At 63.8% G+C, this 56581-nt stretch carries 51 protein-coding genes, 2 pseudogenes and 1 riboswitch (1 of these 54 cut by a window edge); of the genes and pseudogenes, 32 read left to right on the top strand and 21 right to left on the bottom strand.

What is annotated here, in order from left to right:
- Positions 1-71: the 5' end (the start) of a fluoride efflux transporter CrcB gene (crcB, locus tag ACYPXD_RS23040; protein WP_459716403.1), read on the bottom strand. Its footprint begins 310 nt before the window's first position; only the first 71 of its 381 coding nucleotides appear in the window; its start codon is at positions 69-71; its stop codon lies beyond the left edge, outside the window.
- Positions 72-182: 111 nt separating this feature from the next.
- Positions 183-244: riboswitch (Fluoride riboswitch) on the bottom strand.
- Positions 245-303: 59 nt separating this feature from the next.
- On the bottom strand, positions 304-1506 hold the full coding sequence (locus tag ACYPXD_RS23035; RefSeq protein WP_459716400.1) for an ammonium transporter: 1203 nt from the start codon (positions 1504-1506) through the stop codon (positions 304-306).
- Between the two features lie 360 nt (positions 1507-1866).
- Between ACYPXD_RS23035 and ACYPXD_RS23030 the strand changes: the two genes are divergently transcribed.
- Positions 1867-3537 (top strand): sensor histidine kinase, encoded by a 1671-nt coding sequence (locus ACYPXD_RS23030; RefSeq protein ID WP_459716396.1) that lies wholly within the window; start codon positions 1867-1869, stop codon positions 3535-3537.
- Here ACYPXD_RS23030 and ACYPXD_RS23025 read toward each other — a convergent pair.
- Both ACYPXD_RS23025 and ACYPXD_RS23020 read right to left on the bottom strand, forming a co-directional pair.
- Complete coding sequence (locus tag ACYPXD_RS23025; protein ID WP_459716394.1) at positions 3524-3850, bottom strand: hypothetical protein; 327 nt, start codon at positions 3848-3850, stop codon at positions 3524-3526. The two genes, ACYPXD_RS23030 and ACYPXD_RS23025, sit on opposite strands and share 14 nt — an antisense overlap.
- Before the next feature lie 170 nt (positions 3851-4020).
- On the bottom strand, positions 4021-4602 hold the full coding sequence (locus tag ACYPXD_RS23020) for a DJ-1/PfpI family protein (protein ID WP_459716392.1): 582 nt from the start codon (positions 4600-4602) through the stop codon (positions 4021-4023).
- A 125-nt stretch (positions 4603-4727) separates the two neighbouring features.
- On the opposite strand from ACYPXD_RS23020, the gene ACYPXD_RS23015 reads away from it, so the two are divergent.
- The 3 genes from ACYPXD_RS23015 (at position 4728) to ACYPXD_RS23005 (ending at position 8672) form a co-directional block, all read left to right on the top strand.
- Positions 4728-5195 carry a GNAT family N-acetyltransferase gene (locus ACYPXD_RS23015; protein WP_459716389.1) on the top strand — a complete coding sequence of 156 codons (468 nt, stop codon included), beginning with the start codon at positions 4728-4730 and terminating at the stop codon, positions 5193-5195.
- A complete protein-coding gene (locus tag ACYPXD_RS23010; RefSeq protein WP_459716387.1) occupies positions 5192-5677 on the top strand; it encodes a hypothetical protein in 486 nt (161 codons plus the stop codon). Before ACYPXD_RS23015 ends, ACYPXD_RS23010 begins: the two co-directional genes overlap by 4 nt.
- A gap of 361 nt (positions 5678-6038) precedes the next feature.
- Complete coding sequence (locus ACYPXD_RS23005; RefSeq protein ID WP_459716385.1) at positions 6039-8672, top strand: mechanosensitive ion channel family protein; 2634 nt, start codon at positions 6039-6041, stop codon at positions 8670-8672.
- Positions 8673-8678: 6 nt separating this feature from the next.
- On the opposite strand, the gene ACYPXD_RS23000 is transcribed toward ACYPXD_RS23005, so the two are convergent.
- The gene (locus ACYPXD_RS23000; protein ID WP_459716383.1) at positions 8679-9359 is read right to left on the bottom strand and encodes a cysteine dioxygenase family protein; all 681 of its coding nucleotides are present in this window, start codon (positions 9357-9359) and stop codon (positions 8679-8681) included.
- 155 nt (positions 9360-9514) lie between these two features.
- Here ACYPXD_RS23000 and ACYPXD_RS22995 point away from each other — a divergent pair, with 155 nt between their 5' ends.
- Positions 9515-9991: an Lrp/AsnC family transcriptional regulator gene (locus ACYPXD_RS22995; protein ID WP_459716378.1), complete on the top strand. Its 477-nt coding sequence runs from the start codon at positions 9515-9517 to the stop codon at positions 9989-9991.
- 353 nt (positions 9992-10344) lie between these two features.
- Complete coding sequence (locus ACYPXD_RS22990; protein ID WP_459716375.1) at positions 10345-10560, top strand: hypothetical protein; 216 nt, start codon at positions 10345-10347, stop codon at positions 10558-10560.
- A gap of 41 nt (positions 10561-10601) precedes the next feature.
- Here the strand turns inward: ACYPXD_RS22990 and ACYPXD_RS22985 are convergent, their stop codons facing one another.
- Entirely contained in the window at positions 10602-13184 is a 2583-nt protein-coding gene (locus tag ACYPXD_RS22985) for an FUSC family protein (protein ID WP_459716373.1), read from the bottom strand.
- Between the two features lie 149 nt (positions 13185-13333).
- On the opposite strand from ACYPXD_RS22985, the gene arfB reads away from it, so the two are divergent.
- A complete protein-coding gene (gene arfB, locus ACYPXD_RS22980) occupies positions 13334-13741 on the top strand; it encodes an alternative ribosome rescue aminoacyl-tRNA hydrolase ArfB (RefSeq protein WP_459716741.1) in 408 nt (135 codons plus the stop codon).
- Between the two features lie 71 nt (positions 13742-13812).
- Here arfB and ACYPXD_RS22975 read toward each other — a convergent pair whose 3' ends face one another.
- Positions 13813-15075 carry an EAL domain-containing protein gene (locus tag ACYPXD_RS22975; RefSeq protein ID WP_459716371.1) on the bottom strand — a complete coding sequence of 421 codons (1263 nt, stop codon included), beginning with the start codon at positions 15073-15075 and terminating at the stop codon, positions 13813-13815.
- Between the two features lie 358 nt (positions 15076-15433).
- Between ACYPXD_RS22975 and ACYPXD_RS22970 the strand changes: the two genes are divergently transcribed.
- Positions 15434-15724, top strand: a complete 291-nt coding sequence (locus ACYPXD_RS22970; RefSeq protein ID WP_459716368.1) for a putative quinol monooxygenase — start codon at positions 15434-15436, stop codon at positions 15722-15724.
- A 43-nt stretch (positions 15725-15767) separates the two neighbouring features.
- Here ACYPXD_RS22970 and ACYPXD_RS22965 read toward each other — a convergent pair whose 3' ends face one another.
- The 3 genes from ACYPXD_RS22965 to ACYPXD_RS22955 form a co-directional block, all read right to left on the bottom strand.
- The gene (locus ACYPXD_RS22965; protein WP_459716366.1) at positions 15768-16025 is read right to left on the bottom strand and encodes a DNA-binding protein; all 258 of its coding nucleotides are present in this window, start codon (positions 16023-16025) and stop codon (positions 15768-15770) included.
- Between the two features lie 337 nt (positions 16026-16362).
- Positions 16363-16593 carry a hypothetical protein gene (locus tag ACYPXD_RS22960; protein ID WP_459716364.1) on the bottom strand — a complete coding sequence of 77 codons (231 nt, stop codon included), beginning with the start codon at positions 16591-16593 and terminating at the stop codon, positions 16363-16365.
- Positions 16594-17062: 469 nt separating this feature from the next.
- Positions 17063-17791 carry a YdcF family protein gene (locus tag ACYPXD_RS22955; protein WP_459716738.1) on the bottom strand — a complete coding sequence of 243 codons (729 nt, stop codon included), beginning with the start codon at positions 17789-17791 and terminating at the stop codon, positions 17063-17065.
- 273 nt (positions 17792-18064) lie between these two features.
- Here ACYPXD_RS22955 and ACYPXD_RS22950 point away from each other — a divergent pair, with 273 nt between their 5' ends.
- On the top strand, positions 18065-18367 hold the full coding sequence (locus ACYPXD_RS22950) for a hypothetical protein (RefSeq protein ID WP_459716362.1): 303 nt from the start codon (positions 18065-18067) through the stop codon (positions 18365-18367).
- Between the two features lie 377 nt (positions 18368-18744).
- Here ACYPXD_RS22950 and ACYPXD_RS22945 read toward each other — a convergent pair whose 3' ends face one another.
- Both ACYPXD_RS22945 and ACYPXD_RS22940 read right to left on the bottom strand, forming a co-directional pair.
- Positions 18745-19032: a hypothetical protein gene (locus ACYPXD_RS22945; protein ID WP_459716358.1), complete on the bottom strand. Its 288-nt coding sequence runs from the start codon at positions 19030-19032 to the stop codon at positions 18745-18747.
- 295 nt (positions 19033-19327) lie between these two features.
- Positions 19328-19729, bottom strand: a complete 402-nt coding sequence (locus ACYPXD_RS22940; RefSeq protein WP_075157442.1) for an IS5/IS1182 family transposase — start codon at positions 19727-19729, stop codon at positions 19328-19330.
- A 461-nt stretch (positions 19730-20190) separates the two neighbouring features.
- Here ACYPXD_RS22940 and ACYPXD_RS22935 point away from each other — a divergent pair, with 461 nt between their 5' ends.
- The 9 genes from ACYPXD_RS22935 to truB all read left to right on the top strand — a co-directional run bounded on the left by ACYPXD_RS22935 (position 20191) and on the right by truB (position 33272).
- Positions 20191-21093, top strand: coding sequence for a LysR substrate-binding domain-containing protein (locus ACYPXD_RS22935; RefSeq protein ID WP_459716355.1), 903 nt, complete (start codon positions 20191-20193; stop codon positions 21091-21093).
- Between the two features lie 112 nt (positions 21094-21205).
- Positions 21206-22537 (top strand): pyridoxal phosphate-dependent aminotransferase, encoded by a 1332-nt coding sequence (locus ACYPXD_RS22930; RefSeq protein WP_459716736.1) that lies wholly within the window; start codon positions 21206-21208, stop codon positions 22535-22537.
- A gap of 313 nt (positions 22538-22850) precedes the next feature.
- Complete coding sequence (gene scpB, locus ACYPXD_RS22925) at positions 22851-24182, top strand: SMC-Scp complex subunit ScpB (protein WP_459716352.1); 1332 nt, start codon at positions 22851-22853, stop codon at positions 24180-24182.
- 58 nt (positions 24183-24240) lie between these two features.
- A complete protein-coding gene (gene rluB / locus ACYPXD_RS22920; RefSeq protein ID WP_459716349.1) occupies positions 24241-26202 on the top strand; it encodes a 23S rRNA pseudouridine(2605) synthase RluB in 1962 nt (653 codons plus the stop codon).
- Between the two features lie 637 nt (positions 26203-26839).
- On the top strand, positions 26840-27298 hold the full coding sequence (gene rimP / locus ACYPXD_RS22915; protein WP_459716346.1) for a ribosome maturation factor RimP: 459 nt from the start codon (positions 26840-26842) through the stop codon (positions 27296-27298).
- Positions 27295-28770, top strand: a complete 1476-nt coding sequence (nusA, locus tag ACYPXD_RS22910) for a transcription termination factor NusA (protein ID WP_459716343.1) — start codon at positions 27295-27297, stop codon at positions 28768-28770. The genes rimP and nusA overlap by 4 nt, the downstream gene beginning before the upstream one ends.
- Positions 28771-28934: 164 nt before the next feature.
- Entirely contained in the window at positions 28935-31850 is a 2916-nt protein-coding gene (gene infB, locus ACYPXD_RS22905) for a translation initiation factor IF-2 (protein ID WP_459716341.1), read from the top strand.
- 72 nt (positions 31851-31922) lie between these two features.
- The gene (gene rbfA / locus ACYPXD_RS22900; protein ID WP_459716338.1) at positions 31923-32297 is read left to right on the top strand and encodes a 30S ribosome-binding factor RbfA; all 375 of its coding nucleotides are present in this window, start codon (positions 31923-31925) and stop codon (positions 32295-32297) included.
- Positions 32298-32318: 21 nt separating this feature from the next.
- Positions 32319-33272 (top strand): tRNA pseudouridine(55) synthase TruB, encoded by a 954-nt coding sequence (gene truB / locus ACYPXD_RS22895; RefSeq protein WP_459716335.1) that lies wholly within the window; start codon positions 32319-32321, stop codon positions 33270-33272.
- Here the strand turns inward: truB and ACYPXD_RS22890 are convergent.
- The 5 genes from ACYPXD_RS22890 to ACYPXD_RS22870 form a co-directional block, all read right to left on the bottom strand.
- The gene (locus tag ACYPXD_RS22890) at positions 33262-33768 is read right to left on the bottom strand and encodes a cupin domain-containing protein (RefSeq protein WP_459716333.1); all 507 of its coding nucleotides are present in this window, start codon (positions 33766-33768) and stop codon (positions 33262-33264) included. The two genes, truB and ACYPXD_RS22890, sit on opposite strands and share 11 nt — an antisense overlap.
- A gap of 174 nt (positions 33769-33942) precedes the next feature.
- Complete coding sequence (locus tag ACYPXD_RS22885; protein WP_459716331.1) at positions 33943-35505, bottom strand: DHA2 family efflux MFS transporter permease subunit; 1563 nt, start codon at positions 35503-35505, stop codon at positions 33943-33945.
- A 61-nt stretch (positions 35506-35566) separates the two neighbouring features.
- On the bottom strand, positions 35567-36817 hold the full coding sequence (locus tag ACYPXD_RS22880; protein ID WP_459716328.1) for an HlyD family secretion protein: 1251 nt from the start codon (positions 36815-36817) through the stop codon (positions 35567-35569).
- A gap of 167 nt (positions 36818-36984) precedes the next feature.
- Positions 36985-38559: an efflux transporter outer membrane subunit gene (locus ACYPXD_RS22875; protein WP_459716326.1), complete on the bottom strand. Its 1575-nt coding sequence runs from the start codon at positions 38557-38559 to the stop codon at positions 36985-36987.
- 69 nt (positions 38560-38628) lie between these two features.
- Complete coding sequence (locus ACYPXD_RS22870; protein WP_459716323.1) at positions 38629-39129, bottom strand: MarR family winged helix-turn-helix transcriptional regulator; 501 nt, start codon at positions 39127-39129, stop codon at positions 38629-38631.
- 343 nt (positions 39130-39472) lie between these two features.
- Between ACYPXD_RS22870 and typA the strand changes: the two genes are divergently transcribed.
- The 6 genes from typA (at position 39473) to ACYPXD_RS22840 (ending at position 49474) form a co-directional block, all read left to right on the top strand.
- Complete coding sequence (gene typA, locus ACYPXD_RS22865) at positions 39473-41299, top strand: translational GTPase TypA (RefSeq protein WP_459716321.1); 1827 nt, start codon at positions 39473-39475, stop codon at positions 41297-41299.
- A 462-nt stretch (positions 41300-41761) separates the two neighbouring features.
- Positions 41762-44620, top strand: coding sequence for a 2-oxoglutarate dehydrogenase E1 component (locus ACYPXD_RS22860; protein WP_459716318.1), 2859 nt, complete (start codon positions 41762-41764; stop codon positions 44618-44620).
- 173 nt (positions 44621-44793) lie between these two features.
- Complete coding sequence (odhB, locus tag ACYPXD_RS22855) at positions 44794-46065, top strand: 2-oxoglutarate dehydrogenase complex dihydrolipoyllysine-residue succinyltransferase (RefSeq protein ID WP_459716315.1); 1272 nt, start codon at positions 44794-44796, stop codon at positions 46063-46065.
- Positions 46066-46211: 146 nt separating this feature from the next.
- Positions 46212-47642, top strand: coding sequence for a dihydrolipoyl dehydrogenase (gene lpdA, locus ACYPXD_RS22850; protein WP_459716312.1), 1431 nt, complete (start codon positions 46212-46214; stop codon positions 47640-47642).
- 125 nt (positions 47643-47767) lie between these two features.
- The gene (gene zapE / locus ACYPXD_RS22845; protein WP_459716309.1) at positions 47768-48865 is read left to right on the top strand and encodes a cell division protein ZapE; all 1098 of its coding nucleotides are present in this window, start codon (positions 47768-47770) and stop codon (positions 48863-48865) included.
- Positions 48866-49012: 147 nt separating this feature from the next.
- Entirely contained in the window at positions 49013-49474 is a 462-nt protein-coding gene (locus tag ACYPXD_RS22840; protein WP_459716307.1) for a transposase, read from the top strand.
- A 134-nt stretch (positions 49475-49608) separates the two neighbouring features.
- Here ACYPXD_RS22840 and ACYPXD_RS22835 read toward each other — a convergent pair whose 3' ends face one another.
- Entirely contained in the window at positions 49609-50094 is a 486-nt protein-coding gene (locus ACYPXD_RS22835; protein ID WP_459716305.1) for a DUF2147 domain-containing protein, read from the bottom strand.
- Between the two features lie 360 nt (positions 50095-50454).
- On the opposite strand from ACYPXD_RS22835, the pseudogene ACYPXD_RS22830 reads away from it, so the two are divergent.
- Positions 50455-51202, top strand: a pseudogene (locus tag ACYPXD_RS22830) (sigma 54-interacting transcriptional regulator); the annotation flags it as partial.
- A 49-nt stretch (positions 51203-51251) separates the two neighbouring features.
- Positions 51252-51974: a DUF2968 domain-containing protein gene (locus ACYPXD_RS22825; RefSeq protein WP_459716303.1), complete on the top strand. Its 723-nt coding sequence runs from the start codon at positions 51252-51254 to the stop codon at positions 51972-51974.
- 168 nt (positions 51975-52142) lie between these two features.
- On the opposite strand, the gene ACYPXD_RS22820 is transcribed toward ACYPXD_RS22825, so the two are convergent.
- Together ACYPXD_RS22820 and ACYPXD_RS22815 are read right to left on the bottom strand one after the other, a co-directional pair.
- A complete protein-coding gene (locus ACYPXD_RS22820; protein ID WP_459716301.1) occupies positions 52143-52340 on the bottom strand; it encodes a hypothetical protein in 198 nt (65 codons plus the stop codon).
- Between the two features lie 88 nt (positions 52341-52428).
- Positions 52429-52644: a hypothetical protein gene (locus ACYPXD_RS22815; RefSeq protein WP_459716299.1), complete on the bottom strand. Its 216-nt coding sequence runs from the start codon at positions 52642-52644 to the stop codon at positions 52429-52431.
- A gap of 38 nt (positions 52645-52682) precedes the next feature.
- Here ACYPXD_RS22815 and ACYPXD_RS22810 point away from each other — a divergent pair, with 38 nt between their 5' ends.
- On the top strand, positions 52683-52910 hold the full coding sequence (locus ACYPXD_RS22810; protein WP_459716296.1) for a hypothetical protein: 228 nt from the start codon (positions 52683-52685) through the stop codon (positions 52908-52910).
- 14 nt (positions 52911-52924) lie between these two features.
- On the opposite strand, the gene hfq is transcribed toward ACYPXD_RS22810, so the two are convergent.
- Positions 52925-53425 (bottom strand): RNA chaperone Hfq, encoded by a 501-nt coding sequence (hfq, locus tag ACYPXD_RS22805; protein ID WP_459716292.1) that lies wholly within the window; start codon positions 53423-53425, stop codon positions 52925-52927.
- A gap of 373 nt (positions 53426-53798) precedes the next feature.
- Here hfq and ACYPXD_RS22800 point away from each other — a divergent pair, with 373 nt between their 5' ends.
- The 5 genes and pseudogenes from ACYPXD_RS22800 to ACYPXD_RS22780 form a co-directional block, all read left to right on the top strand.
- Positions 53799-53939, top strand: a complete 141-nt coding sequence (locus ACYPXD_RS22800) for a hypothetical protein (RefSeq protein WP_459716289.1) — start codon at positions 53799-53801, stop codon at positions 53937-53939.
- Between the two features lie 30 nt (positions 53940-53969).
- Entirely contained in the window at positions 53970-54515 is a 546-nt protein-coding gene (locus ACYPXD_RS22795; RefSeq protein WP_459716286.1) for an RNA polymerase sigma factor, read from the top strand.
- Positions 54512-55291: an anti-sigma factor family protein gene (locus tag ACYPXD_RS22790; protein WP_459716284.1), complete on the top strand. Its 780-nt coding sequence runs from the start codon at positions 54512-54514 to the stop codon at positions 55289-55291. Before ACYPXD_RS22795 ends, ACYPXD_RS22790 begins: the two co-directional genes overlap by 4 nt.
- A gap of 395 nt (positions 55292-55686) precedes the next feature.
- Positions 55687-56322, top strand: coding sequence for a hypothetical protein (locus ACYPXD_RS22785; RefSeq protein WP_459716282.1), 636 nt, complete (start codon positions 55687-55689; stop codon positions 56320-56322).
- 36 nt (positions 56323-56358) lie between these two features.
- Positions 56359-56581, top strand: a pseudogene (locus ACYPXD_RS22780) (FAD-binding oxidoreductase); the annotation flags it as partial.

The raw sequence follows: 56581 nt of genomic DNA, 5'->3' as shown, positions 1-56581 counted from the left end.
ATCGCCAGAAACCAGCGGAACAGTGAACCCAGCGCGCCGCCGATGCCGACGGCAAGAATCGATAGATACATGGAAAGGCCTGGAAAGTCGGAAACGTCGACGAACCCGGCTGACTGGCGGTTGACCGCAGTTCAGTTGCTGACGAACCGCGGACGTGATGACGCCGCGTCCGTAATCAGCCGGACGAAGCAGGCATCATCAGCCACAAGGGCGGTTAAAGGAGAATGCCATCTCCGGTGCGCAAGTCTATCATTGTCGTTCGCCAAACGGGGCGCGATGGACGGACGCCCCGCGCGGCCGCCGTCAAACGACCGTCTCGCGTTCGGGCGTCGACGAAATGCGGTGGATGGTCAGGTCCGCGCCATCGAACTCCTCTTCCTGTTCGAGACGCAGGCCGACCATCGCGCGAATCGCACCGTAGACGATCGCGCCGCCCGCGGCCGCGATCGCGATGCCGCCGAGTGTGCCGATCAGTTGGGCGGCGAACGACACGCCGCCCAGACCGCCCAACGCGCGCTGCCCGAAGATGCCGGCCGCGATGCCGCCCCATGCGCCGCACAGTCCGTGCAACGGCCACACGCCGAGCACGTCGTCGATGCGCCAGCGATTCTGCACGCAGGTGAACATATAGACGAACAGCGCACCGGCGAGCGCGCCGGTAATGAGCGCGCCGAGCGGATGCATGAGGTCCGATCCCGCGCAGACGGCGACGAGCCCCGCGAGCGGCCCGTTGTACGTGAAGCCCGGATCGTTGCGGCCCGCGATCCACGCGGTCAGCGTGCCGCCGACCATCGCCATCAGCGAGTTGACCGCGACGAGGCCGCTGATCCTGTCGATGGTTTGCGCGCTCATCACGTTAAAGCCGAACCAGCCGACCGCGAGCACCCAGGCGCCGAGCGCGAGAAACGGAATGTTCGACGGCGGATGCGCGGCGATGCGGCCGTCGCGATGGTAGCGGCCGTGCCGCGCGCCGAGCAGCAGCACGGCGGGCAACGCGATCCAGCCGCCGAAGGCATGCACGACGACCGAGCCCGCAAAGTCGTGAAACGGCGCGCCGAAGGTCGCGGCAAGCCAGTTCTGAATACCGAAGCGGCCATTCCAGGCGATGCCTTCGAAAAACGGATAGACGAAGCCGACCAGCACGAAGGTCGCGAACAGTTGCGGATTGAATTTCGACCGCTCGGCGATCCCGCCCGACACGATCGCCGGGATCGCGGCCGCGAACGTCAGCAGGAAGAAAAAGCGCACGAGCGCGTAGCCGTTATGCGCGGCGAGCATCTGCGCGCCGTCGAAGAACTGCACGCCGTAGGCGATCGTGTAACCGATAAAGAAATACGCGATGGTCGATACCGCGAAGTCGACGAGAATCTTCACGAGCGCGTTGACCTGGTTCTTCTTCCGGACCGTGCCGAGTTCGAGAAATGCGAAGCCCGCATGCATCGCGAGCACCATCGCGCCACCTAACAGCAAAAAGAGCGTGTCGGTGCCGGTTTTGAGGTTGTCCATTTATGTTGAAAATCTGCGTTGCGCAAAAAGCGCGCATTGGACGCAAAAAATGGGCCAATGTGGTTCCTGTGCGCGTCTATAAGGTGCAAGTCCGCACTGAAGTGGACTGATGGCGCAGTGGCGGGATAAGTGTTCCGCCCGGAATTCGCCGCGGTGGGTATGCGATGCGCACTACAACTGTGCTTTCGCCCGAAAATTGGGCGTTTGGATGTGCTATTTGAGGGCATAGTCTTCCAGTTCTATTACTACGCATATCCGATTAGAATCTCGCGCTATTTTTGTCAGGCCACTCAAACAACGACATAATGTCCGTCCCGCGTGCGCCGCCCGGCGGCGCCTTCGAATCCTGCCTGCGCTTCAATGAGACTGACCACCAAAGGGCTGTTGCTGATCGCGATTCCGGCCGTCATCGAACTGGCGTTGCTCTCGGGCATCGTCAAGGCGCAGGCGGACGCGCGCGAGGCGGAGCGATGGAGTCTGCATAGCGAAGACGTGTTGCACCAGACCACGGCGATTCTCGAACCGGTGCTGCTCGATTCATTGCGCGTGCGCGGCGCGGTGGTCGCCGGCGCGCGCGAGGCCGGCACGCCGGATACGCTGTGGGTCGAGATCGACCGGCGCATCGACCGGCTCGCCGAGACCGTGTCGAACGATCCGGTGCAGGTGGAGCGCGCGGTGCAGATCCGCCAGTCGGTGCAGGCATACCGTCAATGGACGGACCGCGTGCAGGACCTGATGCGCGCGGGCCGGCGGCGCGATGTGATCGAGCGCTTCCGCGATCTGGCGAACGCCGACGCCGTCGACAATTTCCGGCTGCAGGTCACCGCGTTCCAAACCGAAGAACGGCGGCTCGATGCCTTGCGCACGAGCGCTGCCGCGGCGGCGCGTGCGCGGCAGCAGGTGCTGATCGTCGCGGCGGTGCTCGGTTCGCTCGCGTTCGTGGCGACCGCATGCTGGCTGTTTACGCGAGGCGTAGGCGGCCGGCTCGACCTGCTGTCCGACAATGCGATCCGTCTGGCGAGCAACGAGCCGCTTGCGCCGCTCGATACCGGCAGCGACGAAATCGCGCGCCTCGATCGCACGCTGCATGAAACGAGCAGGCGTCTGCTCGAAGCGGAACGGCTGCAGGCGCGCTTCCAGTTCGATCTCGCGCGGCGCGCGGGCGAACTGGCGCGCACGAACGAAACGCTGCGCCAGCAGACCCAGGAAAACGAAACGTTCATCTATAGCGTGTCGCACGATCTGCGCGCGCCGCTCGTCAATCTGCAAGGCTTTTCGAAGGAACTGCTGCACGCCTGCGACGATCTGCGCAAGGCGGTGCGGCAATCGTCGCTGCCGGGTGCGCAGCGCGAGCATATCGAGCGGCTGATCGACGGCGACATCAGCGAGGCGCTGCATTTCCTGCAGACCGCGGTGCTGCGCGCGTCGCACATCATCGATGCGCTGCTGCGGCTGTCGCGCGTCGGGCGCGTCGAGTACCGGCGTCAGCAGGTCGACGTGCGTGACATCGTGCAGCGGGTCATCGATGCGATGCAGGTGTCGATTCGCGCGCGCCGCGCGCGCATCGTCGTGCATACGCTGCCGCGCGTCTGGGGCGATGCGACCGCGCTCGAGCAGGTATTCGCGAATCTGATCGGCAATGCGGTCAACTATCTGCATCCGGAGCGCGACGGCATTGTCGAGATCGGCACCGCGCCGGCGCCGCCGGGCGTGCAGTCGTTACGTATTTTCTACGTGAAGGACAATGGCCTCGGTATTCCGGAGGTCGCGCTGCCGCGTCTTTTCAATGCGTTTCAGCGCTTGCACGGCGATATTGCCGCCGGCGAGGGCATCGGCCTCGCGATGGTGCGCCGCGTCGTCGAGCGGCATGGCGGGCGCGTATGGGCCGAGTCGATGGAGGAGGTCGGCACGACGTTCTATCTGTCGCTGCCCGATTCCGCTTCGCGCTTGCCGCAGGAAGAAGAAGTCGCTGAAGAGGCGGGCGCGACGCACGACCTCGGTTTTGCGATCTGGCCGCTTAGCACGAGGTGAAAAGCCTGCGCGCCTTGACACGCTTCAGGCCGCAGATCAGCCAGTAGCAGGCGCATATCGCGAGCGCCGCGGCGACGATGAACCACGCGAGCGGCGCCGCATGGCTCGTGCGCGGTACGCCCAGGTGCGTAAGACCGCGGACCACGATCAGCGCCGCGCTCCACGCCGCCAATACCGCTTGCGCAATGAGCCGCGTACCGGCGCGGCGCCGCGCGCGATTTTCAATCGACCAGTTGGCGCGCGGGCGCAGACAAAAAAACGCCACCGCGGTCCACGCGATGGCGAGAATGACGATCCAGTTGGTCAGGTCCATCAAGAGGCCCTCAAAAGTCAGCCGCCGACTCTAGAGATGCCTTTGTTTTCAAACCATCGGATTAGTCTCAATCGCGCATGGTAGCGCCAAATTGCCGCTTATCGGGTCGCGCGCGGGCCGCATTCCATGCTGCACTTCATACCTTATGCCCTACGATCCACGCGCCGCGCTCAGAGTTCGATACGCGTGCCGAGCACGACGAGAAACTGGCGCAGCCATTCCGGGTGCGCGGGCCACGCGGGCGCGGTGACGAACTGACCGTCGGTATGCGCGGCATCGATCGCGATATCGGCATACTCGCCGCCCGCCAGTCTGACCTCGGGCGCGCAGGCGGGATACGCGGAAATGCGCTTGCCGCGAATCACATCGGCGGCGGCAAGCAACTGTGCCGCATGGCAGACCGCCGCGATCGGTTTGCCGTTCGACGCGAAATGGCGCACGACGTCGAGCACCTTCTGATTGAGCCGCAAGTATTCGGGTGCGCGGCCGCCCGCGATTGCCAGTGCGTCATAGTTCGCGGGTTCGATTTCGTCGAACGTCGCGTTCAGCGTGAACTGATGGCCTGGTTTCTCGCTATAAGTCTGATCGCCTTCGAAGTCGTGAATCGCGGTCTTCACGCGTTCCCCTGCGCGTTTGCCGGGGCACACCGCATCGACGCGATGGCCGACCGCCTGAAGTGCCTGAAAGGGCACCATCGTTTCATAATCTTCGGCGAAATCGCCGGTGAGAAAGAGAATCTTTTTTGCCGCCATCGAATGCCTCCGTTGAGGATGGAACACGTTGGTCGCTGACGAGTCTACTCCATCGAACTCGACGGAGGCGCGACAGAAACGCGAATGGTGAAGCGATGGCAATCAATCATATTGAGTGGCGAACTTTGCGAGCCGGTGACACGCCCGTGCTCGCCGACCTGTTTCGCGACGCGGTGATGCAACTCGCCGCGTCGCATTACGACGAAGCGGGCCGTGCCGCATGGGCGGCCTCGGCCGACGATCTCGAGGCGTTCGGCGCACGTCTTGCGCAGGGCCTGACGCTCGTCGCGGTATCGAGCGATGCGATCGCCGCGTTCGGGCAGTTGCATCCGGCCGATCATGTATCGATGCTTTACACGGCGCCCGCATTCGCGGGGCAGGGCATTGCGTGGACGCTGCTTGCGCGTTTCGAAGCGGTGGCGCGCGCGGCGGGCACGCCGGTGCTGACGGCCCATGCGAGCGCGAGCGCGAGGCGCAGCTTCGAACGTGCGGGGTTTCACGTGCTGGCCGAGGAGGACCTCGATCGCAACGGCGTATCATTGAAGCGTTTTCGCATGCAGAAGCCGCTGGTCGCGGCTCACATTCCTCAATGATTCCGTTCTCCCGACATCCGCTCGTTCGCTGTACCTTATTCGCCGCCGTGCTGCTTGCGGGCCTTGCCGCATGTCAGAAAAACGACGCGTCGGCGGGGCAGACGGGCAACAGTACACTCAACAACGTCGCGCAGCAGGCAGGGCAGAAACTCGATCAGGCGGCGAGCTATGTGGGCCAGCAGACCGACGCCGCGCGCGCGACGGTGCAGGGGAACGTCGCCACGGCGGCCTCCGATGCATCGAATCCGGCTGCAACCATCAAGATCGACCCAAGCCAGCTTGCGTCGACCGCGCAAGCCAATCTGCATGATGCGGCCAGCGCAACCAACGCGGCGCTTGCTAAAGCGGCAAGCACGGCGGGCGTCGGGCTCGAAACGGCGGGGCGCAAGCTGCAGCAGTGGTCGAACGAGAACTCGGGCAGTAATTCGGCTGCGGCATCGTCCGGCGATACGAGCGATGCGCAAAAGCAGATGGATAAATAGTGTTGCGTGAAATGCCAAACCGCGAGGACATCTTTAATGCGAACGCGGCGCGCAGGGCTAATGCGTAGAACGTTAACGCCGGATCGCTAACGGCTGACACTCGAACTCACCGTTGGAATGGCGAACGGCGCTGCCTGAAGTGAAAGTGAAGTGGTGCGTCGGCCTGTTGGCACATCGCGCGCACCTTTTGATGGATTTGTCTGCAAGCGCATTTGTCTGTAGATGTTGCAGCGCGGAACGCGTATCGCGCCTATGCGCAAGCGTTCTAACATTCCGTTACGCATCCCTGTGCCCGTTTGCGGCTTGACGGGTGCAACTGCGGCTAAACTTGGCCGTCTGCCGTTTAGCTCATCCGACCGTCATGAAGTTATGTCCGCCGCGGCGTGAATGTCGAGCTGCGCCGAACGCCGGCGGGCGTTCCGTGCGCTCCGCATTCTCTGGCGCCGTCTCCGCATTTGCGATCCTTTCGTTCTGCTTTGCGCTGGCCTGTGCGCTGCTACTGACTCCGCGCGCCGCGCATGCTGCAGCTGGCCCCGTGCTGCCGGCGCTGCAAAGCCTCATCAATAGCGCAACTGCGGCGCCCGCGTCGTCGGCGTCGGCTGCCACCGCCGCGTCGGCGCCTTCTCCCGCAAGCCAGGCCGAACTCAACCACTCGCTCGACAGCGTCATCACCACGCTCGATAACGATCGTCAGCGCAGCGCACTCGTCGCACAACTGAAGAAGCTGCGCGAAGCGACGCAAACCGTCGGACCGGTCGCGCCCGCGCAGCCCGGTCCGGGCCTGCTCGGCGCCATTGCGTCGGGCATCGCGTCGGTCGAGGCAGACGTCAATCGCGGGCGCACGCCGATCAGCTATTGGTCCGGACGTCTGAACGCCGCGGGCAACGAGCTGTACACCATCGTGTCGAGCCAGGGCCGCGAGAAGTTCGGCCGCATTCTGCTCGATATGTTCGCGATGCTCGCGGGCTGGGGCGCATGCGCGGCCGCGCTGATCTACGTGCAGCGCAAGCTGCATGTGCGCTATGGCATTGTCGTCAGGCTCAACGCGAATCCGACCACGCGCGAACTGCTGATCTTCGCGCTGCGCCGGGTGGGGCCGTGGATCGTCGCGTTCGTCGCCGCGTTGATGTTCACGCGCTCGATGCCCGACGCGCTCGGCCGCACGCTCGCGATGGTGATCGCTTATGCGATCGTCGCGGGCGCGGTGTTTTCGGCAATCTGCCTGATCATGTTTTCGCTATTCGGCTCGGGCCATCGGCGCGTGGCTGTACAGCTGCTGATCGAGCATGCGCGCCGGATGCTGTTTGCGATCGGCATCTGCAGCGCGCTCGGCGATGCAGCCACGAACTACGAGGTGGCGCATCAGCTCGGCACCAATCTGGCCGCATTGATCTCAACCGTGTCGAACATGACGGCCGCCGCCTTGACCGCGTACTTTGCGATCGCGTTCCGCCGGCCGGTCGCGCATCTGATCCGCAACCGCTCGTACGAGCAACGGCATGGCCACAAGGTCGCGACCGACGCATTCGACGTGCTCGGCTCGCTGTGGCATCTGCCGATGCTCGTGCTCGCGATCGCTTCGGTGGCCGCCACGATCAGCGGCATGGGCAGCGGGGAAAACGTGCTGCAGATCTCGGTGATCACCGCGTTGCTGCTCGTGCTCGCCTTCTTCCTGTCGGCCATCGTGATCCGCATCACGCGGCCGCAAAGTGCGCGCCGGCGCCGGCGTTCGCCGTATGTGACGCGGCTCACGCGTTTCGCGGGCACGCTGCTGATGCTGGTGATCTGGCTCGCGTACTTCGAGCTCGCGGCGCGGCTCTGGGATATCTCGCTTGCGCGGGTCATCGAGGAAAGCGTGACGGCGCGCGGCATCGCGCATGCGATGACGGCGATCGTCGTCACGCTGTTCCTGTCGTGGCTCGTGTGGATTCTCGTCGACACCGCGATTCTCGAGGCGCTCAATCCGGGCAACCCGCGCAACAAGTCGCGGAACCCGAGCATGCGCGCGCGCACGATGCTGCCGCTGCTGCGCAACGTGCTGTTCGTGCTGATCCTGACGGTTGCCGGCATCGTGACCGCGGCGAATCTCGGCATCAATGTGACGCCGCTGCTCGCTGGCGCGGGTGTGATCGGCCTCGCGATCGGCTTCGGCGCACAATCGCTCGTGGCCGATCTGATCACCGGGCTGTTCATCATTCTCGAAGACACGATTTCGGTCGGCGACTGGATCGACGTCGACGGCGGTCATGCGGGCACGGTCGAGTATCTGTCGATCCGCACCGTGCGGCTGCGCGACGGGCAGGGCGCGATTCACGCGATTCCGTTCTCGCAGATCAAGATCGTGAAGAACCTGTCGCGCGATTTCGCCTATGCGGTGTTCGAAGTGCGCGTGCCGTTCTCGGCCGATGTCGATCAGGTGACGCAGTTGATACGCGCGGTCGGTGCGGATCTGATGGCCGATTTCCGCTATCGGCGCGAGATGCTTGGTCCCGTCGAAGTGTGGGGACTCGACCGGTTCGATCCGAACTGGATGGTCGTCAAAGGGCAGATCAAGACGCGGCCGCTGCAGCAATGGAGCGTCGCGCGCGCGTTCAATCTGCGCCTGAAGCGCATGATGGATGAAGCGGGTATCGAGATTCCGGTTCCGCAGATGCGCATCTTCACCGGCGCGCAGGATCAGCAGGGTGAACCGTTTTTCGATCACGCGGCCGCGACGACGTCGATGCGTGAAGCCGCGGTCGGCGAGGCAAATCCGGACGTCGCACACGAGCCGGATAGCAGGCAAATGTCTCACGAAGCGCGCGCGACCGCCGCAGGAACCGCTGCCATGACGCCGGGATTTGCCGCGACAGGTGCCGGCCTCGCGGGTGTCGGACTGGCCACTGCGCCGGCGCGCGACGTCTCGCACGAACCGCGTCCCGCGCCGCCATCGACCGGGCAAACTGCATCGGTGCCGCCGCAAATCCCCACTGCAGGAGAAGCGGGGAAAAGTTAGAAACGCTCAGACACGCACGGCCGGCTGCATCGGGTTTTGCGTGAGCGCGGCGCAGCGCACCACATCATTCACCCGAGTCGCGAACTCTGCTTCCGGTACGCCATATACATGCAATGAGATCGCGGGCGTGTCGCTCGTGTTGCCGAGCCGATGGATGCAACCGCGGCCCGCGCGCGTATAGGAAACCGCGCCGCAGTCGCGCGCCTGCGTGCGAACCGGTACCGCGAAATCTTCTTCTTCGTTCCAGTCATAGATTGCTTCGCTGAGCGTGCCTTCGAGCACGACGTAACCGCACCACGTGTGATGCGCATGCACGGGGCTGAGCTGGCCCGGCATCCAGACCAGCGAGGCAATCGCGTAGCGGCCGAGCGGGTCTGCAGCGAGCAGATGGCGCTGATATTTTTCCGCCGCGCCTTCGCGCTGCGCGGGTGTCAACCAGTGCGTGTCCGCGGCGGCTTCGACGAGCGCCGCACGCACCGCGCGCGCGAAGCGGGCGTCGCGCGATGGATCGGCTGCGTCGCGGCACGCATCGAATGCGAGATCGAGCACGGCGCGCAGCCGTTCGGTTGCGTTCGCGGGACGCGGTGCGGCGTCGCCGGACAGTGGCAAACGGGTCGCCGCGGCGGCGTGACGGGTGGCCTGCTTGCCATGACGATCGACAGTGAGCGGTTTGATTGGGTGGCTCATCGGAAACTCCGTTGACGGGCTGGTTCGGACGTGATCAGGCAGTCACATTTATACCGGTTTGCGCGGAGAAAGAGTTTTCATATAATTTCCTCAGATCGTCGTCGGATAGAAGATTTTTCTATCCGTAAGCCAAAATTAAAACTGGGCGCCAATCCATGGATATCATCGATAGAAAACTGCTTGAGCTGCTGCAGGAGGACGCGACGATGCCTGTCGCCGAACTCGCGCAGCGTGTGAACCTGTCGCAGACGCCTTGCTGGAAGCGGGTGCAGCGGCTCAAGGAAGCGGGCGTGATTCGCGCGCAGGTCGCGCTGTGCGACCCGCGCAAGCTCGGCGTGGGAACGACGGTGTTCGTCGCGGTGCGCACGAACCAGCACACCGAGGAATGGGCGCAAACCTTTACGCGCGCGGTGCGGGACATTCCTGAAGTGGTCGAGGTGTACCGGATGAGTGGCGAAACCGACTATCTGCTGCGCGTGGTCGTATCCGATATCGACGACTACGACCGCGTGTACAAGCAGCTGATCCGGTCGGTGCCGCTTTACGACGTGAGTTCGAGTTTTGCGATGGAGCAGATCAAGTATTCGACGGCGTTGCCTGTGAGGCCGCAGGTGACGGCGTCGAATAGTTGAGGGAGTGCGAGAAACACCGGCTCGGGAGCCGCCCGGCGACCTCGTTGGGCTTAAAAAGCGCAACGCTTGATCTGCAGCGATTGATACGTGAAGCCGCGGCGGACACGGCGCGTGTGTTTTTCCCAAAGCACGCCACGCAACGGATGCGCGAGCGAAAAATCACGCCCACTCAGATTTACGAGTGTTTAAGGCGTGACTCGGTGTCGGAGCCGGCGCATATGAATCTGCACGGCAACTGGCAATGCGTTGAAATGGCGTCACGCGGGCGATGCTCCGCACGCACTGCAAGCCGACCGCAAGGCGGGCCGGCGTAGAATGCCCGCTTTGTCGATCAACCGCACGCCGAGCCTTAGATGAACGAACCGCGCAAGAAGAACCCGACCACCCGTGTTGCCGTGCTGATCGTGGTCGTGGTGGGACTGGTGATAGCGACCGTGCTGTACAACGCGATTACCGAGAAGCGTGAGTTCGATCGCGAGAACCCACCCGATGCGACGTCGAGCGCCGCGTCGGATACGCCGGCGGGGGCTTCCGGTGCAGCAGCCGCATCCGGCAGTGCGGCGCAGTGACGCAGCAGTGTTTTCAATCGAGCCTCCGAACAGGCGTCGACTCAATTCTCCGGTAGCCGGATCACGCTTGCATCCTTGCGGATCAGAAACGACGCCGCAAGCATCTGCTTGCATTGATGCGCGAGCAGTTTCAGCTCACTAACCGTTTCGGCCTTTCCCGCACTCTCCGGCGCCTTCTCCGCTTCGATCACCATCGAGTCGAGTTCGCGCGTCAATTGCTTGACGACGTCGCTTTGATCGGCGGGTGTCGCGGTGCCCGCTTCCGCTTCCTCGAGATTCTCGCGTACGACGCTCAAGGCCCGCTGCAGTGGTTGTTGCGACTGGCGGTCGATCTGGATGATGGTGCGCAACAGCGGCGCCGCAGCGGCGATTTCCGATGCCAGCACGTGGCTGCGTACGAGCAGGTTGTTTAACTCGGGCACGAACTTCTGCGCCGATTTCGGCTCGAGCATCATGCGCTGGAATGCCTGCCCGAGATTGGCAAACGCGACGTGCACGTTCTTGCGCGCAAGCCGGTAGCGATAGTCGCGATCGAGCGCGCTGGCTGCGGCCGGCGTGCCGGATGCCGGCGTCGCGCCGCGTGCGTTCGAGGTGCGCGTCGAGGCGGGCGACGCAGCGGATGTCGAAGCGGGCAGTGGGGCGTCGTCTGCGGGAATCGCATTGGCGGTCGCGGCCGCGAGCGTCGCGGTCAGTTCGTCCTTCCGGTCGATCTGGTCTTCCGGGGCGACGCGCTTTGCATCCGATGCGCTGTTCGTCCCGCTGCCGTTTGCCGGTGACGGCGCGGGCGCCTGCGCTTGAGCGGTGGCGGCCGCGGCGACGCCAGCGGCAACCTCGTCACGCTCGACGGCGGCACGAGGCGCGCGCGCACCGGCTTCGGTCACGGCGGCCGGCGCGACCGCGAGCGCCGGTTTGCCGCTCCACCACCAGCTCGCTTCGAGATACTGGCGCGTCGCCGCGATCATGTTGTTGACGAGCTTGCCCATCAGCCGATATTCCCAGTACGGGAAAAGGTGGCTCGCGGCGATCGCGATCGCGCAGCCCACGACGGTGTCGATCGCGCGTTCTCCGATAATTCGCATGCTGCCCGGCGCGAGCAGATGGAACAACAGCAGCACATACGACGACGTGAACACGACACTCGCCGCATAGTTGAAGAGCAGCAGGCTGTAGCTCATCACCATCGATGCGAACATCACGACGAGCAGAATATGCGGCTCCTTGACGAACATCATCAGCGCGATGCTCGCGGCGCAGCCGATCGCCGTGCCGACGATACGCTGCCCATTGCGCTGCTTCGTCAGCGAATAACCCGGCTTCAGGATGATGATGACCGTCATCACGATCCAGTACGCGTTGGTGAGCGGCAGGATTCGCCCGAGCCAGAAGCCGATCGCGACGGCAATCGTCACGCGCAGTGCATGGCGAAAGCTCGGCGATGCCATCGTCAGGTTCGAGAATATTTGCCGAAAGGGCACGCGCCGGCTTGAGACAAATCGCGCGAGCGTCTGGTCGATTCGAAGTTCGGTTTCAGTCGTTGACGTTTCGTTGGCGAGGCTGCGCCGCATTCTGTCGATGAGCCGCGTGGCGCTCCACAGGCGTCTGAACGACGCGGACACCGCCGCATAAGCCTCGGGATTTTTTGCCGGCAAGCCATGCTTGCGCAACTGATCGAGCTCGAATTCGATCGCGCGCAGCTCCGCTTTCATATTGATGCGTCCGCGCGGCGGGCGGTCCTGCAGGACCGCGAGGCCGATGTCCTCGAGATCGGCCGCCGCCTTGCGAATCAGATCGCGATAGAACACGAGCACGTCCGACCCGCCGAAGGTTGTGCGCACAAGCGGATAGTCGGTATGCGCGCCGACAAAGAGTTCATGCAGGTCGACCGTGTTGATGAACAGATTGAAGAGCGTGATGCGCGCCGGTTCGAGCTGGCCGCTCTTCAGTTTCGGCAGGTTGCGCAGCACGATGTCGCGCGCGGCATCCTGGCGCTCGACCGCCGCGATCTGCTTCGCGACGAGATTGCGATAGCACTCGTCCAGGTCGTTGTCGAGATCGTAGAAATCGGCGCGCGCGAGCAGGTAGTCCGCGCAGGCGAACACGCTTTCGGCGAGCGCCTGCTGTTCGATCCGGTGCACCATCCAGCGGCTGACCAGCGTCGACCAGTATGTGTACCAGAGGCTGCCCAGCAGAATCCACGATGCATTGACGAGCGCCTGCAGCGGCGTGAAGTGCTCTTCGAGCGTCATCGTCATCATGAACAGCGTCGCGAAGCTGATCTGCGGCCAGCGGTTGCCGTATACGACGATCAGCGACAGCACGAACGTGAGCGGCACGACGGTGCACCACAGCGCAAGCGCATTGACGGTGGCGAGACCCGTGGCGAGCGCCGACAGAAAGCCGATCACGCTGCACGCGAGCATTTCGTTGTGCTTGTACTTGAGCGGGCCCGGCATGTCGACCGCACATGCGCCGAGCGCGCCGGTTGCGATCGTGAAACCGAGCTCGCGATCGTGAAATACGGTTAAACACAACACGGCGGGCAAGGACACGCCGAACGCAATGCGCAGGCCACCATAAAAATACTGGCTGTACAGAAACTTCTTAATCTCGACCGAATAGCGCATCGAATGGACCGGGCCGCTTGCGTGGTAAATGTTGGGATGAAGCGTGGCAAAAACTGCAGGCGAGTCTAACTGATTTTATCCGTGCTCTGACCTCGTCCGTTCGGCCAGGTTTCGCTGGTCGCAATGTGTTTGCTATGCTGTGCCCGATCATGACCTATCGCTACGACATTCCGCCTGACGAGATCGAGTTGACGGCCGTGCGCGCGCAGGGCGCGGGCGGGCAAAACGTCAACAAGGTGTCGAGCGCAATTCATCTGCGCTTCGACGTGCGTGCTTCGTCCTTACCGGAGGTGCTGAAGATGCGCCTGCTCGCGCTGTCCGATCACCGGATCACGCGCGAAGGCGTGATCGTGATCAAGGCGCAGGAATACCGCACGCAGGAAATGAACCGCGCGGCGGCGCTTGCGCGGCTCGATGAGCTGATTGCAAGCGTCAGCGTGATCCGCAAAGCGCGTGTCGCGACGCGTCCGACTCGCGCATCGCAGCAGCGGCGGCTCGAGAGCAAGTCGCGCCGCGGCGATGTCAAATCGGGACGGCGCAGAATTAGCGACGAATGATGGGCAAACGAGCGAGGCGGGAGCGGCGTAGCGAGTGGCCGCACGAGCGGCGAACGCTCGAACGCGACGGGCTACGCGCGCTTGCGCGGCAGGAAGTCGACGCAAAACACGTTCAGCACGCCGTCGCGCGGCACCGCGACAGCGGCCGTATAGCAGTCTTCGCCATCGGTGAGCGAACAGTGCGGACCCATCATCGCGACGCGTCCGGGCGCGGCGAGTGCATGTTTGAAATACGCGCGCCGCGACCAGTTGTTGCGCGTATCGGGAAAGAGCGGCGCGAGCCGCGGCGAGGGCGGTGGCGCGTCGGCCGCGGTAATCGAAGGCTGCGTCTGCTCGCCGTGCTCGTTGAGCACAAACACGCGGCGTGCGTCGGCAATCCTGAACACCGGCTGCGCGGCCTGGCTCAGGTCGCCGGTTGCTGCGAAGATCTGCGCGCCGTTCAGCACGGCCTCGGTGAAACCTTCGAATTCCGGGCGCTGATAGCGCGTGTGTGTGCGCTCGTAGTCGTTAAAGTGCTGCCACATCTGGTCGATCAGTTCGGGCACACGCGCGTTCGCGGCCTGGATCGACGGCTTCGGTTGCCCGAACCAGAAACCTTGTACGAAATCGACGTCGGCCTGCATCAGCGTCATCAGTTCGTCTTCGGTTTCGACGCCTTCGGCGAGCACCATCGTGCCCGATTGATGCAGCATCGTGATCAGATGATTGATGAGTGCGTTATCGCTGTCGCGCCGCCCGGCACGCGCGACGAGCGAGCGGTCCAGCTTCACGATGTCGGGGCGGAAGCGCCACACGCGATCGAAGTTCGAAAAGCCCGTGCCGAAATCGTCGATCGCAATCAGGAAGTCGCGCGGTTGCGACGCGGCCAGCATGCTCGCAACCGCGGATTCGTCGTCGGCGGGCTGCTCGAGCACTTCGATCACGACGCGTTCCTGCGGCAGTCCGAAATGCTGCGACAGTTCGTCGATAAACGGACGTTGCGGCCAGCCAGTTTCGAATACTTGCGGGCGCGTGTTCAGAAACAGCCATCCGCTGTCGATGCGCTGCTCCATGAAGTTTGCAACGTGCAGGCAGCGCGCGAGCCGGTCGAGCGCACGCGCATCCGATGTGGAGCGGGCGCCGGAAAAGAGCACGGCGGGAGAGATCGGATGACCGATCGGATCGAACGCACGCAGCAACGCTTCATAGCCGACCACGCGCTGGTGGGTAATCGATACGACAGGCTGGAACACGCTGCGCAAGGTGATCGTGCGCCATGGCGCGGCCCAGCCGGTCTCTTCCAGCACCATGTGCTGCAACAGGCCAGTGAGCGTCGTATCGTCGACGTTTGGCATGGCGTCAGAATGTCCTATGCAGCGTGCGGCGCGTGGTGGGACGTGGATGCCGGAAATCGCTCGGCACGAGTCTCAAGTTTCGGCGGCGGCAGATGCGTCGTGCCGATCGGCGTGCGGGGCGCACCAGCCGTATGTGGCCACATGCACGGCCACCTGTACGGCCCGATGAGGCTCCCGCGAGCTTGCCCGAAGCAGTCTAGCAGTTCGAAAGCTACACGAATGTTCGGGTTATCACAGACCCCGGGAAGTATCGACGTTCATCCGGACGACGCTCGCGCATCAAGGTTCGAGCGTGGTCAGCGGGATCGCGGCTTCACGGGTATGCTCTTCGATTTTGCACGAAACAGGGAGGTCGGCAATGAGTGAAATCGCAGTGGTGGCAATCTCGATCGCGAAACCGGGCTTTGAAGAGTCATTGCGCGAGGCGCTCGAAGGCATCGTCGCGCCATCACGCGGCGAAGCGGGCGCGTTGCAATACGACCTGCATCGCGATCTGCGCGAGCCGCGTCGCTTCGTTTTCTATGAGCGTTGGGAAAGCGAGGAAGCGCTGGCCGCGCACGCGCAGTCGGCGCATATCGCCGCTTATCGGAAGGCGATCGCCGACTGGGTCGAGCACTCGGAAATTCGTGTGCTCAAGAAGATCAGATAATCGACGCGGCGAGCGATGCGCGGCGCCCGTTGGGTAGCCGCGATCAGTGCGCCGCCTGCGGAACGTCGAGGATCAGTACGATCGTCCAGTCCGCGTCACCGTCGTGATGATATTGGCGTTCGGCCACGATGAACGGTTGCTGCTTGCCTTCCGGTCCGAGAAACAGCACATCGCCTTCCATCGGCAGGCATTCGACCGGCGGCAAGGCGAGGAACGCTTCCTGACCGCCGCGAGGCATCAGTTTTTCGATCTTGCGCGATGCGGCTTCGGTCCATTCGATGTCCAGCTGGATGTTGCTCATGCTTTCCTCCGCACCTCGGTGCGCGTGGTTGAATCGTCTATCCGTCGTATCGGATTTCGGAGCGGGACTTTAGCACACCACTGCAACGCAGCCGCGCCGCAATGCATGGGCGAAATATGCGCGGCAATCGCCTGCAACGAGGTCCAGCGGCGAAAGAGGTCCGGCTGCGAAAGAGGTCCGGCCGCGAAACGACAAAGGCCGGAGCCGCGGTCCACGGCTTCGGCCTTTTCTTCATTGCGCATACATCTGCGTCAGCGTGCGCACACGCGAATCGCATACGAGCGGCGATGCCGGCGCGCTGCGGCCAGCGCGTGCAATGCCGCGATGCGCATTCGCCTTATTGCGCGGACTCCGACTTCGGCTTCTTGTGATGCGTCATTCCCTTTTGGTGGCGCGGCGCCGGTGCGCTTTCCATCTGCTGCTGACGGGCTTGCACGTCCTGCGCATGTTGCTCGATCTCAGCGGCTTTTTGCGGGTCGGTGCTCATCGTGATGCCGTTGTCCTGCGCGTAGGCTGCACCGGTCAATGCCGAAAGGGAAACCAGGACTGCTAGGGACACTTTCTTCATCGCTACCTCCGGAGAGTGGTTGTGGACCCAAGTATGGCCTGTCCAAGGGGAAAGACAATGCATTCTATCCAGCAATGTCCGGCCCAGCGGTGACAAGGTAACAGAATTCACATATCGTTACATTTGGTAACGTCTGCGCCGCATGGCGGCGAAGGCCCGCCCATACGGCTCGCGGACCCGCATGTTTCGTGCCGCGTCGAGCGTGCTTACGCAAGGAAAGGTAAAAATGGGCGATTCACGTGTGTTACGGCCTCGCGATGCGGCGGAGCAAGTGCTTGCACGCGTTTGGCAAGACCTCGAGCGATCCGGTGCCGTTTCGTTATCGCTCCGTACGCTCGATGTATCGGATCGCTAAGTAATTCGTGATGGGCGGAGGTGGCACACGTCGTGAGCCATGTGAAGGCGCCATGCGATGCGAGGGCAAGGCAATATTCAATGCCCGCGCCCGATGTGAACGCACAAACGCGCATCAAAACCACCCGATCGCGCGATAAACATGGAACTGGGCGAGGCCGATCAGCTCATGCAGCGCGATCTCCGCGCTAACGAGGTTTTCGTAGCGCGGCAACACGCCGCGCCGTGCGTGTCGCGTGTCCGACACCACGGGCAGCGGGACCATGCCGAAACGATGGAAATCGAGCAGCGCGCGGGGCATCTGGTATGCAGAGGTGACGACAATCAAAGAACCGTAATATCCGTGCGGCAAAATAGCAGCGACGTTGCGCGCATTCTGATACGTGGTGAGGCTGCGGTTTTCGAGAATGATGTCCTCGCGGGGCACATGTTCGCGCAATAACCACGGCAAATAGGTGTCGGCTTCGGCTGCATCGTGATGCTGCGGATTGCCGCCGCTTACGATTACGTCGCATACGGTTGCCGCGCGTTTGCAGCGCGCATAAAGGTCGGCGCTTGCAACGATGCGGAAAACCGCATCGCGCTTCGGAATCAGGCTGCCGTTCTTCGCGTATTCGGTGCCGCCGCCCAGCAGGACGATCGCGGTGCGGCTCGCAAACGCAGAGGGCGGCAGATCTTCGAGTCTGGCGACGACGGTTTGCGTACTGGCAAGCAGCGGCGCGACCAGCCACCCCGCCGCGATGAGCCAGAACGTGGCGACGGCAGCCACTGCGACGGCGAGGCGTGCGCGCCGTATCAGCAGAAAAGCTGCGAAAAAAAGCACCAATAAAACGAATAGAATCAATTTGATTGGGGTAACGTATCGTTCTGGAACATCTGTTCCCGGAAATTTGCGCGTTCGGTATCGCAGCGGAAAGCCCGCTGCATCGCCGCATTCTTTCAGCGCGCAGCGAACGTTATCATGCCGGTCAACGGGGGCCGGAATGAAATAAATCGCGGCCGGCATCACGGCCGCAGGGCGCGCGGCACGGCAGGCTTCGTGGGCGTCGCTGTAAGCCGTCTGGCAGGCCACTGTCGCGCGACACATACGATGGCTGCACTTTAAGAAAGAAGTGAGATGACCACTTATTCCAATGAAGCGGTACTCGAAGCATTGAGGCGGGTGCAATATCGCCAGGTGCCGTGGGCGAAGCGCCCGGGCGTGTTCGAATATCTGCGCTCGCTGGGCATGATGGATACGGTGCGGCAGCGCACCGTGGCGCCGGCGCCGGGCTTTCATGCGCCGGTCGATATCGCGGTGCTGACGGAGCGAGGTCGTGCCGAATTCGCGCGGCTCGCACGCGATGAGCGGTCGCTCGACTGGGACGCGCGGCGCGCGACCAGTTACGTGGCAACCGAGCCACGCGCGGCGGCACTGTAGACGGAAAGCTGACGAGCCGGATCGCTTCGCTTTCGCTCCGGTTTGGCTTTTCAGGAGTTTCGCCCGCCGTTACTTCTGAAGACGGAATGACGCGGACCGCGAGGTTCGTAACCGCATGGCGCGCGAGCGGTGACATGCGTCGACGGTGCAGCATTGCGCCGTGAGGCAAGGCGCGCTGTCGGCTCCAGGCCTCGACCGCCGTCGCGCGTGCGGCGGCAAAAAAAAGCCCGTATCGCGAGGATACGGGCATACCGGATACTGCTGCCACGCTGTGCTTATGGCAAAGAATGAGACTGGCCGGCCGGCGCGTGGTTCCCGAATTCATCGATTGCACACCGAAGACGCGGCGCACGCGGGCGCGACTGCGCCACGCCCGGTCACGGATGCGTGGGCGGCGGCTGATGGCGGCGTGATGCGTCGTCGTCGCGCGGTTGCGCCGGACGCGGCGCGCGCACATTGCTGGCAATATCGCCGCGCAGGTCGCCACGCGGGGTAGGCGGCGTGAAATCGTGATTACGTGTTTCCGCCTGTTGCCAGGCCTCAAGCGTGGCCGGCTGGTCCGGTTTCCAGTTCCAGCCTTGCGGTTGCGGCCGTTGCTGGGCCGCTGTGTTGCCAGCAAGCGTTGAGACGACAATGCCGCAGATAAACAGGGACATTGGTCGCATGGAAGGCTCCCGTCAGGACGGTCGGTTCCGACTGGTTTGCATAATGCAACGGTATGCCTGACGAAGAAAGCGCGCTGTAAATAATGGTAAATGGTTGTTTCATCCGCCGGGGAGCGCGTGGCGCGGACGTGGGTGGCGAGTGGTGACGTAGGTGTGGGCGGGTGGCCCGTTGCGCCTGACGCGGCGTGCGGGCAGCCGCTGAAACGCATCGGGCGCCAGAAGGCGCCCGATGGCAAGCGAAGCGATAATCCGGAAGGGCAAAAATCGAACGGCGGTCGGCGTGTTCCGTCGGCCGTCACGCCATTTTCACCGGTGCACGCCACGACTCCGGATTGGTCCAGAACGCGCCGCGCAGGCGGTCGCGGCTCGGCGGTGCGGGCGGCTTGGCCGCCGTTGCGCCGATGCGTCCGCGCAGCGAGATCTGACGGCCGCTCGTTGCGAGCCGCTTGACTATTTCGGCGAGGGTGCCATCAGCCTGCCATTCGTCAAAACGGCGCCGGCAGGTCGGCGGCGACGGATAACGCCCCGGTAGCTTGGACCAGCCTTCGCCCGTCGACAGTACCCACAGCACCGCGTTGACCACGGCCCGCGCTTCCACGCGTGGCCGCCCGCGACGTTCGCTCCGCGCCGGCTCCGCACAGAACAACGCCTCGACCAGAGACCACTCGTTGTCTTTCAAATCGTCGAACAGCATCATGTTTCACCTCAGCGAAGCTAACTCCGGTGCGCTGCCCCGCGCCGCGCACTCTCGATGCACCCGGTGAGCGCGAAGCCGTATGAGTCGTGTACGGGATTCTCGCGAACCGGATGCCAGGCGGGGTCGGGCTTGCCGCGGCGGGTATTCGTGAACCTCATTCGGCGCCGACCCTTGCGCGACTTCAACGCATGAAGTGTGCCAATCGGTCGCCAAACTGCCTCAAAGTCCCGTGGCATCAAGCCGACACGGGTGCTAGCCAGGCCCGTATGAGAATCCAAAAAACCCGACACGCAAATCGGGACAATCACCAATCTTGTGCAACGAGGCTCACCGTCCGTGCGTTTGCGCCTTATTGCTGCACCGCAGCGAAATGAGGGCGGCAACATCGCACGCCTGCGCGGGGCTGTTGAGGATTCGCGCATACAATCCGCATCAAACGATGACATTAATGAGGGCATCAAATGAATGTGACGCTGCGGCAACTGCGCGTCTTCATCGAAGTCGCGCGGCGGCAGAGCTTTAGCCGGGCCGGCGACGAAATCGGCCTGACGCAATCCGCGGTGAGCCGGTGCGTGCGCGAGCTCGAGGCGGAGCTTGGCCTCAAGCTCATCGACCGGACGACGCGCGAAGTACGGTTGACGGACGGCGGCGGCAATCTCGTCGCGAGCGTATCGCGTCTTCTGACCGACCTCGACGACGTGCTGCGCGAGATTCGCGAAATCGGCGAACAGCGGCGCGGGCGCGTGGTAGTGGCGGCGAGCCCGACGATCGCGTGCCGGCTGATGCCGCAGGTCATCGCCGCGTGCAGCCGGCAGTTTCCGTATATCGCGCTCGGCCTGCGCGACGACGTGCAAAGCGACGTCGTGCGCAAGGTGAAGTCCGGCGAGGTCGATTTCGGCGTCGTGGTCGGACCGATCGCGGCCGAGGACCTGTTGACCGAAATGCTGATGACGGACTCTTTCTGCGTCGTGTCGCGCGCCGACCATCCGCTCGCGAAGCGTCAACAGGTCGAATGGAAGGCGCTCGATGGAGAGCGGCTCGTGATGCTCGACCAGGCGTCGGGCAGCCGGCCGATCATCGATGCGGCGATGAGCGAGCAGGACGTGCATGCAACGGTCGTCCAGGAGCTCGGCCATCCGGCCACCGTCTATGGACTCGTCGAGGCGGGTATCGGCGTCAGCGTGCTGCCGTGGCTCGCGCTGCCGCTGCCGGCCGATGCGACGCTCGTGGCCCGGCCGCTCATGCCGCGCGCCGAGCGCACCGTCGAGCTCGTACGGCGCCGCGACCGCTCGCTGTCGCCGGCCGCCGAGGCGGTGTGGGGATTGATCACCCAGGTTCCGCCGCGCACCGAGGATCTGCATTGAACGCGCTGACGGGTGCTGTTTACCGCGCCATGAGGTTTTCTCGACAGGCAAAGGGGGCAAGATAGACTGTCGGTTTCCCGACGAATTTTCCCCGGATGTTTCGATGAGCGGAATGGACGTAAAAGCGGACGTAAAAGCGGACATAAGAGCGGACGCATCCCCAGCCCTCCTCCCCAATGCGCGCGACGCGGTGCGCGCGCTGCGGCCATCGCAGATTCGCGAGGTCGCGAACGCGGGCCTCGGGCTTGCCGACGTGCTGCCTTTCTGGTTTGGCGAATCCGACCGCGTGACGCCGGCGTTCATTCGCGACGCCGCGAGCGAGGCGCTTGCCGCCGGCGCGACGTTCTATACGCATAACCTCGGCATCGCACCGCTGCGCGCGGCGCTGGCCGGGTACGTCAGCGCGCTGCACGGCGCGACCGCGATCGACAACGTCGCGGTGACGAGCGCCGGCGTCAATGCGCTGATGCTGGCCACGCAGCTCGTCGTCGGCGCGGGCGATCGCGTCGTCGAGGTGACGCCGCTGTGGCCGAATCTCGTCGAAATTCCGAAAATTCTCGGTGCGCAGGTCGAAACTGTGGCGCTCGAGTACGGTTCGCACGGCTGGACACTCGATCTCGAGCGGCTGCTCGCCGCGCTGACGCCCGAAACGAAGCTGCTGATGGTGAATTCGCCGAATAACCCGACCGGCTGGGTCATGACGCGCGACGAGCAGCGCGCGGTGCTCGAGCATTGCCGCCGTCACGGCATCTGGATCATCGCCGACGAAGTCTATGAGCGGCTTTATTACCCCGACGAGGCGGATGCCGGCCACGCCGACGCGAATGGCGTGGCACGCCGCGCTGCGCCGTCGTTCCTCGATCTCGCGGCGCGCGACGAACGCGTGATCTGCGTCAACTCGTTTTCGAAGGCGTGGCTCATGACCGGCTGGCGGCTTGGCTGGATCGTCGCGCCCGCGTCACTGATGGACGACCTCGGCAAGCTCGTCGAATACAACACGTCGTGCGCGCCGGCGTTTGTCCAGCAGGCCGGGCTCGCCGCGGTTCAGCAGGGGGAGGCCTTTACGCAGCGGCTGGTCGGCGAACTGAAGGCGTCGCGCGATCATCTGGTGCAGGCACTATCGGCGTTGCCGGGTGTCGACGTGAAGGCGCCCGCGGGTGCGATGTATCTGTTCTTCTCGCTGCCGGGCGCGGACTCAGGTACGTCTGGCGCCTCAGGTGTCTCATCAGGCGTTTCCTCAGTTGTCTCCTCAGTTGTCCCGCCAGGCAGCCTCGCTCTGTGCAAGGCGCTCGTTCGCGACGCGCGTCTTGGCCTCGCCCCGGGCAGCGCGTTCGGGCCGGAGGGCGAGGGCTTCGTGCGCTGGTGCTACGCGTGCGACACCGCGCGGCTCGACGAAGGCGTCGCGCGCCTGCGACGCTTTCTGGACGCCAGGCGCGCAGGGTGAGGGCGCGCGGCTGCCCCGAGCGGGCGAGCGCGCCCGCCTGTCGGCGTTTTGCGGTCGTGCCCCCGTCGCTCCCCGTCGCTTTACGCACCGAATCTTTTTGCGTAATATGGCACCCAGCCACGCGATTCCTTTCCGGAATATCGCTGCTTCGTCGTCCGGCTGGGAATGGCCTGAATGCCTGTTTGCCTCCCCCCGGTGCGTGCTCCCATCAATATGACCGATCAAAATCGGGCGAGCGCGTCTTCTGTTCCATATCGTCTGCTTGTCGTCTGTTTGATCCGGTTCTTTTGACCACAGGGTCTGACCTAGCTGCATGAATACCCAAGAGGCGAAGATCGTCCTCGAGACTGCATTGATCTGCGCGCAGGAGCCATTAAAGCTCGGTGAGTTGCGTAAGCTCTTTGCCGACAACGTGTCGGCGGATACGATTCGCACGCTGCTTGAAGACCTGAAGCAGGACTGGTCGGGGCGCGGCGTCGAACTGGTCGTGCTCGCGACGGGCTGGCGTTTTCAGAGCAAGCCGGCCATGCGAACGTATCTCGATCGTCTGCATCCGGAAAAACCGCCGAAGTATTCGCGCGCGGTGCTCGAGACGTTGGCGATCATCGCTTACCGCCAGCCGGTCACGCGCGGCGATATCGAAGAGATTCGCGGCGTCACGGTGAATACGCAGGTCGTCAAGCAGCTCGAAGATCGCGGCTGGATCGAGGTAATCGGCCATCGCGACGTGCCCGGACGTCCGGCGCTGTACGCGACCACGCGCCAGTTCCTCGACGACCTCGGGCTGAAGGCGCTCGACGAACTGCCGCCGCTCGACGATCCGTCGGCTCAGGCGAACGTCGATCTGCTTGCGCAGCATTCGATCGAGTTCACGGACGGCGACACGTCCGGTGCGACTGACGAGGCCGAGGCCGGAGTTGCGGCGCCGGGCGACGCGAGTGCGGCCGAACATGATGTGTCGTCGAGCGAAGCGGCATCGCCTGAAGCGATGCCGGCGCGTATTGACAGCAGTGAAGCCGGATCGGATGCGAACGCGCGTGTCGCGCACGACACTCCAGCCGAGCCGCGTGACGATAGTGACGCGGGCTCGACGGCGACTACGCCGGCCGAAAGCGCCGCGAACGAAGACCAGGCGCGGGCCGCAGACGAACGTGCCGCGAGCGAAGATGCGCCAATGACGGAAGCGCTGGATCAAACAACGCAACCGTCGCAAACCGCGGAAGCGGTGGAGGCGGGAGCACTCGCCGCCGCCAATCACGAACCGGACGCGGCCACGAGCGACACAGCGAGCGATGACATTGCACGCGATGTAACGCCTGCGCCAACTGCAGCGCAAGCGAACGAGCAGGAAGAACACGAAGATCAGAAACAGTACGCAGCCGGCCCCGCCTCACACGATGCGGCCGGCCACGCACCGCAGAACATTGACGACGCCGCTTCCGGCGTAGCCGCACACAAGGACAGCACGAGTCCCCGTGTGCTTCACGATGAACTTCACGGCGAAGCTCGCAGCGAAGCCGAACACGCGGAACACGTGAAACACGCAACCGGGCCGCAATCGACGCATGCGGCTCACGGCGGATCGCAAGACCGCCGGGACGCCGGCGTGCTAACGGACGACGAGCCCGAGTCACGCAGCGCCTGACGTAACAAACCTATGCCGCGCCCGCAATGGGCGCGCGACCTGACATTTTGAGGTTGTTTTGACAGACATCCACGATACCGATTCGCCCGAATCCGAGCGCGCGGTGCGCCCTGCTCCCGTCGACGACATGCGTACGGCGCCGGCCAACGCCGCGGAACGTGCCGCTGGCGCGCTCGCCCCGGCCGGCAGCCAAGGTGCGGCTGGCGGTCCCGGCGAAGGATCCGACGCGGAAGGCGACGAGCGGCCGCGCCGCGGCCTGCGCCGCGGACCGCGCAGCCTGATCGCCCGCCGTCGCGCGGGCGCGAAAGGCAAGGCGCCCACCGACGCCCCGAACGCTCAGCAACCGGCGCCGGTCGTGCCCGAAGCGCCCCCGGACGGCGAGGTCGTCGCCCAGGTGCGTATGCCGCGCAAGGACGCCTCCGCGAAAGGGCAAGGCGGCCGCCGTGCCGGCGGGAAGCGCGAAGGACAACGAGATGGACAGCGGGGCGCGGCCCCGCGCGAGGGCGCGCCGCGTGACGGCGCGCGCCAGCAGAACCGGCGCGGCGCCGGCCAGAACGGTGCGCAAGGCGCACCCGACGCCGGTGCGGACGACGACCTGTTTTCCTATGTGACGTCGCCTGCATTCGATGCGGACAATTCGTCGAACGCATCGAACGGCGGTCCGGGCAGCGGTGTGCGCGCGCCGATGCTGCGCCGTGGCCGCCCCGCGCAGCCCAAGCGCGTGCTCGCCCCCGACGACGACGCACCGAAGCTGCACAAGGTATTGGCCGAAGCGGGCATGGGCTCGCGCCGCGAAATGGAAGAGCTGATCGTCGCGGGCCGCGTGTCGGTCAACGGCGAGCCGGCGCATATCGGCCAGCGCATCATGCCGACCGACCTCGTTCGCATCAACGGCAAGCCGGTCAAGCGCAAGCTGCAGAACAAACCGCCGCGCGTGCTGCTGTATCACAAGCCGACCGGCGAGATCGTGAGTCACGCGGACCCCGAGGGCCGCCCGTCGGTATTCGACAAGCTGCCGCCGATGAAGAGCGCGAAGTGGCTCGCGGTCGGCCGCCTCGACTTCAACACCGAGGGCCTGTTGATGCTCACGACCTCGGGCGATCTGGCGAACCGCTTCATGCACCCGCGCTATAGCGTCGAGCGCGAGTATGCGGTGCGTGTTGTCGGCGAACTGGCCGAGGGAATGCGCCAGAAGCTGCTCGCCGGCGTCGAACTCGACGACGGTCCCGCGAATTTCCTGCGCATTCGCGACGGCGGCGGCGAAGGCACGAATCACTGGTACCACGTTGCGCTCGCTGAGGGGCGCAACCGCGAAGTACGGCGCATGTTCGAGGCGGTCGGTCTGATGGTGAGCCGTCTGATCCGCACGCGGCACGGTCCGATTTCGTTGCCGCGCGGTCTGAAGCGCGGCCGCTGGGAAGAACTCGAAGACAATCAGGTGCGCAGCCTGATGGCGGCGGTGGGCCTGAAGGCGCCGAGCGAAGAGAAAGGCGGTAAGGGCGGCCGTCATGCCGAGCAGGAGCGGCGTCAACCCGATCCGATGCAAACGTCGATGGGCTTCATCAATCGCGAGCCCGTGCTGATGTCGCATGGGCGTTTCGATCAGCAGCGCGGCGGCGGCGGTGGTGTTGGCGGCGGCGGCGGTCGGCGCGGCCAGTCGGGCGGTGGCGCGTTCAACGCGCTGAACGCCGGTCTGGGCGGCAATTTCGGCAACCGCAACGGCAATCGCACCGATGGCCGTCCGGATAACAAGCGCGGCGGCCGAGGCGGACGCGATGTCGACGGCAACCGCGCCCCGACGGGTGGCGGCAATCGTGCACCGGGCGCACCGGGGGGCGCGCCGGGCGGCGGCAATCGTGGCGGCGGCGGTGGTGGCAACCGGGCCATGGCGGGTAATCTGAACCGTCGCGGCAACGCCAATGCGAATCGCGGTGGCGGTGGCGGCGGCGGTGGAGGCGGGGGCGGCAATCCGAACCCGAATGGTAATCGTACGCCGCGAGGCCGCACGCGTGGCCGCTAATCCGTGGCTGGGGCCGGTTCATGCGCCGGCCAAGCGCGCGCGACCATAAGCAACCGCCGCACACCCCGCATTGGGCGGCAAGATGCACCGATCCGGCGTCTCTTCAGCGTCGGATCGCCTTGGCTGGCCGCCTGGCTGAAAGCTTTGCCGGCCGTCCCTCGCGCTCCTTTTCCAGCCGGCGACGATCGGGTCGATTGCCGTCAGAACAAGCGCGGATGCGCTTTTGCGGCCGTCCGTGGTTTGCGTTTGTCCTGAAAAATGGCTACAATCACGAAGTCGCTGGGCGTGCGGTTGGGAGTCTGGTTTCCGCGTACGGCTCGGGTGCGACCACCGGCAATAAGATGATGGGCGTTTCGCCCATTTTTTTTTGCCGCGCAAGTTCGCAAATCAATGCGTTCAACGGTGGTTCGTCACGTGGGCCAGATACACACGAAACAGCGCGAAACGGCACGAAGGCAATAGCGCGCTGTAACGTGCAAAACGACGTGCAATAACACGTGCAATGAGGCGCAACAACGCGCGCCAGCCTGGCGCGGCCCGCTGTGGCGGTGTTCCTGTGGTGGTGTTCGACAGCAGCTTCGTGGCAACCCCCGTGGCAACCCGGCAGGCGCGCCGCGCGAACATCTAGAGGGCACTTGTGCAACTGACGGAACTGATTGAAACGACGGTCGTGGGCCTTGGCTACGAACTCGTCGATCTCGAGCGCACCGGGCGCGGCATGCTGACCGTGTTTATCGACCAGGCTGCCGGCATCGCGATCGAAGATTGCGAAAAGGTCACGCGTCAGCTGCAGCACGTCCTGACGGTCGAGAACATCGACTACGAGCGGCTTGAAGTATCGTCGCCGGGTCTCGACCGGCCGCTCAAGAAACTGGCGGATTTCGAACGCTTCGCGGGCAGCGAGGCGGTGATCACGTTGAAAAAGCCATTGGACGGACGTAAATCGTACCGGGGCATTCTGCATGCTCCGCAGGGCGAAACGATCGGTCTTGAATTTGAAGGGAAGGAAGGCGCCGCGATGCTGGATTTCACGCTTGCGGATATCGATAAGGCACGCCTCGTTCCGAAAGTTGACTTTAGGAGCCGCAAACAATGAGTCGCGAAGTGTTGATGCTGGTGGATGCGCTGGCACGCGAGAAGAACGTCGACAAGGACGTCGTATTTGCCGCACTCGAAGCGGCACTCGCTTCGGCATCCAAGAAACTCTTCGACGAGGACGCGGACATTCGCGTTCATATCGACCGTGAAAGCGGCGAGCACGAAACGTTCCGCCGCTGGCGCGTGGTGCCGGACGAGGCGGGACTGCAGGAGCCGGACCAGGAAATCCTGCTGTTCGAGGCGCGCGAGCAGAAACCCGATGCACAGATCGACGACTTTCTGGAAGAGCCCGTGCCGTCGATCGAATTCGGCCGTATCGGCGCGCAGGCCGCGAAACAGGTGATTCTGCAGAAGGTTCGCGATGCGGAGCGTGAGCAGATCCTGAACGACTTCCTCGAGCGCGGCGAAAGCATTATGACCGGTACGGTCAAGCGTCTCGACAAGGGCAATTTCATCGTCGAATCGGGCCGTGTCGAAGCGCTCTTGCGCCGTGATCAGCTGATCCCGAAGGAAAACCTGCGCGTCGGCGACCGGGTGCGTGCGTATATCGCGAAAGTCGACCGCACGGCGCGCGGACCGCAGATCGAGCTGTCGCGCACCGCGCCCGAGTTCCTGATGAAGCTGTTCGAAATGGAAGTGCCCGAAATCGAACAGGGGCTGCTCGAGATCAAGGCAGCCGCTCGCGACCCGGGCGTACGCGCGAAGATCGGCGTGATCGCCTATGACAAACGCATCGATCCGATCGGCACCTGCGTCGGCATACGCGGCTCGCGCGTGCAGGCGGTGCGCAATGAGCTCGGTGGCGAAAACGTCGACATCGTGCTATGGTCGGAGGATCCCGCCCAGTTTGTGATCGGCGCGCTCGCGCCGGCAGCCGTTCAGTCCATCGTCGTCGACGAAGAAAAGCATTCGATGGACGTCGTCGTCGACGAAAACGAGCTGGCGGTCGCTATCGGCCGCAGCGGCCAGAACGTGCGTCTCGCCAGCGAATTGACCGGCTGGCAGATCAACATCATGACGCCGGACGAGTCTGCCCAGAAGCAGAATCAGGAACGCGGCGTCTTGCGTGACCTGTTCATGGCGCGTCTCGATGTCGACGAGGAAGTCGCCGACATCCTGATCGACGAAGGCTTCACGAGCCTCGAAGAGATCGCGTATGTGCCGCTCAACGAGATGCTCGAAATCGAGGCCTTCGACGAAGACACGGTTCACGAACTGCGTAACCGCGCCCGCGACGCATTGCTGACGATGGCGATCGCGAACGAGGAGAAGGTCGAGGGCGTTGCGCTCGACCTGAAGAGCCTCGATGGTATGGACGCCGATCTGCTCGCAAAGCTCGCCGAACATCAGGTGCAGACGCGCGACGATCTGGCAGAACTGGCAGTAGACGAGCTGGTCGAGATGACCGGCATGGAAGAGGACGCCGCCAAGGCGTTGATCATGAAGGCCCGTGAACACTGGTTTCAGTGACAGAGTGACATGACCATGAACCACTGACCTGACCGCGGCCGGCTTCGATGAGGCATGGTTGAAATCGCAATTGTTGAATTGCATTTCAAGCCCCATCTGAAGCCACCAGGCCGCACGACCCGATGCTAACCGCAAGGAATCGGTCCTTGCACTAAGAGGAATGAATGGCGAGTAACAACGTAGCCCAATTTGCCGCGGAACTGAAAATGCCTGCAGGCGTGCTGCTCGAGCAGCTGCAGGCGGCGGGCGTCCAGAAAGCGAGTGAGGACGATGCCTTGTCGGAAACCGACAAGGCGCGTCTGCTCGACCACTTGCGCAAGTCGCACGGCTCGCAGGACGCCGACAAGCGCAAGATCACGCTCACGCGACGGCACACGTCGGAAATCAAGCAGTCCGACGCGACGGGTAAGGCTCGTACCATTCAGGTCGAAGTGCGCAAGAAGCGCACGTTCGTGCGCCGCGACGAAACGGCCGAGCAGAACGATCAGGCCGCGGCTCATGCAGCAGCTGCCGCCGAGGCTGAAGACCTCGACCTGCAGCGCCGCGAGGAAGAAGCGCGCCAGCAGGCTGAACGGCTCGAGAAGCAGGCTCAGGAGCTGAAGGAGCGCCAGGAGCGGCTCGAGCGCGAAGAGGCCGAGCGTCAGGCGCGCGAGCAGGCCGCCGAGGCGGAGCGCCAGCGCGCGGAAGAGGAAACGGCGAAGAAGCGTGCCGCGGCGATGGCCGAGGCCGCTGCGCGTGAGCAGGCGGAAGCCGAGCGCGCAGCCGAACAGGACGACGAGCGTGCGGCAGCGGAACGCGCGGCGCAGCGCGAAGCGGCGAAGAAGGCCGAGGACGCTGCACGCGCCGCATCCGAGAAGGCGCGCGCCGAGCAGGAAGAGATTGCGAAGCGTCGCGCCGCAGCCGAAGCCGAAGCGCGTGCGATTCGCGAAATGATGAACACGCCGCGCAAGGCGGCCCAGGCGAAAGCGCCGGAACCCGCGCCGCAGAAGCCCGCCGAGCAGCCGAAGGCTGTTGAGGCGAAGGGCACGCTGCACAAGCCGGCACGGCCGGCCGGCGAGACGACGGCGCGTCCGGCGGCGAAGAAGCCTGCTGTGGCGGCAGCGCCGGCATCGACCACCGCGCCGTCGACGGCGCCTGCCGGCGACAAGAAGCGCGGCCCCGGCGGCGGCAAACCCGGCGGCTGGCAGGACGACGCGGCCAAGCGCCGCGGCATCAAGACGCGCGGCGATACGAGCGGCGGCGTCGACCGCGGCTGGCGCGGCGGTCCGAAGGGACGCGGCAAACATCAGGACTCGAACACGACCTTCCAGGCGCCGACCGAACCGATCGTGCGCGAAGTGCATGTGCCGGAAACCATCACGGTGGCCGACCTCGCACACAAGATGTCGGTGAAGGCTTCGGAAGTCATCAAGGTGATGATGAAGCTCGGCCAGATGGTCACGATCAACCAGATGCTCGATCAGGAAACCGCGATGATCGTCGTCGAGGAACTCGGTCACCACGCGGTGGCTGCGAAGCTCGACGATCCGGAAGCGATGCTGGTCGAAGGCGAAGTGTCGGATGCGGAAGCACTGCCGCGCCCGCCGGTCGTCACGGTGATGGGCCACGTCGACCACGGCAAGACCTCGCTGCTCGACTACATCCGGCGCGCGAAAGTGGCGGCCGGCGAAGCGGGCGGCATTACGCAGCATATCGGCGCGTATCACGTCGAAACGCCGCGCGGCGTCATCACGTTCCTCGATACGCCGGGTCACGAAGCGTTCACGGCCATGCGTGCGCGCGGCGCGAAGGCGACCGACATCGTCATTCTGGTGGTCGCCGCCGATGACGGCGTGATGCCGCAGACCAAGGAAGCGATCTCGCACGCGAAGGCGGGCGGCGTGCCGCTCGTCGTCGCGATCAACAAGATCGACAAGCCGGAAGCCAACCCCGAGCGCGTGAAGCAGGAACTCGTCGCGGAAGGTGTCGTGCCGGAAGAATACGGCGGCGATTCGCCGTTCGTGCCGGTGTCGGCGAAAACGGGCGCGGGTATCGACGACCTGCTCGAAAACGTCCTGCTGCAGGCTGAAGTGCTCGAGCTGAAGGCGCCGGTCGAGTCGCCGGCCAAGGGTCTCGTGATCGAAGCGAAGCTCGACAAGGGCAAGGGCCCGGTTGCGACGATTCTCGTGCAGTCCGGTACGCTCAATCGCGGCGACGTCGTGCTCGCGGGAAGCGCCTACGGCCGCGTGCGCGCGATGCTCGACGAAACGGGCAAGGCGACGAAGTCGGCGGGTCCGTCGATCCCGGTGGAAATTCAAGGTCTGTCGGAAGTGCCGGCGGCCGGCGAAGAAGTGATCGTGATGCCGGACGACCGCAAGGCGCGTGAAATCGCGCTGTTCCGTCAGGGCAAGTTCCGCGACGTCAAGCTCGCGAAGCAGCAGGCCGCGAAGCTCGAGAACATGCTCGAACAGATGGGCGAAGGCGAAGTGCAAAACCTGCCGCTCATCGTCAAGGCCGACGTGCAGGGTTCGCAGGAAGCCCTCGTGCAGGCGCTGCTCAAGTTGTCGACGGACGAAGTTCGCGTGCAGATCGTGCACAGCGCGGTCGGCGGCATCAGCGAGTCGGACGTCAATCTGGCGACGGCGTCGAAGGCGGTTATCGTCGGCTTCAATACGCGGGCCGATGCGCAGGCGCGCAAGCTTGCGGAGACGAACGGCGTCGACATCCGTTACTACAACATCATCTACGACGCAGTGGATGAGGTCAAAGCGGCAATGTCGGGCATGCTCGCGCCGGAGAAGCGCGAAGTCATCACCGGCATGGTCGAGGTGCGCCAGGTGTTCAAGGTGCCGAAGGTCGGTTCGGTGGCCGGTTGTATGGTCACGGATGGCATCGTCAAGCGGACGTCGTCGGTGCGCGTGCTGCGCAACAACGTCGTCATCCACACCGGCGAGCTCGATTCGCTCAAGCGCTTCAAGGACGACGTCCGCGAAGTGCGCCAGGGCTTCGAGTGCGGTATGTCGGTGAAGAACTTCAACGATATCGTCGAAGGCGACCAGTTCGAAGTCTTCGAGGTCACCGAAGTCGCGCGTACGCTGTAACCGGAGCGCCGCGCTAACGGGGCGGAGCGGGCGCAAAGCCGCTCCGCCCTTTGTTTTTATGCCTGACTGAACATGCCGAAAAAACGCACTTCCCCTAATCGCAACGTACAGATCGCTGATCAGATTCAACGCGATCTGTCCGAACTGCTGCGCGAGGTCAAAGACCCGCGGATCGGAATCGTCACGATCCAGAGCGTCGAACTGACGCCCGACTATGCGCACGCGAAGGTCTATTTCACGACGCTGACCGGCGACGCCGGACAAACGCAGGTCGCGCTCAATCACGCGGCCGGCCATCTGCATAACCAGCTCTTCAAGCGCCTGCATATTCACACGGTGCCGACGCTGCATTTCCACTACGACAAGACGATCGAGCGCGCAGTCGAGATGTCGCGCCTCATCGACGAAGCGAACGCGAATCGCGCGAAAGAAGACTCGCAAGACTGACCCCTGCACGCGCTGGCCGATATGACGAATGCTTCTCCGACCGCGCCGCAGCCGCGCGCGCGCGTACCGCGCCGCGCGCTCGACGGCGTGCTGCTGCTCGACAAACCGGTGGGGCTGTCGAGCAACGACGCGCTGATCCGCGCGAAGCGCCTTTATCAGGCGAAAAAGGCCGGCCATACGGGCACGCTCGACCCGCTCGCCTCGGGCCTGCTGCCGCTGTGTTTCGGCGAGGCGACGAAGTTCTCGCAGGATCTGCTCGACGCGGACAAGACCTACGAAGCGACGATGCGCCTCGGCATCACGACAACCACGGGCGATGCCGAAGGCGAAGTGCTGCAGACGCGCGACGTGCTTTGCCGCGAGGAAGGCATCGCGGTGGTGCTCGAGCGGTTTCGCGGTGAGATCGTGCAGATTCCGCCGATGTATTCGGCGCTCAAGCGCGACGGCAAGCCACTCTACGAATATGCGCGCGCCGGGCAGACGGTCGAACGGGAAGGGCGTTGCGTGACGATTCACGCGCTCGAACCGATTGCCTGCGCGCTGCCCGATGTGACGTTTCGTGTGACCTGCAGCAAGGGCACCTATGTGCGCACGCTTGCCGAGGATATCGGCGAGGCGCTGGGGTGCGGCGCGCATCTGATCGCGCTGAGACGTACCGGCGTCGGCGCACTGACGCTCGAGCATGCCGTGACGCTCGATGCGCTGTCGGATGCCGCGCAAGCCGAACTCGACCGGTGGCTGCAACCCGTCGATGCGCTGCTATCGACTTTTCCCGCAGTCCACCTCGACGACGAAGCGACACGTCGCTTCCTGCACGGACAGCGGCTGCGTCTTGCAGATCTGTCGATAAACTGCGATGCGCCGCGCGTGCGTGTCCATGCGGCCACGGGAGGGCGTCTGCTCGGCGTCGCCAAGGCCGGCGACGGCGTGCTCGCGCCCGAACGGCTCATCGTCACAGCGGCGGTTACTTCTTGATGTCGTCCGGGTTATACGTGACGTAGAGCTTCGTATAGCCCTTCGTATCGAACGTGCCGATCCAGCCCTTCGGCAGACTCACGGCTTCGCCGGCATGAACGGCGACGACCGAGCCGTCCGCCGATGTGAACGTCGCGCCGCCCGAAATGAAGTAAAGAAACTCGTTATACGGATAACCCGGCGCCTTCGAGATCACCTCGTGCAGCGGCCCGGATTTATAAAGCCCCGTTTGATATCCGTTGTCGTTCGACGTGAACGTGACGACGTCGGTCGTTGCGTTGCCGTCCTTGTTCTCATGGACGGCGTCCTTGCGCTGGAAGATCGCGCCGTTGATTTCCGGCTTCGTGACCTTGATCGGCTTGAGAACGTCCGTTTGTGGCTGTTGCGCCTGTTGTGACTGAGGCTGCGTCTGTGCTTGCGCGGCAACGGGAGCAAGCGCGACGAGCGCGAGCGTGGCGCTTGCCGCGGCGAGGATATTCGTCCAGTGTCTATTCATGTCGAGTGACCTGCAAAGCTGATCGGGGAGGTGGCGGCGCTCGTCGCGACGATGATGCAACGATGACGCGAATCTACCGCCTCGACCCCATCAAGTCACTTTATCAATGACGCAAATTCGCCGCGCGATGCAGCGATTCGTGTCCCTACGCGCCACAGCCGCTCCCAGTCAATTCTAGTGCGCGGCCGAAGCTGCCGCGCCCGCATCGCCGCCCGCGCGCTCGGGCTTCGTGATCCAGATAAGCGCGATAAGCGCGATAAAGATGCCGGCCGAGACGTAGAACAGGTCGTTGACGCCCAGTTGCGCAGCCTGTTGCGTCGCCATCGAATTGAAGAGCCCGTACGCCTGATCGTGGCTCAGACCGAGCCGGTTCATCTGCTCGATCGACGCGTCGAAGGTCGGGTTATAGGGATTGGCCTGCGCGACGAGCCGCGTGTGATGCAGAATCGATCGATGGTCCCACGCGGTCTGGAAGATCGAGGTGCCGATGCCGCCGCACATGATCCGCACGAAGTTCGACAGGCCCGACGCCGCCGGAATGCGGTTGCCGGGCAAGCCGGACAGCGTGATCGACACGAGCGGAATGAAGAAACCCGCCATCGCAACGCCCTGGATCAGCGTCGGCACCGTCAGCGCAAACGTATCGACGCCGGTCGTATAGCGCGAGCGCATCCAGAAACACAGCGCGAAAACGAGGAACGACGCAGTCGCGATATAACGCGGATCGGTGCGCGGCAACACCTTGCCCGTCAGCGGCGACAGCAGGATCGCGAACAGCCCGACCGGCGCCATGATGATGCCCGCGTCGGTGGCCGTATAGCCGAGATCGGTTTGCAGCCACAGCGGCAGCAGCACGAGATTGCCGAAGTAGAGCCCGTAGCCGATCGATAGCGCGACGGTGCCGCCCGTGAAATTGCGCAGCTTGAATAGCGATAAATCCACCACCGGGTGGTCGGCCGTCAGCTCCCAGACGACGAAAAACGCGAACGCGATAATCGCGGTCAACGCGAGCACGACAATCGTGGTCGACGAGAACCAGTCGAGGTCCTTGCCCTTGTCGAGCATGACCTGCAGCGAACCGACCCAGGTAATCAGCAGGGCAAGGCCGACCGTATCGATCGGCGCCTTCCTGATCGCCGAATCGCGATCGCGAAAGATCGCCCATGTGGCCGCCGCGGCGATCATGCCGACCGGAATGTTCACGTAGAAGATCCACGGCCACGAGATGTTGTCCGAAATCCAGCCGCCGAGAATCGGTCCGGCGACCGGCGCGATCAGCGTTGTCATCGCCCACATCGAAAGCGCCATCGGCGCCTTTGCGCGCGGATAGCTGGCAAGCAGCAGCGTTTGCGACAGCGGAATCATCGGTCCCGCGACCGCGCCCTGGAACACGCGCGACGCGAGCAGGAACGGCAGCGTCGGCGCAAGGCCGCACATCCACGACGAGATCACGAACAGCACGATCGACGCCATAAACAGGCGTACCTGGCCGATGCGCTCGGTGAGCCAGCCGGTCAGCGGCACCGAGATCGCGTTGGCGACCGCGAATGACGTGATGACCCACGTGCCCTGGTCGGACGACACGCCGAGGTCGCCCGAAATCGATGGGATCGACACGTTAGCGATCGACGTGTCCAGAACGTTCATGAACACCGCGAGCGACACCGCGATCGTACCGATCACGAGTTGCGCGCCTTCGAGCGGCGGATGAATGATCGGCGCTTGAGCCTGAGCCATTGAGCAGGAAGCCTTTGTTTTATCTTGACCGGGGTTGTTCGTTCAAACGAAACGACGCGGCTTACATGAGCTGGGCGGCCGCCGCGCGTTTGCTCGTACCGTGCGGCGCGGAGGCCGCGGTGCTCTGCGCCGCACTGCCGCCGCGTCCCGCGTTGGCGGCGATGATGCGCGCGATTTCCGCGTCGGCTTCGTCGCCGTACTTGTCGAACACCTTGGTCTGATAGACCGTGTTCTGCGCGTTGCCGAGCTGGCCGCCGTTTTCGTTCCTGATGTCGACGTCGACCTGCATCGAGAGACCGATGCGCAGCGGATGCTGTTCGAGCGCCTGCGGATCGAGTTCGATGCGTACGGGCAGACGCTGGACGACCTTGATCCAGTTGCCGGTCGCGTTCTGCGCGGGCAGCAGCGAGAATGCCGCGCCGGTACCGGCGGAGAAGCCCACTACCTTGCCGCGGTAGACGACCGACGAACCGTAGATGTCCGCGGTCAGCTCGACCGGCTGGCCGATGCGCATGTGCCGCAGTTGTCCTTCCTTGAAGTTCGCATCGACCCACACGCCGTTGAGCGGCACGACCGCCATCAGCGGCGTGCCCGGCGACACGCGCTGGCCGACCTGCACCGAGCGCTTCGCGACATAGCCGGTGACGGGCGCGGGCAGCGTATTGCGCGCGTTGTTCAGATACGCGTCGCGTACTTTCGCGGCGGCGGCCATCACGTTCGGGTGGTCGGTGATCGTCGTGTTCGAGGTCAGCGCGCGATTGGCCGCGAGCTGCTGCTCGGCGGCGTCGAGCGCGGCCTGTGCGCCGCGCACCGCGTCGCGCGCATGCGCGATCTCTTCGGCCGAGACCGCGCCCGTCTGCGCGACCGTCATGCGGCGGCGCAGATCGTCCTGCGCGCGCGACAGGTCCGACTGCCGGACGGCCACTTGCGCCTGATACTGGTTGTCGTCGACGTAGAGGCCGCGCACCTGGCGCACCACCTGCGCGAGATTCGCCTCGGCCTGCTGCAGCGCGACGCGTGCGTCAGCCGGATCGAGCACGACGACCGGATCGCCGACCTTGACGGTCTGCGTATCGTCGGCATTGACCGCGACAACGGTGCCGGTCACCTGCGGCGTGATCTGCACGACGTTGCCGTTCACATAGGCATCGTCGGTCGTCTCATGAAAGCGCGCGACGAGGAAGTAGTACGCGCCGTAGCCGATCGCGGCGAGCAGGATGATGATGACGAGCACCGTCATCATCCGTTTGCGCTTGCCGTTGTTGTTCGAAGGTCGCGCATTCGGCGCAGGGTGTTGTTGAGGCGTGCTCATGATGTGCTCCGTATTCTTCCGTGTCTCTTATATGCTGCTTGCGTGTCGCGTGTGGTGCGCGAGACTCAGCCGGTGGTCCTCGCGCGTCGCAATCGGGCGTCCGTGTGGGCCACGCCGTGCGGGCGGACCGCTCAGTTTGCTGCTCGGTTTGCTGCTCGATTCACGGCTCAGTTCACCGTCTGAGCCGAAGCGGCGCGGGTCGCCGCGCTGTCGGTGCGCGCTTGCGCCCCGGTTGCGTCGCTCACCGCGGCCGGCGCGGCCGGCGCCGCCGCGAGACCGACGGCCGTCGCGTCGAAGCCGCCGCCGAGCGCCTTGACGAGGCCGATCTGCAGATCGCGGCGGCGCATCTTCAGGTTCGTCACGGTCTGCTCGGCCGCAAGGCGGTTGTCGTCGGCGTTGAGCACCTGCAATTGCGGCGACAGCCCCGCGCGATAGCGGATGACCGCGAGCTGATACGCCTTCGTCGACGCATCGAGCGCGCGCTGCGCGTCGCCTTCCTGCTTGTCGATCGAACGGATCGACGTGATCTGCGTCGCGACGTCGTTCAAGGCGTTGACGAGCGTCTGGTTGTAGTTCGCGACGTCGAGGTCGAAGTCCGCGTAGCGGCCCTTCAACTGGGCACGCAGCGCGCCCGCATCGAAGATCGGCAGATGAATCGCCGGTCCGGCCATTACCTGACGGCTCGCCCACAGAAAGAGGTCGCTCCAGCCGAACGCATCGAAACCGAAACTTGCCGCGAGGTTCACGTCGGGGAAGAACTCCGCCTTGGCTTCCTTTACGCCTTGCATTGCCGCTTCGACCTGCCAGCGCGCCGCGACGAGATCGGCGCGGCGCGAGACGAGATCGGCCGGCAGGTTGCCGGGCAGCGCGACCGCGTCGCCGGCGTTCAGCACCGGCTGCGCGATCTGCAGACCGCGGTCCGGTCCCTTGCCGAGCAGCGCGCCCAGCTGATAACGCACGACCGTGATCTGCCCGTCGAGATCGGTCAGCGACGACTGGCTCGTCGCGATATTGCCGTTCGCGGTCTGCCGCTCGACGTTCGTGTCGAGCCCCGCGCCGATGCGGTCGTTCGTGATCGACCCAACCGTCTGACGGTTCTGGATCTCGCGCTGGGCGATATCGCGTAGCGCATACAACTGCGCGAGCCGGTTATACGTGCTCGCAACCGATGCCGCGAGCGTGACGCGCACCTGTTGCATCTCGGCTTGCGCGGCTTTTTCCTGCGATACCGCGGCCTGCAGCTTCGCGCGATTCTTGCCCCACAGGTCGAGCTCCCATGTCGCGCTCGCCAGCACGCTGTTTTCGCTGTCCCACTTGCCGCCGATCGGCGGAACGAACAGGCCGTTCGGCGAGTAACGCTCGCGCGTCCACGTGTAGCTGCCCGTGACTTGCGGGAACAGCGCCGAGCGCGAGCTTTCGATATACGACTGCGCCTTCTCGAGGCGCGCTTGCGCCTGCGCGATCGACGGACTGCCGGCAAGCGCCTCGTCGATCAGCTTCGGCAATTGCGGGTCGCCGAACTGATTCGCCCAGTCGAGCGACGGCCACGCGCCGCTTTCGTCCGGCATGCTTTGTGTGGTCTCGTATTGCGCGGGCGCGGCAATCTGCTTGTCGCTACTGATGCCGATGTAGTTCGCGCACCCCGACAGGGCGAGGGCCGTTGCCGTCAGCGCGACCGACGCGACGGAAACGGCAGCAGCCCGGCACGGCCGGCCGGGCGCGAACGAAAGGTGCGACTTCATGAATCCGTCCCTAAATTGTAATAAATATTGGTAATGGACACTGCAACTACTTTGCGGTGACTTGGCCCCTTAATTGCTTGCCGTGTCACGGGTTATGCCGCTTGAATCGACGTTATTGGCGAGCACGCGCCTGAGCATGCTCTTGAGGAAGCCGACTTCCTCGGGGGTGAAACCGGACAGCAGCCTGTCCAGCACGCTCGTGAAAATCGCCGGCAGCTTCGCGGCGATCGCGCAGCCTTCCGCGGTCAGCGCAAGGCGCACCACGCGCCGGTCCTCGCTGCTGCGCACGCGGGTGAGCAGCCCGCGTTTTTCGAGGCGATCGATCAGGCGCGTGACCGCGCTCGCATCGATGCCGTACTCGCGGGCGAGCTCCGCGGCAAGCAGGCACTTGCCGCTCGCGACCATGAACAGGATGCTGGCCTGCGTGCTGGTGATACCGAGCTCGGCCATCGCCTTTTGCGTGACCATGTTCGACATCGTCGATTTCACGCGGGAAATCAGATAACCGACGCTTTCGGCAAGCTCGTAGGCGCGGATTTCGGGCGGCGGCGCGGAAGATGGGTCCGTCATGTTTTTATGCGACAGCAATGGTTGACTAGGCATGATTATAAGAACGCTTAATTGACATGGCAAGCGTTCTTGCAGATCAGGTAAGGGTGTTTTGTTGTTGAGGCGAACGGCTGGTAGACATACCGCGTCGTGACGTCGCGGCCTTGCGGGAGCGCTTCGGAGCCCGCTTCGGTGGCCGGTTCGCACGGTGACCATTGGGGAATACGAGAGGGATGACGCGAAATGCGTCATAGGTCCGTGCTAGAATATGCGGTTCCCGGAAGTGCGCCCACTTTGCGTTCTGAATGTGCCGAAGCCGTCTTCAGCACTCGCCGCCGGGCACTTCAATCGTCCTCAGGTCCCTATGTCCCGCGCTCTTCGCAATATCGCCATCATCGCCCACGTCGACCACGGCAAAACCACGCTCGTCGACCAGTTGCTCCGCCAGTCCGGCACCTTCCGCGAAAACCAGCAGATCGCGGAACGCGTGATGGATTCGAATGACATCGAAAAAGAGCGCGGCATCACCATTCTCGCGAAGAACTGCGCGGTCGAATACGAGGGCACGCACATCAACATCGTCGACACCCCGGGTCACGCCGACTTCGGCGGCGAAGTGGAGCGTGTGCTGTCGATGGTCGATTCCGTGCTGTTGCTCGTCGACGCCGTCGAAGGTCCGATGCCGCAAACGCGTTTCGTCACGAAGAAGGCGCTCGCGCTCGGCCTGAAGCCGATCGTCGTGGTGAACAAGGTCGACCGGCCCGGCGCGCGCATCGACTGGGTGATCAACCAGACGTTCGATCTGTTCGACAAGCTGGGCGCGACCGAAGAACAGCTCGATTTCCCGGTGGTGTACGCATCGGGCCTGAACGGCTATGCGGGGCTCGATCCGAGCGTGCGCGACGGCGACATGCGTCCGCTGTTCGAGGCGATTCTCGAGCACGTGCCTGTGCGCCCCGCGGATCCCGACGGTCCGCTGCAACTGCAGATCACGTCGCTCGATTACTCGACGTATGTCGGCCGGATCGGTGTCGGCCGTATCAACCGCGGCCGCATCAAGCCGGGCCAGCCGGTTGCGCTGCGCTTCGGGCCGGAAGGCGAGGTGATGAACCGCAAGATCAACCAGGTGCTGTCGTTCTCGGGCCTCGAGCGCGTGCAGGTCGAAGAGGCGCAAGCCGGCGACATCGTGCTGATCAACGGCATCGAAGACATCGGCATCGGCGCGACCATCTGCGCGCAGGACAAGCCCGAGGCGCTGCCGATGATCACCGTCGACGAGCCGACGCTGACGATGAACTTCCTCGTGAACTCGTCGCCGCTCGCGGGCAAGGAAGGCAAGTTCGTCACGAGCCGCCAGATTCGCGACCGCCTCACGAAGGAACTGAACCACAACGTTGCGCTGCGCGTGCGCGATACCGGCGACGAAACGGTCTTCGAAGTGTCGGGCCGCGGCGAATTGCACCTCACTATCCTGATCGAAAACATGCGTCGCGAAGGGTTCGAGCTCGCGGTGTCGCGCCCGCGCGTCGTGCTGCAAGAAATCGACGGCGTGAAGCATGAGCCGTACGAACTGCTGACGGTCGACGTCGAAGACGGCCACCAGGGCGGCGTCATGGAAGAACTCGGCCGCCGCAAGGGTGAAATGCTCGACATGGCGTCGGACGCGCGCGGCCGCACGCGTCTCGAGTACCGTATTCCGGCGCGTGGCCTGATCGGCTTCCAGAGCGAGTTTCTGACGCTCACGCGCGGCACGGGCCTCATGAGCCACGTGTTCGACGAATACGGCCCGATCAAGGAAGGGTCGGTCGGCGAACGCCGCAATGGCGTGCTGATCTCGCAGGACGACGGCGCGGCCGTCGCCTACGCGCTGTGGAAGCTGCAGGACCGCGGCCGCATGTTCGTGAAGCCGGGCGACCCGCTGTACGAAGGCATGATCATCGGCATCCACAGCCGCGATAACGATCTCGTCGTGAACCCGATCAAGGGCAAGCAGTTGACGAACGTCCGCGCGTCGGGCACCGACGAAGCCGTGCGCCTCGTGCCGCCGATCCAGATGTCGCTCGAATACGCGGTCGAATTCATCGACGACGACGAACTCGTCGAAGTGACGCCGGTTTCGATCCGCCTGCGCAAGCGCCATCTGAAGGAGCACGAGCGCCGTCGGGCGAGCCGCGAAGCGGCGGTCGACTGACCTGATCGCCCCTCTCTGCCGCAAGGCGAACGCGCTGCCGCGCCGTCGTCAGGCGGCAATGCGGTTGCCGTATAAAAAAACCGCCCTGATTCTTAGGGCGGTTTTTTTTAGTTTTCGCGGCCTGATATATCAACGGAAGCGGGCGCGATCGTTGCGATTTTGCACAAAGAGTTCTGTGTGATTTGAAGCGGCATCGGTGTTGTATTGCAGTGCTTGCTCCAGCAACCTCCGTAGTTAACGCGCAGATACCGCGCCAGCACCCGCGAGCCCTTTTCCAACGGGCCTTCGAGGCCTTTTGAACCCGGCATTCGGGATGGTTATGTGCTATTCTCCGCGGATGCAAGTTTTAGGTCCTTCCAAGCAAGACTTGATTCGCGCAATCCGCTAAACGGTCAGGCCGTGTCGCGGAAGGTTCAACAACCCGCTATTTCTCGAGAAACTCGACGAAAGGTGAGCGTAAACATGATGAAGCAATTCCAGCTGAACTCGTATCTGTTCGGCGGCAATGCTCCGTACGTAGAAGAACTGTACGAAGCGTATCTCGACAATCCGGCGTCAGTGCCCGAGAACTGGCGCAGCTATTTCGACGCATTGCAGAACACCCCTGCATCGGATGGCACCAGTGCCAACGACGTGGCCCACGGCCCGATCGTCGAATCGTTTGCCCAGCGCGCGAAAGCCAATGCCTTTTTGCCGCGCGTAGCAGGCGGGGCAGAAGAGTCCACCGCCCGCAAACAGGTTTTCGTCCAGTCCCTCATCGACGCATACCGCTTCCTGGGCTCGCAATGGGCCAACCTCGATCCGCTGAAGCGCCGCGAGCGTCCCTCGATCCCCGAACTCGAACCTGCGTTCTACGACTTCACCGAAGCCGACATGGACCAGGTGTTCAACGCGAACGCGCTGTACTTCGGCTTCGAGCAGGCGTCGCTGCGCGACATCGTGAAGAACCTGCGCGACACGTACTGCGGCACGATCGGCGCCGAGTACATGTACATCAGCGATCCCGAGCAGAAACGCTGGTGGAAGGAGCGGCTCGAATCGATCCGCTCGACGCCGAACTTCTCGAATGAGAAGAAAAAGCACATCCTGAACCGCCTGACCGCAGCCGAAGGTCTCGAGCGCTTCCTGCACACCAAGTACGTCGGCCAGAAGCGCTTCTCGCTCGAAGGCGGCGAAAGCTTCATCGCATCGATGGATGAAGTCGTGCGCCACGGCGGCGCAAAGGGCGTGCAGGAAATCGTGATCGGCATGGCCCACCGCGGCCGTCTGAACGTGCTCGTCAACACGCTTGGCAAGATGCCGGCTGATCTCTTCGCCGAATTCGAAGGCAAGCACGTCGACGACCTGCCGGCCGGCGACGTGAAGTACCACAAGGGCTTCTCGTCGGATGTCTCGACCGAAGGCGGTCCGGTTCACCTGTCGCTTGCGTTCAACCCGTCGCACCTCGAAATCGTCAACCCGGTGGTCGAAGGTTCGGCGAAGGCCCGTATGGACCGCCGCGGCGACGACATGGGCCTGCAGGTGCTGCCGGTGCAGATCCACGGCGATGCGGCCTTCGCGGGCCAGGGCGTCGTGATGGAAACGCTGAACCTTGCGCAGACGCGCGGTTACGGCACGCACGGCACGCTGCATATCGTCATCAATAACCAGATCGGCTTTACGACGTCGGACCCGCGCGACTCGCGCTCCACGCTCTATTGCACGGACGTGGTCAAGATGATCGAAGCGCCGGTGCTGCACGTGAACGGCGACGATCCGGAAGCGGTCGTGCTCGCCACGCAACTGGCGATCGACTACCGGATGCAGTTCCACAAGGATGTCGTCGTCGACATCATCTGCTTCCGCAAGCTCGGCCACAACGAGCAGGACACGCCGGCGGTCACCCAGCCGCTGATGTACAAGACGATTGCGAAGCATGCCGGCACGCGCGCGCTGTACGCGGAAAAGCTGGTGCAGCAGGGCGTCATTACCGCCGAGCAAGCCGACGAGTTCGTCAAGGCCTACCGCAAGGCGATGGACGAAGGCCATCACACGATCGACCCGGTGCTCTCGAACTACAAGAGCAAGTATGCAGTCGACTGGGTGCCGTTCCTGAACCGCAAGTGGACCGACGCTGCCGATACGGCGGTGCCGCTCGCGGAACTGAAGCGCCTTGCCGAGCGCATCACGACGATTCCGGAAAGCTTCAAGCTGCACCCGCTCGTCGAGCGCGTGATCAACGACCGTCGCGCAATGGGCCGCGGTGAAGCGCCGCTCGACTGGGGCATGGGCGAGCATCTCGCGTTCGCCTCGCTGGTCGCATCGGGCTACGCCGTGCGTCTGACGGGTCAGGACTCGGGTCGCGGTACGTTTACGCACCGCCACGCCGTGCTGCACGACCAGAACCGCGAGCGCTGGAACGACGGCACGTACGTGCCGCTGCAGAACGTCGCGGACGGCCAGGCGAAGTTCACGGTGATCGATTCCGTGTTGTCCGAAGAAGCGGTGCTCGGCTTCGAGTACGGCTACTCCACTGCCGAACCGAACACGTTCGTCGCATGGGAAGGCCAGTTCGGCGACTTCGTGAACGGCGCGCAGGTTGTGATCGACCAGTTCATCTCGTCGGGTGAAGTGAAGTGGGGCCGCGTGTCGGGCCTGACGATGCTGTTGCCGCACGGCTACGAAGGCCAGGGTCCGGAGCACTCGTCGTCGCGTATCGAGCGCTTCCTGCAACTGTGCGCGGACCACAACATGCAAGTGGTCCAGCCGACCACGCCGGCGCAGATTTTCCACCTGATGCGCCGTCAGATGATCCGCCTGTTCCGCAAGCCGCTGATCATCTTCACGCCGAAGTCGCTCCTGCGTCACAAGGAAGCCGTGTCGGATCTGTCGGAACTCGCGAAGGGCTCGTTCCAGCCGGTCATCGGTGAAGTCGACGATTCGATCGATCCGAAGAAGGTCAAGCGCGTGCTCGCGTGCTCGGGCCGCGTGTACTTCGACCTCATCGCGCATCGCCGCGAGGCGAAGGCGACCGACGTCGCGATCCTCCGTGTCGAACAGCTTTATCCGTTCGCGCACAAGCAGTTCGAAACGGAAATGAAGAAGTACGACAACGCGACCGAAGTGGTCTGGGTGCAGGACGAGCCGCAGAATCAGGGCCCGTGGTTCTACATCGAGCACCACCTGAAGGAAGGCATGAAGGAAGGCCAGAAGCTCGCGTACAGCGGCCGCCCGGCATCGGCATCGCCGGCCGTCGGCTACTACGCGAAGCACTACGAGCAGCAGAAGGCGCTCGTCGAAGGCGCTTTCGGCCGTCTGAAGGGCGCAGCGATCGTTAAATAACGGCAACGCGAACCGGGAAAGCGCGAGCGCGCTTTCCCGCGGCGCATTCTCGCGGTGCGCACACGGTTCGCTCCTGTTTGCGATGGCACGATGTCTCCAGAACAGAGCCACAGAACACGCGGTTACCCACGCGGTTAGTCAAATACGCTCATATAGAGTCCCAGGAAAATCACATGTCTATTGTTGAAGTCAAGGTTCCCCAGCTTTCCGAGTCGGTGTCCGAAGCCACGATGCTGCAGTGGAAGAAAAAGCCGGGCGAAGCAGTGACGCAGGACGAGATCCTTATCGAAATCGAGACCGACAAGGTCGTGCTCGAAGTGCCGGCGCCGTCCGCCGGCGTGCTCGCGCAGGTCATCAAGCACGATGGCGACATCGTCGTCGCCGACGAAGTGATCGCGAAGATCGACACGGAAGGCAAGGCAGGCGCCGCTGCGGTGGAAGCCGAAGTGAAGCCCGCGCCGCAGGCTGAAGCCGCACCGGCGCAAGCGGCAGCACCCGCCGCCGCGGCGAACGCGAACGCCGCGTCGTCGCCGGCTGCCACCAAGCTGATGGCCGAGAAGAACCTGTCGGCAGGCGACGTCGCCGGCACGGGCCGCGACGGCCGCATCACGAAGCAGGACGTCGTCGGTGCTGGCGCCGCGGCGCCGGCTCCGAAGGCCGCGCCCGCACCGGCCGCCGCGCCGAAGGCTGCGCGTCCGTCGCTGCCCGACGTCAAGGCGCCGGGCGCCGACCAGTGGCTGCAGGACCGTCCGGAGCAGCGCGTGCCGATGTCGCGTCTGCGCGCGCGTATCGCCGAGCGTCTGCTCGAGTCGCAGCAAACGAACGCGATCCTCACGACGTTCAACGAAGTGAACATGGCTCCGGTCATGGATCTGCGCAACAAGTACAAGGACCGCTTCGAGAAGGAACACGGCGTGAAGCTCGGCTTCATGTCGTTCTTCGTGAAGGCGGCCGTGCATGCGCTGAAGAAATTCCCGCTCGTGAACGCGTCGATCGACGGCAACGACATCGTGTATCACGGCTACTTCGACATCGGTATCGCGGTCGGTTCGCCGCGCGGTCTTGTGGTGCCGATCCTGCGCAACGCGGATCAGATGAGCCTCGCCGACATCGAGAAGAAGATCGCCGAATTCGGCCAGAAGGCCAAGGACGGCAAGCTGTCGATCGAGGAAATGACGGGCGGCACGTTCTCGATCTCGAACGGCGGCGTGTTCGGCTCGATGCTGTCGACGCCGATCATCAACCCGCCGCAGTCGGCCATTCTCGGCGTGCACGCCACCAAGGAGCGTCCGGTCGTCGAGAACGGCCAGATCGTGATCCGCCCGATCAACTACCTCGCGCTGTCGTACGACCACCGCATCATCGACGGCCGCGAAGCGGTGCTGTCGCTGGTCGCGATGAAGGATGCGCTCGAAGATCCGGCGCGCCTGCTGCTCGATCTGTAATGCGCCGTACAGCGCCTTGCGCTTGCCTCGAGCTCGCCTCAAACGGCAGCCGGGCAATGCGCACGTAGTTCACCGTACGCAGTCAGTACCGGAGCGTCGCGCGCCACGCAGCGTGGCCGCGGCGCCTTCCCATCCAAAGGATTGTCATGTCCAAAGAATTTGACGTCGTCGTGATCGGTGCCGGTCCCGGCGGCTATATCGCCGCGATCCGCGCCGCGCAACTCGGCAAGAGCGTCGCCTGCATCGAGAAATGGAAGAACCCGGCCGGCGTGCTGAAGCTCGGCGGCACCTGCCTGAACGTCGGCTGCATTCCGTCGAAGGCGCTGCTCGCTTCGTCGGAAGAGTTCGAGAACGCATCGCACCATCTGGCGGACCACGGCATCAGCGTCGAAAACGTGAAGGTCGATATCGCGAAGATGCTGGCGCGCAAGGAAAGCATCGTCGAGAAGATGACGAAAGGCATCGAGTTCCTGTTCCGCAAGAACAAGATCACCTGGCTCAAGGGCCACGGCAAGTTCACGGGCAAGAGCGACGCCGGCGTGCAGATCGAAGTGAGCGGCGAGGGCGAAACCGAAACCGTGGTCGCGAAGAACGTGATCATCGCAACGGGCTCGAAAGCGCGCCATCTGCCGAATGTGCCGGTCGACAACAAGCTCGTCGCCGATAACGAAGGCGCGCTGACGTTCGATACGGTGCCGAAGAAGCTCGCCGTGATCGGCGCAGGCGTAATCGGCCTGGAGCTCGGTTCGGTGTGGCGTCGTCTCGGCGCCGACGTGACGGTGCTCGAGGCACTGCCGGAATTCCTCGGCGCGGCCGACCAGGCGCTTGCGAAAGAGGCGGCGAAGCAGTTCAAGAAGCAGGGCCTCGACATTCATGTCGGCGTGAAGGTCGGCGAAGTGAAGACGTCGGCCAAGGGCGTGTCGATCGCCTACACGGATAAGGACGGCAACGCGCAGACGCTCGATGCCGACCGCCTGATCGTGTCGATCGGCCGCGTGCCGAACACCGACAACCTCGGTCTCGAAGCAATCGGCCTGAAGGCGAACGAGCGCGGCTTTATCGACGTGAACGATCATTGCGCGACGAGCGTGCCGAACGTCTACGCGATCGGCGACGTCGTACGCGGCCCGATGCTCGCGCACAAAGCGGAAGATGAAGGCGTGCTGGTCGCCGAAATCATCGACGGGCAGAAGCCGCATATCGACTACAACTGCATTCCGTGGGTGATCTACACCGAACCGGAAATCGCATGGGTCGGCAAGACGGAGCAGCAGCTGAAGGCCGAAGGCCGCGAGATCAAGACGGGCCAGTTCCCGTTCATGGCGAACGGCCGCGCGCTCGGCATCAACAAGGCGGATGGCTTCGTCAAGATGATCGCCGATGCGAAGACCGACGAGCTGCTCGGTGTGCACATCATTTCGGCCAATGCGTCGGACCTGATCGCGGAAGCGGTGGTCGCGATGGAATTCAAGGCTGCGTCGGAAGACATCGGCCGCATCTGCCATCCGCACCCGTCGCTGTCCGAAGTGATGCGTGAAGCGGCACTCGCCGTGGACAAGCGCGCACTGAACATGTAAGTCCGAAACGCCCGATTCCTCGCATTGGGTATCACGACGAAGGCGGGCAGGGTTCACACCCTCCCGCCTTCGTCTTATCTGCTGTGTAATCGCATACGCTGCGTAAGCCGCACAAGCCGCATAAGATGAACGTCACCGAATACTACGAAAACGAACTGCAGACTCGGGGTTACCAGTCCGATCCTGCGCAACGCGCGGCGGTCGATCGTCTGCAGCGATGCTATGAAGAGTGGGTGGCGTACAAGGCGCGCCGGCCGAATGCGTTCATGAAGCTGATCATGCACCCGGACCTGCCGCGTGGCGTCTACATGTGGGGCGGCGTCGGCCGCGGCAAGAGCTTCCTGATGGACAGCTTTTATCGGGTCGTGCCGCTCACGCGCAAGACGCGCCTGCACTTCCACGAGTTCATGCGCGAAGTGCATCGCGAACTCGAGGAGCTGAAAGGGCAGGCCGATCCGCTCGACGAACTCGCGCGCCGGATCGCGAAGCGCTACCGGCTGATCTGCTTCGACGAATTTCACGTATCGGACATCGCCGATGCAATGATTCTGTACCGCCTGCTCGACCGGCTGTTTACGAACGGCGTGCAGTTTGTGATGACGTCCAACTACGATCCCGACACGCTCTATCCGGATGGCCTGCACCGCGACCGCATGCTGCCCGCGATCGAGCTGATCAAGAGCAAGCTCGATGTGATCAACGTCGATGCGGGCGTCGATTACCGTCAACGCACGCTGTCGCAGGTCGAGGTCTATCACACGCCGCTTGGCGCTGCCGCCGACAAGGCGTTGCGCGACGCCTACGCGCGACTGGCCGCAGTGCCCGACGAAAGCCCGCTGCTGCATATCGAAAAGCGCGAGCTGAAGGCGCTGCGCCGCGCGGACGGCGTCGTCTGGTTCGACTTCGCGACGCTCTGCGGCGGTCCGCGCTCGCAGAACGACTACCTGGAGCTCGCGTCGCGCTTTCATGCGGTGGTCCTCTCCGAGGTGCCGCAGATGACGCCGCGCATGCAGTCCGAAGCGCGCCGTTTCACGTGGCTCATCGACGTGTTCTACGACCACAAGGTGAAGCTTTTGATGTCGGCGGCGGTGCCGCCCGAACAGCTCTATGTGGAAGGGCCGATGGCGAACGAGTTCACGCGGACCGTCTCGCGCATCGTCGAGATGCAATCGAAGGAGTATCTGGATACGCCGCGGCGCATCGTCGATACATCGCTTACGTAGGGCTGAAATTTAACCGAACGAGACAATGCGCGGCGCGCTGCGCCGAACGGCGCAGGGGTGTGTCGCATTTTCAAGATTCGGATTGTTCTGATGTTCGGTGTGTGGGTCAGTCGATATCGTCGTCGGGTATCGACGAAGGAGGATACCTTGACCCCATACCGTGATCTAACCGATGAAGAGTGGCTGCGCGTCGCGCCGCTGCTTCCCGAACTGCGGCCGCGTTCCGAACTGCGCGGCCGCCCCCTCGCCAACACCCGAGCCGTGCTCAACGGCGTGCTCTGGGTGATGTACAGCGGCGCAACATGGTCCGCCATGCCGCGCAAATATCCTTCGTATCAAACCTGCCATCGCCGCTTCAAGGCATGGCATCAGTCGGGCGTGTTGAAGCGCATGCTCGAACAACTGTTTGGCGCGGCGGGTACGGATCTGTGCAACTCGATCGAAGCGCGCATGCGCATCCATGTGACGGGGCAGGCAGACGAACTGTCCGTTGCCGGCTATGCCGGAACAGCGGACACGGCCGAGGCCGCGGCAACCGTCGAGTACGCGCAGGCCCCGTCCGGTGCGCCAATGTATGAGTACGCGGGCGCGCTCAAGCACGCGGCGTGACGGATGGACGTCTCCAGTCAGTTAGTTAAACCAGGCGAATCGCGCGAAGCGCATTTCCTTTGAAGAGGCAGCCGGCCGGCGGATCGACACCGCCGGCCGTTCTTTCATGCGAAGGCATCGTATGTGCCGATCGCTCATTCCTCACGAACCCAAGTCTGCGACCGGCCGAGCAGCGAAATGCCGATATAGCCGCGCACGACGAGCTTCTGCCCACCGTCTTCCGTGTGCATCTTGCATCGATAGACCTTGCCGTTGTCGGGGTCGAGGATCTGGCCGCCGTCCCACCCGTCGCCGTCCTTTTTCATATCGTTGATGATCGTCATGCCGATGATCGGCTGGTCCTTGCGCGCGTCGGTGCAGGCGGTGCAGCGGCGGCCGGGGGGCTCGTTCGGGTTGAGCCCCTTGATGACCTTGCCGCTTAGTGTGCCGTTCTCGTCCTGCGTGATCTGTACGATCGCCTTGGGTTGATGCGTATGATCGTCGATCGTCTGCCACATGCCGACGGGGCTGCTGCTTTGCGCGAATGCGGCGGCGGCGCTTGCGAGCAGCAGGCCGGCCAGTGTCGCGTTGCGTAGCGCGCGCGGCGCAACGAAGCGTGCGCGTCCAGAGAATTGCGTCATGGTTGTGCTCCTTGTTCGTATCGTCGCGAAGGCGAGACGCGCCTCGTCATCTTCTCAGCCATCTCGGCCGGATGCATTGTGAATCACATTCGCGGTCGGCTTCTTTCGGCCTTTCGTTTGTGTGCTTGCCGCTGCGCGCGAAGCCTGTCGCGCGAACCGGCTTCGCTGCGAGCCGGTTCGATTGGAGTCGCAGAATACGTTAAAGCACGCGCGCTGTCTGATAGGTAGTCTTCTAATCGTCGGCGTGTCCGCATGCAGATAGACGCATGCTTTTGTCGTTGATCGCCATGCGCGGGATGCACGCTGGATGTAGATAGGCAGGCCCGGGTTACCGATCGGATTGCATCGGTAGTGCGAAGCACCGGCGCGGCGGCGGCGATCCACGAAGGCCATGTCGAACAGGCGGACGGCGGTACGCTCTTTCTTGACGAGATCGGAGACCTGCCGCGCTATCAGCAGGTCAGCGCTTGCGCGTGCTCGAAGACAGCGTGGTGAAACGGTTCAACTCGACCACGCTGGTTGAGGTCGACTTCCGGCTCGCGGCGGCGACCAGCCGGAACCCGCAGAAGCTCGTCGAGGGCGGTTCGTTTCGCGCCGACCTCTGCTACCGGCTGCGGTGATCGAACTGCGCATGCGGTCGCTTGCGAAGCGCGGCGCGGCCGACAGGATCGCGATCTTCACGTCGTTCATCGCGTCGACGATCGGCGCCGAGCGGCTCGCGCAGCTGCCCGACTTGCCGCACTGGCTCCCGGATGCAATCGCGCATACCGGGTTTCGCGATAACGTCCGCGAACGTCGCAACCTTGCCGAGCCGATCGGCGTGACGGGGGCGTCAACTCGGCGCGCGGGACGCGGTGCGCCTCGAGCGTCTCTGACGCTTGCGCGCAACGGTGGGCCGATGCCGGCCAGTAGCCTGGCCGAAGCCGTGATCGACCGCAGCAAGTGGGATATGAACGAGCGAAACCGGGCGCTGGCGGCGCTGAACACGAACGGCTGGCGGCCCCGGCACACGGCCCGATACCTCGGCATCAGCAGCAAGGTGCGATGGGAGAACATGAGGAAGTATCAAATTTTCGACGAGGAACCCGAAACGCGTGAAACTGAGTAATAATGAGACGATTGGGTGAAAACAAAAAACTGTCTAAAGCAGGAATTACATGGACCAGAAGTCGAAAGTCCGGCAGATCGTACTGTCGGTATTGATCGCGACCGGGGGAATGCAGGCCGCCTTTGCGCAGGAAGCGGTGTCCGACAGTGCCGCGAGCGGGGCGGCCGTTGAAGTGACAGCGGCCGCGCAGCCGGACGCGCTGGCGGCTTCGTCTGTCCCAGCCGGTCAAACGATTGCACTCACGCCGGACGAGGCGAGGCAGTCGGCCACCGGCAATGTGGCGGAACTGCAACAGATGATCCACGGTCCCGATCTGACCGAAATGCGCACGACGTACAACGGTAGCTACGGCGCAAGCCTGCTGTTCTACGGCAAGGAGATGACGTACTACGTCGCGCTCTTCCAGAAGAAGAATTTCTGGCGTGTGATCAAGACCAGCGACGATCAGCGCGCCGAGATGATCTACCGCGACTTCGTGCGCCAGACCGCGCAACTGTCCGACGTCGAAATCCGCCGCACGAAGCTCGAAGCGCAAAAGGCGTTCACCGATCACCTGATCGAGTTGTCGCAAGACCGGGCGAACCGGTTGCAGGCGGATCTTACGATCGCCCGCCAGCAGCAGACGATCGTCAACAGCCAGCAGGCGCAGAACCGCGCCGAAGCGAGCGCACTGCAGCAGCAGAAGACGCAGGCGCAAGCCCAACTGCGCGATACGCAGCGCCAGGTGCGCGAACTGCAGCGCCAGCTGGACAGCGGTTTGCCGATTCGTTGAACGCACGCGCCGCCGCTGCGTGCGATGCGCGCTGCGGCGAATTGCCCGGACTTGCCTGAATACGCCTGGATTTGCCCGGTCGTCGTGCCGGGCACGCACCATCACTGCAGACGTCTGGCTCCTGGCCAAGTCGCACGTGCCGTGCCGATTTCCGCTCGATAGCGCGGTTCAGTGGTGCTTCGGCCGCGTGCTCTGATGCGCCGGCTGCTTTGACGCTCCCGCCTTCTGCTTTGCCGGCGACCGGTTCGGTTCGTGGGGATCGACTGCGATCGGATCGCTGGCCGGAAATGTTTCGGCGAGCGCCTCGTCGAGGCGTTGCTCGACGCTGAGCTCCGCCGGTTGTGATTTTGGCTTCGACGTGGACATATCGCTCTCCGCTCGGACGTTGTCGAACAACCAGAATAACGCAAAGCCACTTTGGGCAACACTCGGCCGTTCGACATAAGGCGCAATCTTAATCTTGCGCAGTCATGGTCGTCATCATGGTCGCGGCCTTCATCGCGATCGCGTTTCGATCATCACGGCATTTCAATAAGCGTCGCATGAATGTCACGTCGATGGCGCGCCCCACGGGCCGCGCGACGGTCGATGGAATTTTCTCGCGCAGATTTCGTTCTACTTCCACCGCGCGACAACGGCAGCCTTTTGCGAGCCGTCGGGCCAGAGACATATCGAGCCGTCCGCCGGAACAACGACAGGGTGAGCATTATGGAGACAGACGGGTCCGATCGAACGCTGCGCTGGAATGCGTCACATGTGGTGGACGCGGAACTCGAGCATCTGGAGTGGGCGACGCGGCAGCCGATGCTCGACATATTCGACGCCGAGTACTGGCGCCGCCGCGTGCTGGCCGTTCAGGGAAGTTATCAGCTGACGCACCAGCAGGGCATGCGGATTGAGCGGATGCTCAAGCGCCTGGCCGGACCGATCGGCTAGGCGCGTTTTGCCGGTTACTCGTTGTTATTGCCCGAGCCGCCGTGATTGTTGTTGCCATTGTTGTTGCCGTGGCCGTGATTGTCGCTGGAGCCCGCGCCGAACAGACGCCGGCGGCGCGTGACGACGACCGGTGCGTCGGACCCCGAGCGCTCGGGTGAGGCCGGCGCGCCGCCGCCATACGACTCACGCGGCTCGCGCGGCTCGCGCGATTCACGCGGCGAATCGCGATGCGACCCGTGCGAACCATGCGGCCCGCGCGACGAATGTTCGCCGTGCGAGGGGCGTCCGGTGCGCGGCCCCGGACGCGTGCCGGTATCGAGCTGGATTGTCGAGATGGCACGCTTGTAGATGCCCTGCAGCCCGACAGGCGTGCGCAGCATCACGAGGTACTGATCGAACGACTCGATGCATCCCGTCAGACGGATGCCGTTGACGAGATAAATTTCGACGCGCTTTCTTTCTTTGCGCGCAGCGTTCATGAAGTCGTTTTGCGGGTGCGATTCTGCGGAAGGCATGGACGATTGTGTGTGGAAGTACGGTTGTTCGCCGGGATTCTACATGGGTCGGCGCATACGCGTGCTAATCGACGAACTTGTCACCCACTATAACGGCTTGCGCGCGCATAAGCATCCGTTAAATACGATGTGTAACGTTGCGTTACGAATCTTTGCATTCGGCGCCATCGCGCTCGAATCGAGTGACGATCCTATGCGAAAAAGCCCTCGCCGGAACCCGATTTCGCATAAGTTTAAAAAACGGTGGGTAGGGACGGAATAAATCGCGCGGGGATCTCGTTTTGTTCACGTGTAGTCCAGAGTTTCACGTTCGACGAACACCCCGTTACCTGCTCGCGAGCCTGCAAGGCCCGTACCCATAGGAGAAGCGCATATGAAGTTGACTCGACTCGTCAGTACCTTATGCATGCTCGTCGCGCTCGGCGCGGCGGCGCTTGCGACCACCGGCTGCAGCGATATGGGCAGTGGTGGCGGGAGCAGCGGCGGTAGCACGGGCTCCTCCGGCGGATACTGATCCGCACATGACGCGCGATTTGCCAGCCGGGTGAGTTTCGAAGCGGATGTCGTATCCTGGCTCCCGCAGCTACGCCGATATGCGCGCGCGCTGACGGGGGATCATGCTTGGGCGGACGATCTGGTTCAGGATACGGCCGAGCGCGCGCTCGCCCGCTGGAAGGCGTTCAGACCGAACAGCAACCTGCGCGCGTGGCTGCTCACGATTCTCCGGCATCTTTATATCGACCAGCTGCGCGTGCGCCGCGAGGTCGCCGTCGATGAGGAAAGCGCGCCGTGGCGCAACCTCGAGGCGCCGCGCGGCGAGGTCGACGGACTGATGTTGCGCGACGTGCAACGCGCGCTCTACAGCCTTTCGGTCGAGCAGCGTGAAGTCGTGCTGCTCGTCTGCGTCGAGGAATTCAGCTATCAGGAGGCGTCGATCGCGCTCGGCGTGCCGGTCGGAACGGTGATGTCGCGATTGTCGCGTGCGCGCGAGCAGATGAGGCTGATGCTGACCGAAGGTCCCGATCGACAGAATCCACAGGAAAATTCGCATAAGTCCCCGTCGCTGAAAGTGGTGAGAAACTCTTCATGAACAACGACGCCCGCCATCCCGAATCCGCGCCCGACCTGCGCATGCTGTCGGCGTTCGTCGACAACGAGCTCAGCGAGAACGAAACGGCCGCGGTGCAAGAGCATCTCGAACGCGACGCGCACGCGGCGGCGCAGGTTGCCGCATGGCGCGCGCAGAAGGCGGCGTTGCGTGCGCTGTGCGGTGCGACCACGCGCGACGATACGCAATTCGTCGTCCTGCGCTCGCGCTCGTCGTGGTGGCAGCGTATGGCGATCGCGGCGTGCTGGCTCGTCGCCGGCGCGGGACTCGTGCTTGCACTCGGGCCGCTCGTGCCGCGGCTCACAGGCGGCGATACGATGTCGTTTGCGCGGCGCGCCGATATTGCGTACGCGGTCTACACGCCGGAACGGCGTCATCCGGTCGAAGTCGCGGCAGCCGAGGAAGAGCATCTGATCACCTGGCTGTCGAAGCGGCTCAACCGGCAACTCTCGGTGCCGTCGCTGCAGGAATATGGTTACTCGCTGGTCGGCGGCCGTCTGTTGCCCGGCGAAGCAGGGCCGGCCGCGCAATTCATGTACGAGAATCAGACCGGTGCGCGCCTCACGCTCTATGTGACGGGCGTGCCGAAGGACGAAACCGCATTTCGTCTGTTCCGCGACGGCAATCGCCGTACGTTCTATTGGGTTAACGATGGAATGGGTTATGCGCTGTCGGGTCCGATCGCCGAGGGCAAGCTGCGCTCGATCGCAATCGACGTCTGCAGCGCGCTCGGCGGCCGGCCCGAAGCGTGGCAGTAGCACGCGTTCCTGCACACATCGCGCCTCGAGGTCCGGATAAGCGTCGATCCGTTCGCCACGCTCGTATCCCCGAATTCCGCCGCTGCGTTCGCGCGAACCCGCACGACCGAAGCGCTCGGAAATACCAGGTAACGAACCGATTTCCGCGTGCCGCCCGTGCCGCGGAATAGCGGTGCGCATCATGTCGTTTATAGAAGTGCAGGCCTGCTGCTCCGGCGCATCGATGCACCGGCGACGCGGGCCACGCAGGCGAATCGACGGGGTCTACACGGCGATGGCACGCGTTCGTGCCACGGCGCCGCACCGTCGAGACGGGATAGACGATGCGCAATATTTTCGGACTTGCAGCAGGGGTTTTTGTTTGTGTCAGTTGCGCGGTGAGCGGGCCGGCTGCGATGGCTCAGGAATCCGGGCCGCCGATGTTCGGACCGCCTTCAGGACCGCCCTCAGGACTGCCTTCAGGCACGCAGTACGCTCAGCAATTTGCCCAGCCGGCACAGCAGGCCGAACAGGCCGAACAGGCCGAACAGGCCGGGCAGGCGCAGGCGGGGCAGGAGTGCCGCGACGTCAGCGGCAATGCGGAGATCGATGGCAAGCAGCAGCCGTTCACCGGACTCGCGTGCCGGCAACCGGACGGCACATGGCGGATTCAGGAATCGGATGACGAGCCGGACGACAATGGTGGCGCGGCATACTCCGCACCCGACGGGGCACCTTATGCGGCAGCGCCCGACGGGGCGCCCTACGACCCCTACTATGGATATGGCTATCCGTATCCATACCCCTATCCGTATGATCCGTTCTGGGGGCCGCCGTTTCTGTTCGGCGTCGGTGCGTCGTTCGTGTTCGTCGACCGCTTTCATCACTTCCATCACATCGATCATGTTCACTTCGGACATCCGTACGGTTTCGCGCATGGCGGGTTCCACCGCGGATTTCATGGCGGCTTTCACGGCGGCGGGTTCCACGGCGGCGGCTTTCACGGAGGCGGAGGATTTCACGGCGGCGGAGGGGGGGGCCACGGCCGCTAGCGTGGCCATGGCGTGCGGGTCGCCGGGAGCCTACGCATGATGCCGCCCGCGATCCGCATCCTGCCGCCCGGCGTCAGCGCCGCGCAGTTCGAGCAGGCATTGACTGCATGGCAGTCGATCGTCGGCGGCGAGCATGTGCTCGACAGTGCGGCGCTCACGCCTTATCTCGATCCGTTCGCGCCGGGTCCGGCCGGAGCCGCGTTCGTGCCGTCGGCGGCTTTGCTGCCGTCGTCGGTCGACGAAATCCGGGCGGTATTGC

The sequence above is a fragment of the Paraburkholderia sp. 2C genome (assembly GCF_054589215.1).
This window is presented reverse-complemented; position numbering and strand designations above follow the sequence as displayed.

What these genes read in the sequence shown, in the direction of transcription:
- lpdA (WP_459716312.1), top strand. Translation starts at nt 46,212, where the DNA reads ATGTCCAAAGAATTTGACGTCGTCGTGATCGGTGCCGGTCCCGGCGGC.
- ACYPXD_RS22935 (WP_459716355.1), top strand. Translation starts at nt 20,191, where the DNA reads ATGAATGTGACGCTGCGGCAACTGCGCGTCTTCATCGAAGTCGCGCGG.
- ACYPXD_RS22945 (WP_459716358.1), bottom strand. Translation starts at nt 19,032, where the DNA reads ATGCGACCAATGTCCCTGTTTATCTGCGGCATTGTCGTCTCAACGCTT.
- ACYPXD_RS22790 (WP_459716284.1), top strand. Translation starts at nt 54,512, where the DNA reads ATGAACAACGACGCCCGCCATCCCGAATCCGCGCCCGACCTGCGCATG.
- ACYPXD_RS22885 (WP_459716331.1), bottom strand. Translation starts at nt 35,505, where the DNA reads ATGGCTCAGGCTCAAGCGCCGATCATTCATCCGCCGCTCGAAGGCGCG.
- ACYPXD_RS22990 (WP_459716375.1), top strand. Translation starts at nt 10,345, where the DNA reads ATGAACGAACCGCGCAAGAAGAACCCGACCACCCGTGTTGCCGTGCTG.
- ACYPXD_RS22985 (WP_459716373.1), bottom strand. Translation starts at nt 13,184, where the DNA reads ATGCGCTATTCGGTCGAGATTAAGAAGTTTCTGTACAGCCAGTATTTT.
- ACYPXD_RS22880 (WP_459716328.1), bottom strand. Translation starts at nt 36,817, where the DNA reads ATGAGCACGCCTCAACAACACCCTGCGCCGAATGCGCGACCTTCGAAC.
- ACYPXD_RS23035 (WP_459716400.1), bottom strand. Translation starts at nt 1,506, where the DNA reads ATGGACAACCTCAAAACCGGCACCGACACGCTCTTTTTGCTGTTAGGT.
- nusA (WP_459716343.1), top strand. Translation starts at nt 27,295, where the DNA reads ATGAGTCGCGAAGTGTTGATGCTGGTGGATGCGCTGGCACGCGAGAAG.
- ACYPXD_RS22965 (WP_459716366.1), bottom strand. Translation starts at nt 16,025, where the DNA reads ATGAGCAACATCCAGCTGGACATCGAATGGACCGAAGCCGCATCGCGC.
- zapE (WP_459716309.1), top strand. Translation starts at nt 47,768, where the DNA reads ATGAACGTCACCGAATACTACGAAAACGAACTGCAGACTCGGGGTTAC.
- ACYPXD_RS22995 (WP_459716378.1), top strand. Translation starts at nt 9,515, where the DNA reads ATGGATATCATCGATAGAAAACTGCTTGAGCTGCTGCAGGAGGACGCG.
- ACYPXD_RS22800 (WP_459716289.1), top strand. Translation starts at nt 53,799, where the DNA reads ATGAAGTTGACTCGACTCGTCAGTACCTTATGCATGCTCGTCGCGCTC.
- typA (WP_459716321.1), top strand. Translation starts at nt 39,473, where the DNA reads ATGTCCCGCGCTCTTCGCAATATCGCCATCATCGCCCACGTCGACCAC.
- ACYPXD_RS22785 (WP_459716282.1), top strand. Translation starts at nt 55,687, where the DNA reads ATGGCTCAGGAATCCGGGCCGCCGATGTTCGGACCGCCTTCAGGACCG.
- ACYPXD_RS22825 (WP_459716303.1), top strand. Translation starts at nt 51,252, where the DNA reads ATGGACCAGAAGTCGAAAGTCCGGCAGATCGTACTGTCGGTATTGATC.
- rbfA (WP_459716338.1), top strand. Translation starts at nt 31,923, where the DNA reads ATGCCGAAAAAACGCACTTCCCCTAATCGCAACGTACAGATCGCTGAT.
- ACYPXD_RS23025 (WP_459716394.1), bottom strand. Translation starts at nt 3,850, where the DNA reads ATGGACCTGACCAACTGGATCGTCATTCTCGCCATCGCGTGGACCGCG.
- ACYPXD_RS23020 (WP_459716392.1), bottom strand. Translation starts at nt 4,602, where the DNA reads ATGGCGGCAAAAAAGATTCTCTTTCTCACCGGCGATTTCGCCGAAGAT.
- scpB (WP_459716352.1), top strand. Translation starts at nt 22,851, where the DNA reads ATGAATACCCAAGAGGCGAAGATCGTCCTCGAGACTGCATTGATCTGC.
- odhB (WP_459716315.1), top strand. Translation starts at nt 44,794, where the DNA reads ATGTCTATTGTTGAAGTCAAGGTTCCCCAGCTTTCCGAGTCGGTGTCC.
- ACYPXD_RS22890 (WP_459716333.1), bottom strand. Translation starts at nt 33,768, where the DNA reads ATGAATAGACACTGGACGAATATCCTCGCCGCGGCAAGCGCCACGCTC.
- ACYPXD_RS22930 (WP_459716736.1), top strand. Translation starts at nt 21,206, where the DNA reads ATGGACGTAAAAGCGGACGTAAAAGCGGACATAAGAGCGGACGCATCC.
- ACYPXD_RS22950 (WP_459716362.1), top strand. Translation starts at nt 18,065, where the DNA reads ATGACCACTTATTCCAATGAAGCGGTACTCGAAGCATTGAGGCGGGTG.
- ACYPXD_RS22810 (WP_459716296.1), top strand. Translation starts at nt 52,683, where the DNA reads ATGGAGACAGACGGGTCCGATCGAACGCTGCGCTGGAATGCGTCACAT.
- ACYPXD_RS22975 (WP_459716371.1), bottom strand. Translation starts at nt 15,075, where the DNA reads ATGCCAAACGTCGACGATACGACGCTCACTGGCCTGTTGCAGCACATG.
- ACYPXD_RS22860 (WP_459716318.1), top strand. Translation starts at nt 41,762, where the DNA reads ATGATGAAGCAATTCCAGCTGAACTCGTATCTGTTCGGCGGCAATGCT.
- ACYPXD_RS23000 (WP_459716383.1), bottom strand. Translation starts at nt 9,359, where the DNA reads ATGAGCCACCCAATCAAACCGCTCACTGTCGATCGTCATGGCAAGCAG.
- ACYPXD_RS22875 (WP_459716326.1), bottom strand. Translation starts at nt 38,559, where the DNA reads ATGAAGTCGCACCTTTCGTTCGCGCCCGGCCGGCCGTGCCGGGCTGCT.
- infB (WP_459716341.1), top strand. Translation starts at nt 28,935, where the DNA reads ATGGCGAGTAACAACGTAGCCCAATTTGCCGCGGAACTGAAAATGCCT.
- truB (WP_459716335.1), top strand. Translation starts at nt 32,319, where the DNA reads ATGACGAATGCTTCTCCGACCGCGCCGCAGCCGCGCGCGCGCGTACCG.
- ACYPXD_RS22870 (WP_459716323.1), bottom strand. Translation starts at nt 39,129, where the DNA reads ATGACGGACCCATCTTCCGCGCCGCCGCCCGAAATCCGCGCCTACGAG.
- ACYPXD_RS22970 (WP_459716368.1), top strand. Translation starts at nt 15,434, where the DNA reads ATGAGTGAAATCGCAGTGGTGGCAATCTCGATCGCGAAACCGGGCTTT.
- ACYPXD_RS23005 (WP_459716385.1), top strand. Translation starts at nt 6,039, where the DNA reads ATGAAGTTATGTCCGCCGCGGCGTGAATGTCGAGCTGCGCCGAACGCC.
- ACYPXD_RS22835 (WP_459716305.1), bottom strand. Translation starts at nt 50,094, where the DNA reads ATGACGCAATTCTCTGGACGCGCACGCTTCGTTGCGCCGCGCGCGCTA.
- ACYPXD_RS22940 (WP_075157442.1), bottom strand. Translation starts at nt 19,729, where the DNA reads ATGATGCTGTTCGACGATTTGAAAGACAACGAGTGGTCTCTGGTCGAG.
- ACYPXD_RS22820 (WP_459716301.1), bottom strand. Translation starts at nt 52,340, where the DNA reads ATGTCCACGTCGAAGCCAAAATCACAACCGGCGGAGCTCAGCGTCGAG.
- arfB (WP_459716741.1), top strand. Translation starts at nt 13,334, where the DNA reads ATGACCTATCGCTACGACATTCCGCCTGACGAGATCGAGTTGACGGCC.
- ACYPXD_RS22960 (WP_459716364.1), bottom strand. Translation starts at nt 16,593, where the DNA reads ATGAAGAAAGTGTCCCTAGCAGTCCTGGTTTCCCTTTCGGCATTGACC.
- ACYPXD_RS23030 (WP_459716396.1), top strand. Translation starts at nt 1,867, where the DNA reads ATGAGACTGACCACCAAAGGGCTGTTGCTGATCGCGATTCCGGCCGTC.
- ACYPXD_RS23010 (WP_459716387.1), top strand. Translation starts at nt 5,192, where the DNA reads ATGATTCCGTTCTCCCGACATCCGCTCGTTCGCTGTACCTTATTCGCC.
- hfq (WP_459716292.1), bottom strand. Translation starts at nt 53,425, where the DNA reads ATGCCTTCCGCAGAATCGCACCCGCAAAACGACTTCATGAACGCTGCG.
- ACYPXD_RS22815 (WP_459716299.1), bottom strand. Translation starts at nt 52,644, where the DNA reads ATGTCTCTGGCCCGACGGCTCGCAAAAGGCTGCCGTTGTCGCGCGGTG.